The organism is Acidovorax sp. NCPPB 3576 (assembly GCF_028473605.1).
In the GTDB taxonomy this organism is placed as follows: Bacteria; Pseudomonadota; Gammaproteobacteria; order Burkholderiales; family Burkholderiaceae_C; genus Paracidovorax.
Genome location: NZ_CP097267.1, coordinates 1,189,592 through 1,245,988 on the forward strand (window position 1 = coordinate 1,189,592; position 56,397 = coordinate 1,245,988).

Consider the following 56,397-nt stretch of genomic DNA (forward strand, 5'->3'; position numbering starts at 1 on the left):
CAGGCCGGTGTGGTCCTGCACCTGCTGCGCCATGAGGGCCAGCGCCGGCGCCAGGCCCAGGTCGTCCAGCAGGGCGGGGCGCAGGCCGTGCGAGACGCGGCGGATCTCCAGCAGCGCATGGTTGAGCCGGTCCAGGCCCTGGTCCAGCACGTGGTGCGGCCCGGAGGCCGCGCGCGCGGCCCACTGCACCTGGGCGGTCTCGAGCAGGAACTTGGAGGACACCAGCACCTGCACCACGCCGTCGTGCAGTTCGCGCGCCACGCGCACGCGCTCTTCCTCCTGCGAGCGCACCACCCGCTGCGCGAGCCGGCGCAGCTTGGCGCTGGCCACGCGGTGGTCGCTGAGGTTCAGCGCCAGCCCGGCCAGCCCGATCAGCACGATGCACAGCGCCGCGATGCCGTAGATGCGCCGGCGCGTGCCGTCGATGTTCTCCTGCGCGCGCAGATCGATGCGGCGCAGCGTGTCGTGCACGTCGTCCAGGTACAGGCCCGTGCCGATCACCCATTCCCAGCCGGGCAGCGTCATCACGTAGGCGAGCTTGGGCACTGTCTGCTGAGAGGACGGCTTTTGCCACAGGTAGCGCACCAGCCCCCCGCCCTCGCGTGCCTTGGCAAGGATCAGGTTGGCCGGCGCCTCGCTCTGCGGATTGGACGGGTCGCACAGGTCCACGCCGGCCAGCCCCATCTGCTGGGCGTCCAGCAGCACGTTGCCCTGGCGGTCGTAGACGAAGAAGTACCCGTCCTTGCCGAACTGCATGCGCGAGAGCAGGGCCAGCGCCTGCTGCTGGCGCGCCGCCGGGTCCGCCACGTCGGCCGCGATGCGGGCCATGGCGCTCTGGGCCAGCTGCACGTAGTGGTGCAGCTCGGTTTCCTTGCTGTGCAGGTAGGCCGACTCGACCAGCTCCCGCTCCTGGTGCGCCAGTTTCAGGGTCTGGTGGCGCACGGTGACGGCCACGGAACCCAGCGCCACCAGGATGGGAATGGTCGATAGCAGCAAAAGCTTGAGCCGCAATTGCATGAAGGCTTTGTTGAAGAGGAAAGCGCTGACTATCTGCCGCCGACTGCCAATGTCAAGCGGGTTATTTCGAGGGATCATGGGATATTCCGGGAATCCGTGAAAATATGTAAAGACGGCCGATGCGATCGAATGGGGCAGAGAATCGCCAAAAGTCAAAATGCGACGGGGCGGCCTGGGGGTGGATTATGAGAAGGCGACTTCGATAATCACCCCTGTGGTGCCTGGGGCCGCCGCTGGTGGGGCGTTGGCACCGGCTTGGTGCGCACCTTGTGAGTGCTTGCTACCGCAGCATCTGCACCGCAGCAAGGCCTGTGCAGCAGAAGGCATGCCAGCCACGGGCGGGGCGGTGGTTTGCGTACTCCTGCGTAGGCCGGTCTGCGTACTACTGCGTAAGGGAAAAAGGTGCTTCGTTTTAGCGGGTTTCGCTGCCTAAAATTCTTTCGCGAATCAGGATTTCCAGGACAAAAGCAGGCGCGCCGAAAGATTATGGGAAATGCGGTCGCATGCAAGTGGATCGGGCATGCCGGTTTATCCGCGCATTGGCCGAATCATTTTCATCGTCATATTGAAAGTCGTTGCAAAGGACATTCCATGAATAATCGGATTCCCCGCCACCGCGTGGCCTGGACGGGCGCTGCCCTGGCGGCCTGCGCGCTGATGGCGGGCTGCGCCGCGCCGTCCAAGCGCGAGGTGCTGTCCACCACGCAGATCTATCCGGCCATCGGGCCGTATTCGCAAATGGTGGCCCACGGAAACACGCTGTATTTCTCGGGCGTCCTGCCCCTCAATGCGGCGGGCAATGCGGTCAATGGCACCACCATCGAGGAGCAGACCCGCGCCGTGCTCGATTTCATGGGCGCCAAGCTGCGCTCGCAGGGCCTGTCGTACGAGGACGTGCTCTCCACCACGGTCTACATGAAGGACCTGAACGAGTTCGCCGCCATGAACAAGGTGTACGGCGAGTACTTCCGCACCGCTGCGCCTGCCCGCGCCACGGTGGAGGTGGCGCGGCTGCCGCGCGACGTGAAGATCGAAATCTCGGCCATCGTCGGCCGCCGCTGAAGCGCTGTGGTCCTGCCTCCACGCCCCAAGGAGTTTTCCCATGAATGAAGAAGCCACTTCCCTGATGGCAGCGCCCGGCGCTGCCGCTCCCCTGGACCTGTCCGCCGTGTCGCGCTGGAGCGCCAAGCGCCGCGACTTTCTGCGCGTGCTCGGCTATGGCGCCGGCGCGGCGACGCTCGGGCCCCTGGTGGCCGCGTGCGGCAGCAGCGGCGCGCAGACCCAGGCCGAAGCCCTGCGCGAGCAGCTCATGCGCGACGAGGCGTTCTGGACGGGCGTGCAGGGCATGTTCGTGCTCAAGCCCGAGAAGACCTACATGAACATCGGCACCGGCGGCTCCATGCCCAAGCTGGTGCTGGAAACGTTCGATGCCGAGAACCGCAAGAAGGCGGCCGATTCCGGCAGCGGCTACGGCAACCTGCTGGACCTGCGCAAGCAGGTGGCCCCGGGCTTCGGCGTGGATGCGGACGAACTCGCGTTCTCGGCCAACACCTCCTCGGGCATGTGCCACGCCATCCTGGGGCTGGACTGGCAGCGCGGCGATGTGGTGGTCACCACCAACCACGAGCACGGCGGGGGCGACACGCCGCTCAAGATCGCCACCGACCGCTACGGCATCGAAGTCTCGCGCATCGCGCTGCCGGTGGGCAACAACCAGACGGCCGCCACCTACGTGAACCTGTTCGACCAGCGCATCCGCGCGCTCAAGGCCCAGGGCAAGCGCGTGCGCGCCATGATGTGGTCCTCGCCCACGTACAAGACCGGCACCATGCTGCCGATCGCCGAACTGATGGCGGTGGTGAAGGCGCACGAGCTCATCAGCATCGTGGACGGCGCCCACCTGCCGGGCATGATGGCCTACAACTATGCGGAGCTGGGCATGGACTTCATGTCCGGCGCGGGGCACAAGTGGCAGTGCGGCCCGGGCTCGACCGGCATCCTGGTGGTGCGCAACAAAATGCGCGCCTCCAACCCGATGCCGCTGCCAAGGTGGTTCCCGGTGCACACCAGTTCGTACGCCGCCAAGGACCGCACCACCAACGGCACCGAGACCTATGACATCGCCGCGACGATCACCAGCTGCGGCAGCCTGCACACGCCCATGTTCATGGCGCTGGCCCAGGCCTGCGCGCAGTGGGATGGCATCGGCCGCAAGAAGATCGAGACCTACGACCTCACGCTGTCGTCCTACCTCAAGGAAAAGATCGCCGAGCGCTGGGGCGTGGATTCGCTGTACTCGCCCAAGGACGATCCCAAGCTGCTTTCCGCGCTCACCTCGTTCAACCCGTTCCCGAACAAGGACGACGTGATGAACGCGCAGAAGTCCACGGCCTTCGTGGCACGCATGCTGAGCGAATACCCGCAGGGCTTCGTGATCCGCAATGCCGACTTCCCCGTCATCGGCGCGCCGGCCAACCACTACGGCGTGCGCATCTCCACCCACCTGTGGCACGACGCGCGCGACATTGATCTGCTGGTCGATGCCATGTGGGACCTGTCGCGCAAGATCTGATCCGGCAGCGCTGCCGCACCTGGAAAAAAAGCGCGGGAGTCGCCTCCCGCGCTTTTCCGTTTTGGGCGTTCTTGACGCCGGGCGGCGATCAGAAGCGGTGGCGGATGCCCACGCCGAAGCTGTTGCCCTTCGTCTGCGCCGTGATGCGGTCGTTCATGAGCATGGCGTACACGTCGGTGCGCTTGGACAGGAAGTGGTCGTAGCCCAGCGTGAAGGTCTTGCGGTCGATGTCGGTCTGCGTCATCTCGGTCTTGACCCACTCCACCAGCACCTTGCCGGCCGGGCCGACCGGCACCGAGGCGCCCAGCTGCACCGTCTTGGCCTTGTTGGTGGTGTTGTCGGCCTTGGCCTCGCCGTAGCTCACGAAGGGCTTGACCAGGCCGAAGTCGTAGGCGCCCAGCAGCATCCAGTCGGTCTTCTTCGTGCCCAGGTAGGCATTGGGAACGGCGGGGTTGCTGATCTGGTCGCGCTCGTAGAAGCCCGTCAGCGTCACGGGGCCGCCGAAGTAGAAGAAGTTGGCGCCGAAGTTCTTCTTGCCGTTGTCGCCCGGCTGCTCGCCGAACTGGTACTGGATGTTGGCGGTGAAGCCGCCGATCTTGGGCGTGCTATAGACGATCTGGTTGCTCCAGCCCGTGTCGGACGGCGTGGTCGCGCCCCAGCCGGTGCCATTGAACAGCGGCACGTTCATGTGCAGGATCAGCGGCGAGAAGGTGAACGAGTCGCCGAACGGGTTGCCCACCACCGAAGGCAGAAAGTTGGGCGCCATCCAGCGGCCCAGCATCACCGAGCCGAAGTCGCCCGACAGGCTGACGTTGGCATCGCGCGAGAAGAACGTGTCGTTGGCGAATCGGCCCTGAGAGCCGTTGTCCACCTTGATGAACGAGGTCAGCAGGAAGTTAGCCTTCAGCCCGCCGCCGAGGTCTTCCGTGCCCTTGAAGCCGAACCACGAGGTCGTGAGGCCGCCGCTGTCCACGACCGACTTGCGGCCTGCATCGCCCGCCATCTTGATGGACCCCGCGAACACGTCGGCCAGGCCCGTGAGCTGCACGGAGCTTTGGGCCTGCGCCCCGGCGGAACAAAGCAGCGCTGCACCCAGTGCGATCCAATTCTTTTTCATACGACTCCTGCGAAAGGGAAAAAAGGGAAAAGGGGGAAGGACGGTGCCGATGGCTCGGCGATGGACACGGTGTCTTCCGGGCCCCAGCGAAGGGCCGTGAAAGACGTGTCGATTTGCAAAAGATTCAAAGCAAGTACCGTGCCTTCCCCATGCCACGGGTGGGGGAATGCCAGGCAGGTCGGTAGGAAGGGGCTGCATGTGCCAGAGCGCACCGCATTTGACTTTGCTCAACACCGCGTGGCGGTGCTGCCTTCACAGTGCGTTCTTATGTTTCCCTCCCCTTCCATCCCCCCGCCAGCCAAGACCGAGGCTCCCGCCGGCGAGGTGCTGCGCGAGCGCCACCAGCGTCCGGCCAGCGTGCTGTACCTGGACAGCGGCCGGGTGCTGCTCGGGGTGCGCGAGGATGGGCAGCTTCGGCACCAGTTGGGTGCGGTGGAGGGGCCTTGCTGGCTCGATGCCGCACCGGCGCTGCTGGGCCAGGCGTGCATGGTGGACATGGTGGCGGACACGCGCGTACTGCTGCGCCGCATGCCGCTGGAGGCGTTCAAGACCGGCTTCGAGTCGCTGCCTTCGCCAGCCCGCGCGCTGGTGTACGACATGGCCCGCGGCTATTGCCAGCAGACCGAACTGGCCGTGAGCCGCCTGGCGCAGGACGCCGAGGCGCGCTGCGCCCAGTGGCTGCTGCGGCACGCCCAGCACGACGATGCGGGCACGCTGCGCGTGACGCTGCACCAGCGCAAGCGGCTCATCGCCGCGCAACTGGGCATCGCACCCGAAACGCTGTCGCGCGTGCTGCGGCACCTGCGCGATCATGGGCTCATTTCGGGCACGGGAAAAGTCCTCAACCTGCCACGGCCCAGCGCTTTGCAGGTGGTGGCCGGGGTCGGCTGAAGGCGGTCTGCCGGCCCTTCCCGCGGGCCTTGAGTGGGACGGGTGCAACAGGGGCCGAAGGGCTTTGCAGCCGCGTTGGCGGGCGCTGGCAGCGCCCCCGTCTCTGGCCATGGGCACTGCGCCGGGCGCTTGCGAAAGGGCTCAGGGTTTCCCCCGGACCGACCGAGGGTTCCACCCAACCCGCGCCCGCGGGGGGCTGCGTATATTCGTTCGCAACCCACTGCACATTCCGCCTGACAGCATGCCCCGCGCCTTCTGCCGCCCCTTTGCCAGAGGTGCTTCGTCCACGGAGCCCCGATGACGCCGCCATCGCACGAAGTGCTCGATGCCGAGCAGGACGCGGCCGGCGATGCCCCCGGTTGGCTGCTGCCCGGCCCGCTCGTGCGGCGGCTGATGCTGATCGCCGTGCTGGCGGTGGTGTTCGCCGGGGCGCTGGCCGCGTGGACCGTGTCGCGTGCGGCGGGCGAAGAGGCCATGCGCCGGCTCGTGGCCCAGCAGACCGACGAGGTCGAAGTGGTCGCGCGGCTGCTGGCCAGCAAGATCGAGCAGAGCCAGAAAGTGCTCAGCACCGTGGCCGAGGGCATTCAGCCGGTCATGCTCGACTCGCCTTCGTCCCTGGGCTGGCTGCTGCAGCAAGGCCTGCCGGCGGTGCGCTTCTTCGATGCCATGCAGGTCGTGCGGCAGGACGGCACCGTGGCCATCAACCTGCAATATGGCCGGCTGGACAGCGGCTCCAACCTCGACCCCGCCGAGCGCGACAGCCTGCGCCGCACCCTGCTGGAGGGCAAGCCGCTGGTGTCGGGCGTGATCGGCGGGCGGCCGAGCGAAGCCCGCGTGATGTTCACGCTGCCGCTGCACCGGGACGAGGGCACGGTGGTGGGCGCCGTCTCGGGCGTGCTGCGCCTGCAATCGCAGGGGCTGCTGCCGCCGTCGATGTCGCTGCCGGCGCGCAAGGATTCGCGGCTCATCGTCTTCACGCGCGACGGCACCATCCTGTCGCACCCCGATCCCGCACGCGTGATGGGCAGCGTGCGCGACGAGGCCGGGCTGTCGCAGGTGTTCGCGCGGTCCGGCGACAAGGAGCAGCCGGTGTTGGGGCGCGGCTTCACCGAACGGCTGCCGGGCCATGTGGTCAGCCTGGCCGGCATGCCCATGACCCAATGGACCGTGGCGCGCGTGAACGATGCGCAGGCGTTGCTCGCACCGCTGGAGGGCGCGCAGCGGCGTGCCGCCTGGATGGCCGCGGCCCTCATCGGCGCGGCCGCGCTGCTGGCCGTGGCGTGCATGGCCTGGCTGGCGCAGCCGCTGGCCCGGCTGTGCCACCGCGCCGACCGCATGGGCCTGCGTGCCCCTGGCGCCCATGAAGACATGCCCTGGCCGCGGGGCTCCGGCGAAGTGGACGGGCTGGCAGCGGCCTGCCGCGGCCTGCTGGACGAGCGTGCCAGCACGCAGGCGCAGGTGGGCGTGCTGCGCGGGCAGCTGCAGTCCATCCTGGACCATGCGCCCACCGGCATCATCATCACGCGCGGAGAAAATCTGCAGGTCGTGAGCCTGCAGGCCGGCCGCATGCTGGGCTACGAGCCCGCGCAACTTCAGGGCCGCCTGGCCCGCGTGCTCTATGTGAGCGATGGCGAGTACGAACACCTCAAGCGGCGCGTGCGGGCGGAGTTCTCGGCCCACGGCACCTTCGACGGCGACGTGTGCTTTCTGCGCCAGGACGGCAGCGCGGTGTGGGCCCGGGTGCTGGGCCGTTCGGTGCGCGGCGCCGCGGGCGGCGCGGGCACGGTGTGGATGCTGGAAGACCTGACCGCCGCGCGCGAGGCCCGCCGCCGCGAAAACTGGGCCGATGGCCTAGACGCCCTCACGCAGCTGGCCAACCGCGAGGCTTTCAATCAGCGCCTGCATGCGCTGCTGGCTGACCGCGCAGCCCGCCCCGACACGGTGCAGGCGCACCCGGGTGGGGAGGCGGGGGAGGGCGTGGTGCTGTTCCTCGACCTGGACCATTTCACCGTGGTCAACGCGATCGCCGGGCACGATGCGGGCGACGACGTGCTGCGCCACGTGGGCCGCCTCATCGAGACGCAGGTGCGATCGGTGGGCTGGGCTGCGCGGCTGGGGGGCGACGAGTTCGCCGTGGTGCTGCCCGGCTGCCCGCCGGGGCGCGGGCTGGCGATTGCCCAGCAGCTGTGCGCCGCGGTGCGGGCCTGGGAACCGTCTTACCAGGGGCGCAGCTACACGCTGGGCGTCAGCATCGGCCTCGTGCCGCTGGACAGCGGCGTGTACGACGTGAACGCCGTGCTCCACGCGGCCGACATGGCGTGCTACGAGGCCAAGCGCGCGGGCCGCGACCGGGTGGAGGTGCGTTCGGTGCGGCGGGGGCGGGCGCAGCGCGCGGCGTGAGGTTTGCCGATAATCCCGCCGTGCCCCGCCCCCATCGCCCATCGCCGTGGAACCTCCTTGCTTTCAGTGGCGGGCTGGCGCGTTGGCAAGCCCGCGTGCGCTGGGTCATGGCGTGGTTCGTTCTGTCGCTGGGCGTGGCGGTGGCCTCTCCCATCGTGCATTCTCCGGGGGGCGAGTGGGTCTGCTCCGGCGTCGGAACGATGACGGCCATGGTGCATGCCGACGACGGCGTGCAGCCCGCGGGCCTGGCGCACTGGGACTGCCCGCTGTGCATGCTGGCCGGGCCACCGGCGCAGCCGCCGGCGGTTGCCCTGCCGGCCGTGCTGCCGCTGTCGCGCGCGGTGCAGTCCATTGCGGCCGCGCGCATCGCTGCGGCCACTTCGGCGCCCCTTCCGGCGCGCGGGCCGCCGCGGCTCTCCTGAGATGGCCTTCGATTTCGCAGCGCGTGCGGCTTTACTGGGCAACGCGCCGCGATGTGTTCCGCACCGATCAGCGGCGTCCGATGGGGCGCCACAGAGAGCAGAGCCTTTCATGCATCCAAACATTGCGTTGCCCCTCGCGCTGGGCATGGCCCTTCCCTGGCTGGGCCTGAACGCCACCGCCCAAACCACCGCCCCGGCCGAAACCGCCGCCGACCGCAGCCCTTCGCTCCCGCCCGTGACCGTCATGGCGCCCGCCACTCCGGCGGCGCAGCGCAGTTCGGGCCTTGCCACCGGCACGGCCGGATCGGCGCTGGACACGCCGTTTTCCGTCACCACCGTGCCGGGCGAGCTGGTCCGCCAGCAGGGCGGCACCACCTTGCAGGACGCGCTGCGCAACGTGCCCGGCGCGCAGGCCGACTCGGGCTTCAACGGCTCGCACACGCAGTTCTTCATCCTGCGCGGCGCGGTGACCGACAGCGGCACCGGCTCCAACCGCGTGCTGCGCGACGGCGTGCGGCTCTCCAATTACCCCTACACCCCGGCATTCGTGGAAAGCGTGGACGTGCTGCGGGGCCCCGGCGCGGCCCTCGGCGTGCGCAGCGAACCGGGCGGCACCGTCAACCTCGTGACGCGCCAGCCGCAGTTGGCGAACTTCGGCAGCGCCTCGCTCGGCGCAGGCGCGCATGGCGCGCTGGAGGCTTCCGTGGATCTGAACCGCGTGCTGTCCGCCGAGAACGAACTGGCCGCCCGCGTGACGGCCACGCGGTCCCAGGCCAGCCAATGGCGGCACGTGGAGGACCGGCTCGACGGCATCAAGCTCGGGCTGGCCCAAAGCGATGGCAACCGCTACCACCTGCGCGCCAACGTGGAGGCCACCAACCAGACCTATCAGCCGGACTACGGACTTCCCGCCCTGGGCGGCCGGCCGGTCGCCGTGCCACGGGACCGGCAGCTCGGCGAGCCCTTCGGCGACTCGACCACCGACAACCGCATCTACGACCTGCACGGCGATGTCGCCCTGTCGGCCCACACGCGCTGGTCCGCCGACTTCACGCACCTGGAGGCGCATTCGACCTCGATCAAGAACCTGCTGAACGGCTCGCCGCTGGCGGGCCAGCCGGCCGGCACCTATGCCCGGGTCTCGGCCTGTGAGCCCGGCACGCAGCGCCGCATCGATTCGTTCTCGACCGCGCTGGCCAGCACGCAGGGCACCGGCGCGGTGACGCACCAGCTGTACTTCGGGGCCGACTATTACAAGGAGGTGCTGAACCAGCCCGCGCTGTCGGTGCCGGCCTCGACCAGCCCGGCCATCAACGTGTTCGATCCGGTGTATGGCCGGGTGACCGCGCCCCCGGCCGGGGCGGTGCTGGCGCAGAGCCTGACGACGCAGGATCTCGAATCCGTGTCGGCGTCCGCCCAGGACCAGATCGACTTCGGCGCGTGGTCGGTGGTGGCGGGCCTGCGCTTCACGCGCCAGCGCTTCCTGTACGGCACGGCCGGCGTGCTGCCCGTCGAGGAGTCGCGCTGGAACCCGAAGCTGGCGGTGCTGCGCCGGCTGTCGGAGACCGACACGGTGTATGCCAACGTGTCCACCGGCACCTCGCCCAACCAGGTGGCTTCGTCGTCGAACCAGTCCTTGCCCTCGCGCCGTTCGGCGCAGGTCGAAGCCGGCTGGAAGTCGCTGTGGCGCGGCGGCGCGGTGGTCAGCGACCTGGCGGTGTACCGCCTCGATCAGAAGAACATGATCGCGTCCGACCTGAGCACGCCGCTGAACAACTTCGACTTCACCACGGCCGGCAGCGCGCGGTCGCAGGGCATCGAGGCGTCGCTGTCCGGCCAGGTGACGGACCGGGTGACCGTGGCCGCCACCTATGCCTTCACCCATGCGAAGTACCTGCAGAACCCCGTGTACGGCGGCATGGCGGTGCCCAACGTGGCCCGGCATGCGGCCACGCTGTGGGCGCAGTACGCCTGGAACGCGCAGTGGAAGACCGGTGCGGGCCTGTACCTGCAAAGCCGGCGCTTCGCCGACGAGGCCAACACCACGGTGCTGCCCGGCTATGCGCGCTTCGACCTGAGCCAGACCTGGACGGCGAAGCTGGCCAACGGCCAGAGCGTCGAGGTCCAGGCGACGGTGCGCAACCTGTTCGACCAACACTACTTCGTGTCGAGCCACCTGCACGTGAGCCGATGGATCACGCCGGGGCAGGGGCGCAACGCGCTCGTCTCGGCCACCTACCGCTTCTGAGCGTTCGCCGCCCGGTCCATCCCGCCCAGCGCCCGCAGCACGTTCTCGGCCGTGGCGGGCGCGGTCAGCGTGACCGGCTGCCGGGCCGCTTCGGCCGGGCGCGCCGCGGCAATCGCGTTGCGCAGGGCCTCGTACACGCTGATGGCCAGCATGAACGGCGGCTCGCCCACGGCCTTGCTGCCGCCCACGTTGTCTTCACGGTTGGCCTCATGCCACAGCGCCACGGTGAAGCGCTCGGGGATGTCGCCCGTGGCCGGGATCTTGTAGGTGCTGGGGGCGTGGGTGGTGAGCCGGCCCTGGTCGTTCCACACCAGCTGCTCGGTCGTGAGCCAGCCCATGCCCTGCACGAAGCCGCCCTCGATCTGGCCGATGTCGATGGCCGGGTTGATGCTGCGGCCCACGTCGTGCAGGATGTCCACGGCCAGCACGCGGCTCTCGCCGGTGAGCGTGTCGATGGCCACCTCGGTGCAGGCCGCGCCGTAGGCGAAGTAGTAGAACGGCCGGCCGGTGAGGGTGGCCTTGTCGTAGTGGATCTTGGGCGTGCGGTAAAAACCGTCGCTCCACAGCTGGATGCGGTTGGCATATGCCTCCTTCACCACGTCGCCCCAGGCGCGCACCGAATGGGGCGTGATGACCTGCCCGCCGGCGAATTGCACCTCGCCGGCGCCGCAGTGGTCCAGGCCGCACACGAAGGCGGCGAGGTTGTCGCGCACGTGGCGCGCGGCGAACTGGGCAGCGCGGCCGTTCAGGTCGGTGCCGCTCGATGCGGCGGTGGCGCTGGCGTTGGGCACCTTGCTGGTGTCGCTGGCGGTCACCAGCACGCGCGCCAGCGGCACGCCCAGCTCGTCGGCCACGATCTGCGCCACCTTGGTGTGCAGGCCCTGGCCCATCTCGGTGCCGCCGTGGTTCACCTGCACGCTGCCGTCGGTGTACACGTGCACCAGCGCGCCGGCCTGGTTGAACAGCGTGGCGGTGAAGCTGATGCCGAACTTCACCGGCGTGATCGCCAGCCCGCGCTTGAGTACCGGGCTCGCAGCATTCCAGGCAAAAATGGCCTCTTGCCGGCGTTTATATTGGCTGGATTGCTCTAGTTTTGGTAGCAGATCGTGGAGGATGTTGTCCTCCACCGGCATCTGGTAGTGGGTGACGTTGCGGTCGGTGGTGCCGTAGAGGTTGCGCATGCGCACCGCGAGCGCATCGCACCCCAGGGCTCGCGCGATGTCGCCCAGGATGGCCTCGATGGCGATCACGCCCTGCGGCCCGCCGAAGCCGCGAAAGGCCGTGTGGCTCTGCGTGTTCGTCTTGCAGCGGTACGAGGCGATCTCGACGTTTTCCAGAAAGTACGCGTTGTCGCTGTGGAACACGGCGCGGTCGGCCACGGGGCCCGACAGGTCGGCCGAGAAGCCGCAGTTGGCTGCCATGCGCAGCCGCAGGCCCGCGATGCGGCCCGTGCCGTCGAAGCCCACGTCGTATTCGTAGGCGAACGGGTGGCGCTTGCCGGTGACCAGGAAGTCCTCGTCCCGGTCCAGCCGCAGCTTGACCGGGCGGCCGAACTTGTGGGCCGCCACCGCGGCCCACACGGCCAGGTGGCCGGCCTGGGTCTCCTTGCCGCCGAAGCCGCCGCCCAGGCGCCGGCATTCCACGCGCACCGCGTGGTTCTCCAGGCCCAGGGCGTGCGCCACCCAGTGCTGCACCTCGCCCGGGTGCTGGGTGCTGGAGTGGATCCACCACTGCCGCTGCTCCAGCGGCAGCGCATAGGCGATCTGGCCCTCCAGGTAGAAATGCTCCTGCCCGCCGACCTCGAAGCGGCCCTGCAGCCGGTGCGCCGCGCGGCCCAGGCCCGCGTCGGCGTCGCCACGGCGCACGAAGACGGGCGGCAGCACGTAGCTTTCGGCAGCCAGCGCCTCGTGCACGGTCAGCACCGCGGGCAGGGGGGTGATGTCCGGCACCACGGCGCGCGCGGCGCGGCGGGCCTGCATGACCGAGTCGGCCACCACCAGGCCGATCACCTGGCCCACGTGCTGCACGGTGTCGATGGCGAACACGGGCTCGTCGTGGGCGAAGGCGGCCAGCAGCTTGTCGCCTGGCACGTCGGCGCTCAGCACCACGCCGCGCACGCCCGGCAGCGCCAGCGCCGCGCGGGTGTCCACCCCGTTCAGCCGCCCATGCGCCACGGGCGAGAGGATGGGCGCGGCGTACAGCGTGCCCTTCACCTCGGGCAGGTCGTCGATGTAATGGGCGCTGCCGGCCACCTGGGCGCGCGCGCTCTCGTGGGGGTGCGAGCGGCCCATGGCGCGGGCCGGCGCGGGCGCGCCCTCGGGCGGGCGGGCCTGGGCCGTTTGCGGGCCGGCGGCACCGGCCGCGTTGGCGGCGACGGCCACCGGATCGTCTTCGGCGTCGCGGCTCAAAGGGGCGTCGTCGTGCGGGCTCATGCCAGGGCCTCCGGGCGCAGTTGCTCCAGCGAAACGGGAACGGGCAAAGGCGCGGCGTGCGGCCCCGGGTGCTCCAGCCAGAAGCGTTGCAGCAGCCCCGCGAGCACGGCGCGGCGGTATTCGCCGCTCGCCCGCATGTCGGTGATGGGCTGGAACTCGGCCTGCAACGCGGCCGCGGCGCGCTCCACCGTCTCCAGGGTCCAGGGCTGGCCGGCGAGTGCGGCTTCGGCCTGTCGTGCCCGCGCGGGCACAGCGGCGACCCCGCCCGCGCCGATGCGGGCGCGCCGCACCCGGCCGTCGGCGATGTCGAGGTTGAGCACCAGGCACACGGCGGAGATGTCGTCGTCGAAGCGCTTGGACACCTTGTAGGCCGCGAGCGATTCGCCCGGCGCGGGCAACGGCACCTCGATGCGCACGAGCAGCTCGTCCGGCGCCATCACGTTCTGGCGGTAGCCGGTGTACAGGTCTTCCAGCGCCAGCGTGCGTTCGCCGCGCAGGCTGGCCAGCACCACGCTGGCGCCCAGCGCGATCAGCAGGGGCATGGAGTCGCCGATCGGCGAGCCGTTGGCCACGTTGCCGCCCAGCGTGCCGGAGTTGCGCACGGGCAGCCCGGCGAAGCGCGCGGCGAAGCGGTGCAGCACGGGCCAGTGGGCCTGCAGCGCATCGAACGCGTCGGCCAGCGGCACGGCCGCGCCGATGGACAGCCGCCCGCCCTGCGTGCCGATGCGGCGCAGCTCCTGCGCCCGCGTGACGTCGAGCATCTGCGCGAACTGGCGGTGCTGCTTGGTGATCCACAGGCCCACGTCGGTGGCGCCGGCCACCACCTGGGCGGTGGGGTGCGCGGCGCGCGCGGCCAGCAACTCGGCCAGCGTGGCCGGGGCCAGGTACGCGTCGCCGGGCACGGGCGCCTGCCGGGCCAGCGATGCCAGCTGCGGCAACAGTTGCGTTTCGTCCACCTGCATGCGGGGCAGGGCGGCCATCCGCTCGGCCGCGTCCAGGATGGGGCGGTAGCCGGTGCAGCGGCACAGGTTGCCCGACAGGTCGTGCACGGCCTGCTCGCGCGTGACCGTGCGGCCCTGGCACACGTGGTTCTGGTACATGCCGAACAGGCCCATCACGAAGCCCGGCGTGCAGAAGCCGCACTGCGAGCCGTGGCACTGCACCATGGCTTCCTGGGCGGGGTGCAGGCCCGGCGCGCTGGAGGGGGCGCCGCTGGAGGACGGGGTGGCGGGCGGCGCGGGCTGGAGCAGCGGGTCCTGGTCCAGGTCTTCCACCGTCCACAGCGCCATGCCGTCGATGGAGTGGGCCAGGCGGATGCAGCTGTTCACGGCCCGGTAGCGCACGCGGCCGTCCACGGCCTCGCCCAGCACCACGGTGCAGGCGCCGCAGTCGCCCTCGCCGCAGCCTTCCTTGGTGCCGGTGTGGCCCAGGTCTTCGCGCAGCACCTCCAGCAGGGTGCGGTCGGGAGGAACATGGGCCAGCGTCACGGGCTGGCCCCGGCGGATGAATCGCAGCGGGCGGGAGGTGGTCATGCGTTGTGCGGTGCAGGGTTCGGTCGTTGGGGCCAGTGTGCGCGCCATGTCGGGACAGGGTAGGGCCCCGGGGGGTGGCGGCGCATATGGGCGAGCGTATAACGGCCATGCGCCGGGCGCCATGCCCGGAACACCGGCCGTTGCTTTGGCCCCGCTTGCTGCCTTCGGCTGGCACGGATGCTGCGTCCCTCGGCGGCGCCACGCCAAGGTGGCAGGCCGCAGACCCACAAGGACACCGGATGGACATCGATTTCTCGCAACTCGGCGCCTACGAGCGCTACAAGCTGATGGCCAGCCTGATCGTGCCGCGCCCGATCGCGCTCATCACCACCCTCGGGGAGGACGGCACGGTGAACGCCGCACCATTCAGCATGTTCAACATGCTGGGCGAGGACCCGCCGGTGCTGATGGTGAGCATCAACCGGCTGCAGGGCGGCCGCCTCAAGGACACGGCCGCCAACATCCTGCGCACGGGCGAATTCGTGGTGCACATCGCCGACGAGGCCATGGCCCAGCGCATGCATGCCTGCGGCGACGCGCTGCCGCCGCACGAGAGCGAGCTGGTGCATGCCGGCCTCACCCCGGTGCCGTCGCGCAGCGTGGCCCCGCCGCGCATCGCCGAGGCCCCCGTGGCGTTCGAATGCGTGCTGCACGAAACCATGGAAACGGCCAGCCGCTACGTCTTCATCGGCCGCGTGCAGTGGCTGGGCGCGCGCGAGGGCCTGGTGGACACCGAGCGCTGGCGCGTGCGGCTGCAGGACTACCACCCGGTAGGGCGGTTCGGCGCGAGCTTCTACGTGACGACCGGCGACCGTTTCTCGCTCGACCCGGCGCCGCAGCCGGGCGCCGCGCGTTCGACGGCCATCGACGAGATCTGACCCCCCGGGCCGCCGCGTTGGTACTTGCCTGGCTCGCGGTCGCGCGGCCCCGGCGCTACAGTGCGATGTCCCCTTGCCTTCTTCACTGCGCCCTCGCTCCGCCACCGGCAGGCCCGGCGTGCCATACGCGTTGGCGTATGGCTGGAATGCCCCCACCCTTATGAGAGACCAAGCCCTTTTCGACAAGATAGACCTCCATCTCATAAGGGTCTTGCACACCGTGTTGACTGAACGCAGCGTATCGCGGGCCGCCGTGCGGCTGGGCATGCACCAGCCGGCCGTGTCGGCGGCGCTGCGCCGCCTGCGCGATCTGGCGGGCGATCCGCTGCTGGTGCGCTCGGGCGCCGCCATGCTGCCCACCGATGCCGCGCTGCGCATGGTGGAGCCGGCGGGCGCCATCCTGCGGTCGGCCGAGGCGCTGTTCTCCGATGCGCGCGGGTTCGACGCGCGCACGGCCACCCGCACCTTCCGCATCGCCGCGAGCGACTACCTGGACCCGCTCTTCCTGCCGCGCCTGGTGGCCCGCCTCAAGGCCGAGGCGCCGCTGTGCCCGGTCGAGGTGCTGCCGCTGTCGGCCGACGCGCACTACCACGCGCACCTGGCGCAGGGCGAGGTGGACGTGGTCATCGGCAACTGGCCCCAGCCACCCGACGACCTGCACATGGGGCGGTTGTTCGGCGACGAGGTGGTCTGCCTCGTGAGCCCCTCGCACCCGGCGGTGCGCCGCGGCTGGGACACGGACGAGTGGCTGGCTGCCGAGCACATCGCTCCCACGCCCACGCACCCCGGCGCGCGCGGCGTGATCGACGCGCACCTCGACTCCCTGGGCCTGCAGCGCCGCATTACGGCGCGCTGCGCCCATTTCAGCCTGATCCCGGAGATGGTCGCCGCCAGCCTGCTGGTGCTCACCACGGGGCGGCAGTTCTGCGAGCGCTTCACCGACCGCCTGCCGCTCACCGTGCTGCCGTGCCCGGTGCCCTTCCCGCGCCTGATGTACTACCAGCTGTGGCATGCCCGCACTCACCATTCGGCCGCCGCCATGTGGCTGCGCGACAGCGTGCGCACCGTGGCGGCATCGCTACGAAAACCATAGCTGCCGACGCATGAAGGACGTGCGCAGCATTCCGGTTTCGTGCCCAACCCCGTTTGAAAATCAAGAGACAATCGCCCGCATGAATTCCTCCCACACCTCCCCCGCCGCCGCGGCGCCGGTGCCGCGCCTGCAGCTGGCGGGCATCACGAAGCGCTATCCGGCCGTGGTGGCCAACAGCGGCGTGTCTCTCACGGTGCAGCCCGGCGAGATCCACGCCGTGCTGGGCGAGAACGGCGCAGGCAAGTCCACGCTGATGAAGATCATCTACGGCGCGGTCAAGCCCGACGAGGGCAGCCTGCACTTCAACGGCCAGCCGGTGGCCGTGCGCAACCCGCAGGAGGCGAGGGCGCTGGGCATCGCCATGGTGTTCCAGCATTTCAGCCTGTTCGACACCCTCACCGTGGCCGAGAACGTGTGGCTGGGCCTGGACAAGCGGCTGCAACTGGCCGAGGTCACGCGCCGCATCTCCGCCACGGCGGCCGAGTACGGGCTGGACATCGACCCGCTGCGCCCCGTGCACACCCTGAGCGTGGGCGAGATGCAGCGTGTGGAGATCATCCGGGCGCTGCTCACCCAGCCACAGCTGCTGATCCTGGACGAGCCCACGTCGGTGCTCACGCCCCAGGCGGTCGAAAAGCTCTTCGTGGTGCTGCGCCAGCTCGCCAGCCAGGGCTGCAGCATCCTCTACATCAGCCACAAGCTGCACGAGATCCGCGCGCTGTGCACCGCCTGCACGGTGCTGCGCGGCGGCCAGGTGACGGGCGTGTGCAACCCGGCCGAAGAGTCGAACGCCTCGCTGTCGCGCCTGATGATCGGCGCCGAGCCGCCGGCGCTCACCCACCGCCCCGCGCACCTGGGCGAGACGGTGCTGCGCGTGCAGGGCCTGTCGCTGCCGCGCATGGACCCGTTCGGCGTCGATCTCATCGACCTCGGCTTCGAGGTGCGGGCGGGCGAGGTGCTCGGCATCGCCGGCGTCTCCGGCAACGGCCAGAAGGAATTGCTCTATGCCCTGTCGGGCGAGGACACGCGCGCCCAGCCCGCGATGGTGCAGGTGGCCGGCCAGGCGGCCGGGCGCATGAACCCGCGCCGCCGCCGCGCGCTGGGCCTGCATTTCGTGCCCGAGGAGCGGCTGGGCCGCGGGGCCGTGCCCACCATGGGCCTGGCGCACAACCTGCTGCTCACGCGCAGCAACTGCGTGGGGCCGGGCGGCTGGATCCGCACCGGCGCGCTGCAGGCGCATGCCCGCGCCATCATCGAGCGCTTCCACGTCAAGGCGGGCGGGCCCCATGCGGCCGCGAGGTCGCTGTCGGGCGGCAACCTGCAGAAGTTCATCGTGGGCCGCGAGATCGATGCCAATCCGCGCCTGCTCATCGTCTCGCAGCCGACCTGGGGCGTGGACGTGGGCGCGGCCGCGCAGATCCGCGGCGAAATCCTCGCCCTGCGCGATGCCGGCTGCGCCGTGCTGGTGCTCAGCGAGGAACTGGACGAGCTGTTCGAAATCTGCGACCGCCTGCACGTGGTGGCCAAGGGGCGCCTGTCGCCCTCGGTGCCGCGCGCCGAGGCCACGATGGAGCGCATCGGCGAATGGATGAGCGGGCTCTGGCATGCCGACGTGCAATCGCACCTGGCCCGTGCACCAGCGGAGGCGGCCCATGCTCAAGCTTGAAGCCCGTCCCCAGGCCTCGCGCTGGTGGACCTACGGCTCGCCGCTGCTGGCGCTGGCCGTCACGGTGCTGATCGGCCTGGCGCTGTTCGCCGCGCTGGGCAAGGACCCGGTGCGCGGGCTGCAGGTGTTCTTCTGGGAGCCCATCAAGAGCCAGTACGCCATCGGCGAGCTGATGGTCAAGGCCACGCCGCTGCTGCTGATCGCGCTGGGCCTGGCGGTGTGCTTTCGCTCCAACGTGTGGAACATCGGCGCCGAGGGGCAGTTCGTGATCGGCGCCGTGGCGGCCGGCGGCATCGCGTTGCTGGCCGACCAGACCACGGGCCCGTGGATCGTGCCCGCCATCCTGCTGGCCGGCGTGCTGGGCGGCATGGCCTGGGCCGGCATCACGGCGCTGCTGCGCGACCGCTTCAACGCCAACGAGATCCTCGTGAGCCTGATGCTGGTCTATGTGGCCACGCTGGTGCTGGGCTACCTGGTCTACGGGCCGTGGAAGGACCCCATGGGCTACAACTTTCCGCAGACCAAGACCTTCGAGCGCGTGACGCAGATCCCGCGGCTCATGCAGGGCTCGCGCGTGTCCATCGGGCTGCTGCTGGCGCTGGCGGGCGCCGCGGCGCTGTGGGTGTTCCTGTTCCGCACGCGGGCGGGCTTTGCGCAGCAGGTGGGCGGCCTGGCCCCGGCGGCCGCGCGCTATGCGGGCTTTTCGTCGCGGCGCGCGCTGTGGACGGCGCTGCTCATTTCGGGCGGCGCGGCGGGCCTGGCGGGCGCGCTGGAGGTGGCGGGGCCCATTGGCCAGCTCACGCCCTACGTGCCGGCGGGCTACGGCTTCGCGGCCATCATCGTGGCGTTCGTGGGGCGGCTGCACCCGGTGGGCATGGTGTTCTCGGCGGTGCTGATGAGCATGTTCTACATCGGCGGCGAGCTGGCGCAGTCGCGCCTGGGCCTGCCCAAGTCGCTCACGGGCGTGTTCCAGGGCCTGCTGCTGTTCACGCTGCTGGCGTGCGACACGCTCATCGCCTACCGCGTGCGGTGGGTCGGGTCCCAGGGGAGGGCCGCTTAAATGGAATCGTACGCACTGCTTCTAGGCGCCACCCTGAGCGCGGGCACCGTGCTGGCCATCGCCGCCCTGGGCCTGCTCATCAACGAGAAGGCCGGCATCGTCAACCTGGGGGCCGAGGGCATGATGCTCTGCGCGGCCATCGCGGGTTTCGCCACCGTGGTGCACACCGGCAACACCTGGCTGGGCTTCGCGGCCGGCATGGCGGCGGGGGCGTTCCTGGCGGCCATCTTCGGCGTGCTGGTGATCTGGCTCAACACCAACCAGTACGCCACGGGCCTGGCGCTGAGCCTGTTCGGGGTGGGCTTTTCCGCCTTCGCGGGCATCCGCTACGTGCAGGCCAAGCTGCCGGAACTGCCCAAGTACGCCGTGCCCGGGCTGGGCGACCTGCCCATCGTCGGGCCCGCGCTGTTCCGCCAGCACCCCATCGTGTACCTCACCATGGCGCTGGTGGCGGGGCTGGTGTGGTTCCTGTACCGCTCGCGCGCCGGCCTGGTGCTGCGCTCGGTGGGCGAGTCGCCCGAGTCGGCCCATGCGCTGGGCTACCCGGTGCGGCGCATCCGCCTGGCGGCCGTGGTGGCCGGGGGCGCGCTGTGCGGGCTGTCGGGCGCCTACATCTCCACGGTCTATACGCCGCTGTGGGTGGAGGGCATGGTGGCCGGCCGCGGCTGGATCGCGCTGGCGCTCACCACCTTCGCCACCTGGCGGCCGGCACGGGTGTTGCTTGGTGCCTACCTGTTCGGCGGCGTGACCATGCTGCAGTTCCACCTGCAGGCCACGGGCGTGCAGGTGGCCAGCCAGCTGCTGAGCATGCTGCCCTACGTGGCCACCATCGTGGTGCTGGCGCTGATCTCCCGCAACCCGGCCTGGATCCGCGTGAACATGCCGGCCTCGCTCGGCAAGCCGTTCCATCCCGGGTCGTGACATCCTCCGGTTGCCGCACGGCGCCCCCGATCCTTTATTTTTCGTTGCCTCTCCCCTCACTTTTTTCCTCGAAGGAACCGACATGACCGATCTGCACAAACGCTCGCTGCTCCAGGTGGCCGCGCTTTCCGCGTTGGCCGCCGCCGCCCTGGCCGGCTGCGGCAAGAAGGACGAGCCCGCGCCAGCGCCGGCCGCCGCCCCGGCGCCCGCCGCGTCCGCACCTGCCGCGAAGGCCGAGCCTTTGAAGATCGCGTTCGCCTACGTGGGCCCGGTGGGCGACGGCGGCTGGTCCTTCGCGCACGACAACGGCCGCAAGGCGATCGAGAAGGAGTTCGGCGACAAGGTGCAGACCAGCTTCGTGGAAAGCGTGCCCGAGTCGGCCGATGCCGAGCGCGTGCTGCGCGACATGGCCTCGCAGGGCAACAAGCTGATCTTCGGCACCACGTTCGGCTACATGGAGTCGATCCAGAAGATCGCCCCCGACTTCAAGGACGTGAAGTTTGAGCACGCCACCGGCTACAAGACGGCCGAGAACGTGCGCACCTACGACAGCCGCACCTACGAGGGCGCCTACATGGCCGGCGTGATCGCCGGCGCCATGACCCAGACCAACACGCTGGGCGTCGTGGGCTCGGTGCCGATCCCCGAGGTGATCCGCAACATCAACAGCTTCACGCTGGGCGCGCAGTCGGTCAACCCCAAGATCAAGACCAAGGTGGTGTGGGTGAACGAATGGTTCAGCCCGCCGAAGGAAACCGAGGCCGCCACGTCGCTCATCAACGGCGGCGCCGACGTGCTGTTCCAGAACACCGACTCGCCCGCCGTGCTCAAGACCGCGCAGGAAAAGGGCAAGCGCGCCTTCGGCTGGGATTCCGACATGACCGCCTACGGTCCCAAGGCCCACCTGGCCTCGGCCGTGATCAACTGGGGCCCGTACTACATCAAGGCCACCAAGGATGCGCTGGGCGGCACCTGGACGACCGGCCAGAGCTGGTGGGGCGTGAAGGAAGGCGCGATCGATCTCGTCTCCATCGCCGAGGACGTGCCTGCCGACACCAAGGCCAAGGTCGAGCAGGTGAAGGCTGGCCTCAAGGACGGCAGCTTCTCGATCTGGAAGGGCCCGATCGCCGACAACACCGGCAAGGAAGTGCTCGCCAAAGACGCGGTGGCCGACGACAAGTTTCTGGGCGGCGTGAACTTCTACGTGAAGGGCGTCGAAGGCACGGTTCCCGGCGGCGACAAGAAGTAAATCGACGGGTGCCGGCGCAGCGCGCGGCAAGCGCGGGCCGGCACCGGGTTGCACAGTGGCGGCGGCAAGGCATCATCGGGCTACCGCCGCCGCCGTGAAGAGCGCGGCATCAACGTTTGGAGTCCGCCGATGTTCAAGGTCCCCCCCATTCCCGCCCAGCGCCTGCCCGCGCTGCTGCGCAGCATGCCCAAGGCCGAGCTGCACATCCACATCGAAGGCTCGCTCGAACCCGAGCTGATCTTCGCCCTGGCGCAGCGCAACGGCGTGGCGCTCCCGTACGCGAGCGTGCAGGCCCTGCGCGATGCCTACGCGTTCACCGACCTGCAGAGCTTTCTCGACATCTATTACGCCGGCGCCAGCGTGCTGCTGCACGAGCAGGACTTCTACGACATGGCCTGGGCCTACCTGCAGCGCGCCGCGGCCGACAACGTGGTGCATGCCGAAATCTTCTTCGATCCGCAGACGCACACGGCGCGCGGCGTGCCGATGGAGACCGTGATCCACGGTCTGCACCGGGCCTGCACCGATGCGCGCCAGGCGCTGGGCATTTCGTCCGCTCTCATCCTGTGCTTCCTGCGCCACCTGAGCGAGGAAGACGCCCTGGCCACGCTGGAGGCGGCGCTGCCGCTGCGCGCGCATTTCATCGGCGTGGGGCTGGACAGCAGCGAAGTCGGGCACCCGCCGGAGAAGTTCGCGCGCGTGTTCGCGCGCTGCGCCGAACTGGGCTTGCGGCGCGTGGCGCATGCGGGCGAGGAGGGGCCGCCGGCCTATATCTGGAGCGCGCTCGACGTGCTGAAGGCCGAGCGCATCGACCACGGCGTGCAGGCCGTGCACGACCCGGCGCTGATGCAGCGGCTGGCGCAGGAGCGCATCGCGCTCACGGTGTGCCCGCTGTCCAACCAGAAGCTGTGCGTCTTTCCCGACCTGGCCGACCACAACCTGCGCCAGTTGCTGGATGCAGGGCTGGCGGCCACGGTGAACTCGGACGACCCGGCGTACTTCGGCGGCTATATCAACGACAACTTCACGCAGCTGTTCGCGGCCGATCCGCAGCTCACGGCGCGCCACGCCTACCAGCTGGCCTTCAACAGTTTCGAGGCGAGCTTCGTGCCCGAGGCCGACAAGCACGACTGGGAACATCGCCTGAAGGTGTGCTTTCAGCAAAGCGTCGAGCAGGACTACTGACGCCCCTTTCGCCGACAGGGGATGCGTACAGCACTGTACGCACTGCGCTTATCCTTGGGCCCGTTCGCCGCATCCAAAAGGCGGCTCATCCCAAGGAGACGAGGCCATGAGAGAGAGATTTTGGCGCGGCAGCCTGCCGCTTTCCGTGCTGGCGCTGTCGGCGCTGGCTGCCTGCGGGGGGGGCGGAGGCGAGGGCGGCGACAACGGCCGCTACAGCGCGGAGATCCGGCGCACGGCCATGGGCGTGCCGCACATCAAGGCGTCCAGCTGGGGCAATGCGGGCTTCGGATACGGCTATGCGCAGGCGCAGGACAACCTGTGCACCATGGCCGATTCGTTCGTGACCTACCGGGGCGAGCGCTCGCGCTACTTCGGGGGCGACGCGCTGCTGGTGTACGAAAGCACCATCGACCGTCCGCGCAATCTCGACTCCGATTTCTTCCACCGCCACGTGATCTCCAGCGACGTGGTGGACGCCATGGTGGCGGCCCAGCCCGACAACCTGCGCAAGATGGTGGCCGGCTTTGCCGCCGGCTACAACCGCTACCTGCGCGAGGCCCAGTCCGGCGGCACCGCCCATGCGGCCTGCCGCACGGCGGCGTGGGTGCAGCCGGTCACCGCGCGGGACATCTGGCGGCGGATGGTTGCGGCCAACCTCGCCGGGGGCTACAGCAACTTCGTCGCGCCGCTGGCGAATGCCACGCTGCCCAGTGCAGCCGCCAGCGCGACGGCCGGGACCACCACGCCCGCATCGCCATCCCAGAAGGTGGCGCAACTCGATCCCGCACGCACGCAGCCGCCCCGGCTGCAGGTGGGCGGCACCGCGGGCATCGGCAGCAACATGTACGGCTTCGGCACGGCCGCCACCGGCGAGTCGAGCGGCCTGCTCTTCGGCAACCCGCACTGGTACTGGAAGGGACCAGACCGGTTCTATCAGGCCCACCTGACCATTCCCGGCGAGCTGAACGTGAGCGGCGCGTCGTTCCTGGGCGTGCCGGTGGTGCTGATCGGCTTCAACGACAACGTGGCCTGGAGCCACACCGTCTCCACCGCGCGGCGTTTCGGCGTCTTCCAGCTGCAACTGGCCGATGGCGACCGCACGACCTACGTGCGCGATGGCAAGGCGGTGAAGATGGCGGCCACCCCCATCACCGTGCAGGTGCGTGGCGCCTCCGGCGCGCTCACCGATGTCACGCGCACCCTCTACAAGACCGAGTACGGGCCCGTGGTAAACCTGGGCGGCCTCAACCCGGCGCTGGGATGGAGCCAGACCACGGCGTTCGCCATGCGCGACGTCAACGGCGAGAACTTCCGCACCTTCCGCAACTGGATGCGCTGGAACCAGGCGGCCTCGCTGGACGAGTTCATCGCCATCCAGAAGCAGGAGTCGGCCATTCCCTGGGTCAACACCGTGGCCGTGGGGCGCGGCAACCCGCGCGCCTGGTATGCCGACATCGGCGCCGTGCCCAACGTGTCGCCCGAGCAGGTGGCCACCTGCACCACGGGCTTCGGCAAGGCGATGGCGGCGGCCCTGCCCAACGTGCCGTTCTTCGACGGCTCGCGCAGCGCCTGCGACTGGCAGACCGACAGCGACTCGGCGCAAAAGGGCACCGTGGGCGCCTCGCGCATGCCCAGCCTGCTGCGCGACGACTACGTGGGCAACATGAACGACAGCTACTGGCTGGCCAACGCCAAGGCGCCGCTCACGGGCTTTCCCGCGATCTTCGGCCCCGCCGGAACGCAGGCGCAGAGCCTGCGCACGCGCATGGGCCACACCATGGCGCTGGAGCGCCTGGCCGGCACCGACGCCTATGCCGGCCAGCAGGCCACCAGCGCCGTCGTGCGGCAGATGGTGCTAGACAGCCGGGTGTTCAGCGCCGAGCGCTTCAAGGAGCAGGCCCTGTCCCTGGTCTGCGTGTCGCCCCAGATCACGGTCGCGGCCGAGGGCCGGACGGTGGATGTGGCGGCCGCCTGCGCCGCGCTGCGCGCCTGGAACAACACCGGCAACGCCACGGCGCGGGGCTCCCACGTGTGGGACGAGTTCTGGAACCGCGTGAAAGTGCCGGCCGCGCAGCTCTATGCCGTGCCGTTCAGCGCCGCCGACCCGCTGAACACGCCGCGCGAGCTGCGCGCCAGCGCTGCCGATGCGCTGCGGCAGGCCTTCGGCGCCGCCGTGCTGAGCGTGCAGCGCAGCGGCTTCGCGCTGGATGCGCCGCGCGGCGACGTGCTGTTCGCCACGCGCGGCGGCAGCAAGATCGCGCTGTACGGCGGCTGCGGCGATCCCGGCTACTTCACCATCAACTGCTCGGAAAACCCGATCGAGCAGGGCGGCTACAGCATGGACGGGCAGCCGCACGGCAACAGCTACATGCAGGTGGTGGGTTTTCCGGCCGGTGGGGTGGAGGCGCACACGTTCCTCACCTACTCGCTGTCGGACGACCCGGCCTCCAGCCGCAACGGCGACTACACCCGGGCCTACGGGGCCAGGCAATGGCTGCGCCTGCCGTTCTCGGAGTCCGAGATCACGTCGAGCGCGGGCTACAGCACCGTCACCGTGAGGGAATGATCGACCGCGCGCCCCAGGGTTGGCGGACCCCGGTGGCGCGCCCCGGTCGATTGGCGCAAAATGGGGCGGCAGCGCTTGATCAGCCTGCCCCTTAAGCTATCAATATGGAAGCATCCTGCCGTGTCCAGTCCTCGCATTCCCCTGCTCGTTCTCAACCACCTGTCCCCGCAGAGCCAGGCCCAGATCGCGGCCCTCTACGACCTGCACTACGCCCCCACGGCGGCGGACCGCACCGCGGCCATCGTCACCCAGGGCGGGCGCTTCCGGGCGGTGCTCACCATCGGCTCGCAGGGCTTGAGCGCCCAGGAGATCGAGGCCATGCCGGCGCTGGAGCTCATCTGCGTGCTGGGCGCCGGCTATGAGAACGTGGACCTGGCCGCGGCCCGCGCGCGCGGCATCGTGGTGGCCTCGGGCGCCGGAACCAACGACGACTGCGTGGCCGACCATGCCTTCGGCCTGCTGATCGGCGCGGTGCGCGGCCTGCGCCCGCTGGACCGCCTGTGCCGCGAAGGCGTTTGGCGCGACGCCATCGGCCTGCCGCCCAACGTGTCGGGCAAGCGCCTGGGCATCTTCGGCCTGGGCACCATCGGCCAGAAGATCGCGCGCCGTGCCTCGGGCTTCGACATGGCCGTGGGTTACCACAACCGCAAGCCGCGCGAAGGCGTGGCCTACGAGTATTTCGGCAGCCTGCTGGAGCTGGCCCAATGGTGCGATGTGCTGGTGTGCGCCACGCCCGGCGGCGCGGCCACGCGCCATGCCGTCAATGCCGAGGTGCTGCAGGCGCTGGGCCCGCTGGGCTACCTAGTGAACATCGCCCGGGGCAGCGTGGTGGACACCGAGGCGCTGGCCTCGGCCCTGCGCGTGGGCGGCATCGCCGGCGCGGGGCTCGACGTGTACGAAAGCGAACCGCACCCGCCCGAGGCGCTGATCGGCCTCGACAACGTGCTGCTCACGCCGCACGTCGCAGGCTGGTCGCCCGAGGCCGTGCAGGCCAGCGTAAACCAGTTCCTGGCCAACGCCGCAGGGCACTTCGCGGGCACCGGGGTCGTGGCGCCGGTGTGAGCCGCGCGGCCGGCCCTTCGGGGCAAGCCACCGCCTCGTTTCAAAGGTTGGTGCGCAGCTTCCAGATCTCGGGGAACAGCACCACATCCAGCATCTTGCGCAGGTAGCTCACGCCGCCCGTGCCGCCCGTGCCGCGCTTGAAGCCGATCACGCGCTCCACCGTGGTCACGTGGCGAAAGCGCCAGAGCCGGAACGCGTCTTCCAGGTCGGTCAGTTCTTCGCCCAGTTGGTACAGGTCCCAATGCTGCCGCGGGTCGCGGTACACCACCAGCCAGGCCTGCTCTACGGCATCGCTTTCCTCATAGGGCTGGGTCCAGTCGCGGGCCGTGTGGCTGTCCGGCACCGGAATGCCGCGGCGCGCCAGCAGGCGCAGGGCCTCGTCGTAGAGCGAGGGCGCCTCGTAGGCGGCCTGCACCTGGGCCAGCAGGTCGGCGCGGTGCTCGTGCGGGCGGAGCATGGCGCGGTTCTTGTTGCCCAGCGCGAATTCGATGCTGCGGTACTGGTAGCTCTGGAATCCGCTGGAGCTGCCCAGGTAGGGCCGCATGGCGCTGTACTCGGGCGGCGTCATGGTGGCCAGCACGTCCCAAGCGTGCACCAGCTGCTCCATGATCTTGGAGACGCGCGCCAGCATCTTGAAGGCCGGCTGCAGATCGTCCTTGGCCACCAGCGCGATGGCCGCCCGCAGCTCGTGCAGCATGAGCTTCATCCACAGTTCGCTGGTCTGGTGCTGCACGATGAACAGCATCTCGTCGTGCGCCGGCGAGCGGGGGTTCTGCGCGGTGAGGATGGCATCGAGCGACAGGTAGTCGCCATAGCTCATGCTCTGGCTGAAGTCGAGCTGGGCGCGCTCTTCATGCACGATGGATTCGGGCTTGCCAGCGGGCGCGTCGCTGCCTGCGGGCGCGGGGGATTGGGAATGGGGGCACATGGTTCAGGTCACCGCGTTGATCTGGTTGAACTCGGCGCGCTGCCACTCGGCGCTGTCGAGCACTTGGCGAAGATGCTCGACGGCATTCCACACGTCTTCGAAACCGATGTACAGCGGCGTGAAGCCGAAGCGCAGGATGTCCTTGTGCGGCCCCTGGCCGCCGTCGCCCTTGCGGAAGTCGCCGATCACGCCGCGCGCGATGAGCGCCTGCACGATCGCGTAGGCTCCGCTGCCCTGGCCATGCAGGCCCTGGCCTTCGTCCCGCGTGAGGCACACCTGCGAGCCGCGCCGGGCATGCTCGCGCGGGGTCGCCAGGCCCAGGCCGTGGCCGCCGCAGCGCGCTTGCACCAGTTCGATGAACAGGTCCGTGAGCGCCAGCGATTTGGCGCGCAGCGCGGCCATGCCGCCCAGCGGCTGGGCCGCGTCGAACACGTCCAGGCCGCATTGCAGGGCCGACAGGCTGATGATGGGCTGCGTGCCGCACAGGTAGCGCGTGATGCCGGGCGCGGGCTGGTAGCCGGGCGTGAACTGGAACGGCGCCGCATGGCCCCACCAGCCGGACAGCGGCTGCCAGAAGCGGTCGGCATGGCGCGGGTGCACCCACACGAAGGCCGGGGCGCCCGGGCCGCCGTTCAGGTACTTGTAGCCGCAGCCGATGGAAAAGTCGGCATCGGCGCCCTGCAGATCGACCGGCACCGCGCCGGCGCTGTGCGCCAGGTCCCACACCGTGAGGATGCCGGCCGCATGCGCCGCCGCCGTGAGGGCCGCCATGTCGTGCATGGCGCCGGTGCGGTAGTTCACATGGGTGAGCATAAGCACCGCCACGTCGCCGGTGAGCGAGGCGGCGATCTCCTCGGGCTCCACCAGCACCAGGTCCAGGCCGCGCTCCTTGCACAGCCCCTCGGCGATGTAGAGGTCGGTGGGGAAGTTGCTGCGCTCGCTCACCACGCGCCGGCGGGCCGGGCTCTCTTCACGGGCGATGTTGAGTGCCGCGCTCAGCACCTTGTAGAGGTTGATGGACGTGCTGTCGGTGCACACCACCTCGCCGGCACCGGCGCCGATGAACGGCGCGAGCTGGTTGCCCAGGCGCTGGGGCAGGTCGAACCAGCTGGCCGTGTTCCAGGAGCGGATCAGGTCCGTGCCCCACTCGCGTGTCACCACGTCGGCCACACGGGCCGCCGTGGCCTTGGGTAGCACACCGAGCGAATTGCCGTCCAGATAGATGACGCCCGGGGGCAGGTCGAAGTGCGCGCGCAGCGGGGCCAAGGGGTCCTGCGCATCGAGGGCGCGGCAGTCTTGCAAGGTCGTCATGGAAGGCTCAGGTTAATCAAAAATGATAGCAATCAGGACAATGAAATCAACGGCATGGGCGCAATATGGCCCTGACCGGCGATGCGTCGGCCGTGGTCAGCTTCAAGGGCAGGGCGATGAGTTCGTAGTCGCCTTCGGGCACCTCGTCGAGCACCAGGTTCTCCAGCACCCGCAGGCCGCGGCGGCGGATCGCCTGGTGGCTGTCCAGCGTCTTGCTGTCGGCCGGGTCGATGCTGGCGGTGTCGATGCCCACCAGCACCACGCCCAGATCCGCCAGCCGCTCGATGGTGCCGGGCGCGTAGGCGGCCAGGGCCCCGTCCCAGCGATCGACCGGCATGCGCTGGTAGGTGCGCACCAGCACGCGCGGCGGCAGGTCCTGCACGGCGTGGGCCAGGTGCGCCCATTCGATCAGCGGCCCCGCGCCGATGGCATGGATCACGCGACAGGGGCCGATGAACGCGTCCAGCGGCACCTCGCCGATGGAGGCGCCGTCCGGGTCGTAGTGCAGCGGGGCATCGGCATGCGAGCCGACATGGGGCGACAGCGTGATGGCGCTCACGTTCACCGGGCAGCCGGGCCCGATGGTGGCGCACCACTGCTGCGTGTAGGCTGTGTCGCCGGGGAAGACCGGCGTGGCGGCATGCACCGGCGCCGAAATGTCCCACAGCCGGGGGGAATTCGTGTTCATGGCGCGCATGCTATGCGCATCGGGGGTGTTTTCCCAAGGGGTTATCCTTCACATTGGTAAAAATTGAATAATCCATTCTTTTAAATCCGAAAACAGACCAAATCATGCAGGCCGCCTCCCTCGATCGCACCGACAAGCAATTGCTCGAAGCCCTGCAGGGCAATGCCCGGCTCACCTCGGGCGAGCTGGCGCAGATGGCGCACCTGTCCCAGTCGCCGTGCTGGCGCCGCGTGAAGCGGCTGGAGGACGATGGCGTCATCAGCGGCTACCACGCGGGCCTCAACCGGCGCGCGCTGGGGTTCGGGGTGATGGCGTTCGTGATGGTGGGCATCGACCACCAGACCGAGATCTCGTCCCAGGCCTTCGAAGAGGCGGTGTGCGCGATCCCCGAGGTGGTCATGTTCCACGGCATCTCCGGCCCGGAGGACTTCATGCTCGTCGTGGTCGCGAAGGACCTGGACGCCTATTCCGAGCTGCTGCAGCGCCGCCTGCACCGCCTGCCGGGCGTGCGGCACATGCACTCGTATTTTTCGCTGCAGGAGTTCAAGGGCCAGGTCGGCGGCCTGCCCGTGCCGGCGTAGCGACGCCGGCCTGCACCGCGGCCTGTGCGATCCATCCCCAATCAATAGATCGCGCTGTCCGGCAGCGCCGCCAGCCCGTGGCGCTGGCGTGCCCGGCGGCAGGCGTCGCTACCCGCCTCGAACTCGCGGCAGGGCGAGGGCCGCCATTCGTAGATGCCGCAGGCCGCCCGCACGCCGACGGTGCCGGTGAGGGCGGCGCAGCGCGGCGACGCGTGGTCGGTGCCACGCATGCGGCGCAACTGGTCGGTCACTTCCACCACCAGGCCCTGCGGCACGCTGCCGCCCGTCTCCTGCGATTCATGCACCGAGAAATCGACACGGAAACTCGCGCAGCACGCGCCGCAGCTCAGGCAGGGATGGGTCATGGCAGGCGGTGCATGTCGGAACAAAACCGGCATTGTGCGGGCGGGAGCGCACGGGCTGGCCCTGCAGCGCATCGCATCCGGGGCGGATGCGCCTCAAGCCGGGCGGGAGGATGCGGCCTAAAATGAGAACTAAACTCATTCATAACAATCCGATGAAGATGACTGAAGAATCTTCGGGCCCTGCGCTGGCCCCAGGCACTGCCTTGCCCGCCGCCACGGGCCTGGACCGCCTTCCGCGGCAGGTGCACGCCCATGTGACGGCGCTGCAGCCGGCCCGCAACGAACAGGAGCGCGCGGTGATCCAGCGCCTCATGGAAATCGGCTTCCTGCCCGGCGAACCCGTTCGTGTGGTGGCCAGCGGCTTCCCCGGCGGCGATCCCCTGGCCGTGCGCGTGGGCCAAGCCACCTTCGCACTGCGCCGCCATGAGGCCGCGCTGGTGCATGTGCAGGCCGGAGCGCCCGCATGAGCGGCGCCGCCACGTCGCCCCTGCGCATCGCGCTGCTGGGCAATCCCAACTGCGGCAAGACCGCGCTGTTCAACCTGCTCACGGGCGCCCGCCAGAAAGTGGCCAACTACGCTGGCGTGACCGTCGAGCGCAAGGAAGGCCTGCTGCACACCGCCAGCGGCCGCCGCGTGCGCGTGCTGGACCTGCCCGGCGCCTACAGCCTGAACGCCCACAGCGCCGACGAAGCCGTCACGCGCGACATCGTCACGGGTGAGCGGCCCGGCGAGGCCGTGCCCGACCTGCTGGTCTGCGTGACCGATGCCACCCACCTGCGCCTGAACCTTCGGCTGGTGCTGGAGGCGCGTGCGCTGGGGCTGCCCATGGTGCTGGTGCTCAACATGAGCGACATGGCCGCACGCCAGCGCATCGAGATCGACCGCGAAGCCCTCTCGCGCGAACTCGGCATGCCGGTGCTGTCCACCGTGGGCGTGCGCAGCGACGGCGCGCAGGAACTGCTGCAGTGGCTCGACACCCAGGCGCCGCAGGCACTGGCGGGTACGGCGTCCGTGCACCGGGCCACGGGTGTGGACCTGCGCGCCCAGGTGCTGCAGCTGCACCAGGAGGTGCGCCGCATCATGGCCGCCGCCGTGCGCGAGCCCGCAGTCAGCCTGCGCAACGACGACCGCATCGATGCCGTGGTGCTCCACCCGGTGTGGGGCATGCTGCTGCTGGCCGTCACGCTGTTCCTCATGTTCCAGGCGGTGTTCAGCTGGGCCGCGATGCCCATGGATGCCATCAAGGCCGGCGTGGACGGGCTGTCGGCCTGGATCAACGCGCACATGGCCGATGGCGTGCTGCGCAGCCTGCTCACCGACGGCATCCTGGCGGGCACCGGCGGTGTGCTGGTGTTCCTGCCGCAGATCCTGATCCTGTTCTTCTTCATCCTGGCGCTGGAAGACTCCGGCTACCTGCCACGCGCCGCCTTCCTGCTCGACCGCGTCATGGGCACGGTGGGGCTGTCGGGGCGGTCGTTCATTCCGCTGCTGTCGAGCTTTGCCTGCGCCGTGCCGGGCGTGATGGCCACGCGCTCGATCACGCACTGGCGCGACCGGCTCGTCACGATCATGATCGCGCCCCTCATGACCTGCTCCGCGCGCCTGCCGGTGTATGCCCTGCTCATCGGCGCGTTCATCCCCGAGCAGACCGTGGGCGGCGTGTTCAACCTGCAGGGCCTGGTGCTGTTCGCCCTGTACGTGGGCGGCATCGTGAGCGCCATGGCCGTGGCGGCCGTCGCCCGCCTCGCGCGCCGGGGCGCCGGCCACGCGCCGCTGCTGATGGAGCTGCCCGCCTACCGCTGGCCCAGCGTGCGCAGCCTGGCGCAGGGCCTGTACGAGCGCGCGCTGATCTTCATCCGCCGCGTGGGCGGCATCATCCTGGCCGTCACCATCCTGCTGTGGTTCCTCTCCACCTATCCCGCGCCGCCCGAGGGTGCCACGGGCGCGGCCATCCAGTACAGCTTCGCCGGCCGCATCGGCAGCGTGCTGGAAGTGCTCGTGGCGCCGATCGGCTTCAACTGGCAGATCGCCATCGCCCTCGTGCCCGGCATGGCCGCGCGCGAAGTGGCGGTGGGGGCCCTGGGCACCGTGTATGCCCTCTCGGCCACTGGCGAGGAAGTGGCCACCCAGCTCGGTCCGCTGATCGCCCAGAGCTGGTCGCTGGCCACGGCGCTGTCGCTGCTGGCGTGGTTCGTGTTCGCGCCGCAATGCATCTCGACCATCGCCGCGGTGCGGCGCGAGACCAACAGCTGGCGCTATCCGCTGCTGATGACCGGCTACCTGTTCGCGCTGGCCTATGGCGCCAGCTTCATCACGTATCGCCTGGCCCTTGCGCTGGGAGGAGGCTGAGCCATGGCCCAGGAAATCATCGTCGGCGTGATCGTCGCCCTCGCCGCGGCCTACATGGTGTGGAAGTGGATGCCCGCCCGCTGGCGCACCCGCCTGGACCGCGTGCATCCGGCACTGGCGCAGTCGACCAGTTGCGGAGGCTGCAGCAGCTGCGATTCGGGCGGCTGCGGAACGGGCGGCGGTGCGGTGGGGCAGGAGCAGGTCGTGCAGATGCCGGGCCGCCGTTCTTCAGTGCCGAAGTAGGGCCGGCATCGGCGGAACGTCCCCATGTTTCATGGCTGGCGCAGAGGGTTTTCCGGCTCCTTTCCCATCAGCGCCTTGTCGCGTCGGCAGGTCTCCAGGGGCAACGCACGCCACGAGGCGATTCGGGTCACTTCCTGCGTATCGGCGCGCGTGCTGCTTTCGAGGCAGGCGCAGCCGTATCCCGCGCTGCCCGCTCCGGTCACCACCCACCGGCTTTTGGGAAACACGGGCCAGTCGCCTTCGGCTTGGTGGCCGCCCTGCATTCCCACCGTCCATTCCCCCGCTTTGTCCATGAGCGTTGCATTTCCGGGCGTCGGTTGATCGAACCAGCCGCAGCGGGTGGTCGTGGCCTGCGGCGCTGCTGTTGCAACGTTGTAGGCAATCGCCAATGCAGACATCGAAATGAAGGCTGCGATTTTTGCGCGATGCAAGCGTTTCGGCACGCAAATGGTCATGGCGTGATGGTGAAGGCAGCCCCGGTCCGATGCGCTTTTCCGGCAAGCCATTCGAAGAAATGCTTTGGTACGTTCGATCCAGACCGGCTCAGGGCCTGACCGGCTTGCGGGCATCGAATGGAAAGCTGCTTTCCAGGATGTCGGTGCAGGCTTCGCACCGCATAAAGTAGGTCGTTCCCCGGGCCGTGATCGCGCCCCACCCTGTCCAGTTGTCGATGGAGACTTTGGCGGTTCGGCCATCCTGGAATGTCACCCTGGCCTGTGCGTTGCAATCGCCGGTCTGCAGTTCCTGGCTGTATTGATACTCGCTGCGGAACTGGGCATTCTCCAAAAAGAAGCGCACCCTTTTCTCGTCGATCGCCAGGGGCCCGCAGTCGGCCTCCGCGCCGAAACCCTTGGCAGTGCGGTCCTGCACCACGACTGACTTGATCGGGCCGAGGCGGTATTTCCTGGGCTGGAGCGTCTTGTCGAAATCGCTCGTGGGGGAGGCGAACGAAGCGATGCCTGCGCCGGCAAAAAGACCCGCAACCAAGAGGTGCTTGATGATCATTGCCATGTTGCCGTGGCAGCTTCCGTCGCATTTTTCCGGCTCACCGCAGGATGACGATGCACCTCGGCTTTCGAGATGTTCAGTGTTTCGGAAAGCGCATCGATCAGGTATTGAAGGGCGACCTGCTGGTGGTTGGTCAGCGCCTCATAAACCGCGTTGTTTCCCAAAAACGCGCGCTGTTGCTCTGTGCTCAATCCTGCAGGCATTTTGATTCCGGGCGGCAGTGAAGCCATGCCAACAATTTCAATACCGATGCTGTCTGCGTTAGACGGATAGCGTCCTGGAACCACTTTGGTCATTTCCGCTTTGTGCATCGTGGTCGGACTGGCTTTTTTGTATTGGACGATCTCGGCAGGGCTGCATCGGAGTTCGGCCAAGCAACGCGCTTTCAGCGGACCCACGTGGTTTGTTCGACGAAAAATCGAGGCCGTCTGATAAATGGATCCTTCTTTGCCTATTAAAAAGTGCGCACCGTTTGCGTTGGCGCTTCGATAACTATTGAACGTCGAGTTCTCTGTCGGGGATCCTGTTTGATGGACGATGATTCCAGAGACCTTGTCCATTTCTGATCGTTCGATCGATGAGAACCTGCGTGCCTTGATTTTCGAGTTTCCGCTGACCATCCCTTGAGCATCGATATTGAGCATTTTTTCCTCCTGGCGGAATGGTAGTGGTGCTGCAAGGACTTCAGCCTGATTTGCCACGCCAGATTTGGACTCAATGTGTAAGCGTAAGCAAATGGGCTCGCACTGCACGAATCATTCGCCGAGCATCACCCCCGCCCCAGCGCCGCAACGGCCTGCTGGAGATTGCCACGTGCCTGCTTTTCGCGTTGCGCCCTGAACCAGGGGGTCGCGTAGACGTGTGGCCGATCCATGAACGACCGCAGCACCGCGGTGCGCCCCGCCACGTAGCGTGGCCAGCGCACGAAACGGTATTCGCGCCGCACGTTGCGCTCGAAGTCGCCGTACACCTCGGGCGGGGCGCCCAGCACGGCGAGATCAATGTCCACCACCCAGCACGCGTCGCCCTCCAGTGGCGCATCGGGGGTGTGGCGCGTGTCCATGATGTGGCGCTCCACCGTCTGCACCAGGCCCTCGGGCAGGCGCTGGGCCAGCAGGAAGCGCCGCGCCCATTGCGCGCTGCGTTCTTCGTTGTGCCCGCTCCAGGGCCAGTAGATCGCGTCGTGGAACCACAGGGCCAGTTCGACCTCATGCGGATGCTGCAGCGCCGTCGGCTGGGCGGCCTGCACGGCCTCCAGGTGCAGGAGGCAGGCGTGCAGGTGGCGGGTGTCGTGGTAGGCGCGGGGCCAGCGGCTCCAGTGGCGCAGCAGGCGCCGGCCCTCGGAGGTCCATACGGGGCCGGCACGCTCCAGCGCGGCGCCCAGCGCCTCCCAGCGTGGCAGCAGTTCGCCGTGGCCGGGCTTCATGCGAGGGGCGGCGGCGGTCAGGTGGTGATGCGGCCGAGCAGCAGGTATTCCATCAGCGCTTTTTGCGCATGCATGCGGTTTTCGGCCTCGTCCCACACCACGGACTGCGGGCCGTCGATGACGTCGGCCTCGACTTCCTCGCCGCGGTGGGCGGGCAGGCAGTGCATGAACAGGGCGTCCGGCTTGGCCGCCGCCATCATTTCGGCATCGACGCACCAGTCGGCAAAGGCCTTCTTGCGCTCTTCGTTCTCGGCCTCGTAGCCCATGCTGGTCCACACGTCGGTGGTCACCAGGTCGGCGCCGGCGCAGGCTTCCAGCGGGTTGCTATAAAACTTATAGCTATCTGCCCTAGAACCATTTGCGCCGAGGGCCAATTTCTCATTGATCTCGTAGCCGCGCGGCGTGCTCACGTGGACGGTGAAGCCCAGCAGTTCGGCCGCCTGCAGCCAGGTATTGGCCATGTTGTTGCCATCGCCCACCCAGGCCACGGTCTTGCCCCGGATGGTGCCGCGGTGCTCGATGTACGTGAAGATGTCGGCGAGGATCTGGCAGGGGTGGAACTCGTTCGTCAGCCCGTTGATGACCGGCACGCGGGAGTGCGCGGCGAAGGCCTCGATCTTGGTCTGCTCGTAGGTGCGGATCATCACCAGGTCCACCATGCGGCTGATGACCTTCGCGCTGTCCTCGATGGGCTCGGCGCGGCCCAGCTGGCTGTCGCCGGTGGTCAGGTGCACCACGCTGCCGCCCAGCTGGTACATGCCGGCTTCGAAGCTTACGCGGGTGCGCGTGCTGGCCTTCTCGAAGATCATGGCCAGCGTGCGGTCGGTCAGCGGATGGTGCTTCTCGTAGCTCTTGAACTTGCCCTTGATGACGGCCGCGCGGCTGAACAGGTAGGCGTACTCGTCGGCGGTGAGATCGTTGAATTGCAGGTAATGCTTCATAACGGAACGTTCATTCGGCGAGCAGCGCCTTGACCAGGGGAACCAGCAGGGCCACGATTTCGTCGGCCTCGGCCTGGGTGAGGATGAGCGACGGCACCATGCGGATCACGGTGTCGGCCGTCACGGACAGCAGCAGGCCGGCTTCCATCGCGCGGCCCATGAGCGCGCCGCAGGGCTTGGTCAGTTCCACGCCGATCATCAGGCCCTGGCCGCGGATTTCCTTCACGCCGGGCAGGCCGCCCAGCTCGCGCTCCAGCGCGGCCTTCAGGTGCGCGCCCACGACGGCGGCGTTCTGCAGCAGGCCGTCCTCTTCCATGATGCGGATGGTCTCCACCCCGGCGCGCATGGCCAGCGGGTTGCCGCCGAAGGTGGTGCCGTGGTTACCGGGCGCGAAGATGTTCGCGGCCTTGGGGCCGGCGACCACCGCACCGATCGGCACGCCCGAGCCCAGGCCCTTGGCCAGGGGCATCACGTCCGGCACGATGCCGGCCCACTGGTGCGCGAACCACTTGCCGGTGCGGCCCATGCCGCACTGCACTTCGTCGATCATCATCAGCCAGTCGCGCTCGTCGCACAGTTGGCGCAGCTGCTGCAGGTAGTCGATGCGCATGGGGTTCACGCCACCTTCGCCCTGGATGGTCTCGAAGAACACGGCCACCACGTTGGGGTTGCCTTCGGTGGCTTGCCGGATGGCGTCGATGTCGTTCATCGGCACGCGGATGAAGCCTTCCACCAGCGGGCCGAACCCGGCCTGCACCTTGGGGTTGCCGGTGGCCGACAGCGTGGCGATCGAGCGGCCGTGGAAGGCTTTTTCATAGACCACGACCACGGGTTGGTCGATGCCCTTGTCGTGGCCGAACTTGCGGGCCAGCTTCAGCGCGGCTTCGTTGGCTTCGAGGCCCGAGTTGCAAAAGAACACGTTGGTCATGCCCGAGCGCTCGACCAGCTGGGCGGCCAGCTGCTCCTGCAATGGCACGTGGTAGTAGTTGGAGCTGTGGATCAGCTTGGCGATCTGCTCCTGCAGCGCGGGCACCAGCTTGGGATGGTTGTGGCCCAGCGTGTTGACCGCGATGCCGCCGAGCGCATCGAGGTACTGCTTGCCGTCCACGTCCCACACGCGCACGCCCTGGCCACGTTCCAGCGCGATCGGCAGGCGGCCGTAGGTGTTCATCACGTGGGGCGAGGCGGCCGGGGCGGAAGCGGTCATGCGGGAATCTCCAGAGAAAAAGGGCAATGCGGAAGGGGCCTGAGCCGGCTCGTGGCCGGCAAAACGAAGCACGATTCTAGGGGCAGGGCTTTGCATGGCTGTTGACGATTGCGCATTACAGCCATGCGCCGCCCAGCGCCGAGCCAGGGGTCTTTGGGTGGGTTAGCTCTTATATAAGAGTTAGAATGCCGGCCTGTGGCGCGCCATGCGGCGATCCTGCGGCGACTCCCCCCCAACGACCCCCGATCCTGATGGTTTCCCCCACCTCCAAAGAAGTTTTCATCCAGGGCATCACCCTCGACGGAAAAACCTTTCGCCCCAGCGACTGGGCGGAGCGCCTGGCGGGGGTGATGAGCCAGTTCCGCCCCGGTGGCGCCCGCCCCGGCAGCCACCTGAGCTATTCGCCCTGGTGCGTGCCCACCACGCTCAATGGAATCAAGTGCGTGATCGTGCACCGTGACCTGCAGGGCCACGAACCCATGGCCTGGGATTTCGTCATGAACTTCGCGCGCGACAACCAGTTGCAGGTGGCCGAGGCCTGCCTGCTGCCCGACGAAGGGGCTGGCGCAGCCAAGAAGGTCTGACCCCAGGCCGGCTGACGCGGCGCCCGGCGCGAGACGCTGGGCCGTGGAAGACGAAAAGCAGGCTCCTTCAGGAGCCTTTTCTTTTTCTCTCTCCCATGCTGCTCCCTTCAGTGGGGAGAGCGTCGGCACCCCCCCCCTTCTCTCAAGCGAGCATAAAAAAACCCCGCACTGCAGGGCCACAGTGGCGGGGCTGGCACGGCCGAAGCCTTACGGGCCTGGGAGGCTGCAAGCGTCAGAGCGCCTGCATTTCCTTGTTCGTCTTCGGGCCTGCGGCTTCCGGCGCCTTGGGCTGTGCAGGCGCTGCGCCGGCCGGATTGGCCGCCGCTTTGCCCAGGTCGGCCGGCACGTCCAGGTAGGGCAGGTGCAGGGCGGTGCTGGTCATGCGGCGGATCTCGTTGGTGAAGGCCGGGTCTTCATTGAGCTTGCGGCCGTAGGAGGGAATGATCTCCTTCAGGCGCGCCTTCCAGCCGGTGTCCGTCATCTGCTGGGGAAAGGCCTTGGCCATCAGGTTCAGCATGATGTGCGGGGCGGTGGAGGCACCGGGCGATGCGCCCATCAGCGCGGCGATGGTGCCGTCCTTGTCGGACACGATCTCGGTGCCGAACTGCAGCACCGCGCCTTCCTTGGGGTCGCGCTTGATCACCTGAACGCGCTGGCCCGCGGTGATGAGCTTCCAGTCTTCGCGCTTGGCGTTGGGGAAGTAATCCTGCAGCGCTCGCTGGCGGTCGTCATCGGTCAGCTCGGCCTGCTGCAGCAGGTACTTGACCAGGTCCAGGTTGTGGATGCCCACGCGCAGCATGCCCACCAGGTTGTCGTGGGTGACGGAAGAGAACAGGTCGAACCAGGAGCCCTGCTTGAGGAACTTGCTGGTAGCCAGCGCGAACGGTCCGAACAGCACGACGGGCTGGCCGTCCATGTTGCGGGCGTCGAGGTGGGGCACCGACATCGGGGGCGAGCCCGTGGCGGCCTTGCCGTAGGCCTTCACCGTGTGGCGGGCGGTCAGGGCGGGGTTCTCGATGGACAGGAACTGCCCGCCGACTGGAAAGCCCGCATAGTCCTTCGATTCGGGAATGCCCGAGGCCTGCAGCAGTTGCAGCGCGGCGCCGCCGGCCCCGACGAAGACGAACTTGGCCTTGACGGTCCGCTCCTTGCCGCCGTCGCCCAGGTGGGCCACGGTCACGTTCCAGGTCTTGTCGTCGTTCTGGCGCAGCGCGCGCACTTCGTTTTGCAGGTGCAGCTGGAAGTTGGGGCTCTTGCGCAGGCCCTGGACCAGCTGGCTGGTCACGGCGCCGTAGTTGACGTCGGTGCCCAGGGGCATGAAGGTGGCGGCCACCTTCTGCTTGGGGTCGCGCCCCTCGATCATCAGGGGCGCCCACTTCTGGATCTGCGCCTGGTCTTCCGAGTACTCCATGCCGTAGAACAGGGGGTTCTTGATCAGGGCCTCGCGGCGCTTGCGCAGGTATTCGATGTTCTCGTCACCCCAGACGAAGCTCATGTGCGGCGTCGGGTTCACGAAGGTTTCGGGCGACTGCATGTTGCCGCGGCCGATCTGGTGCGCCCAGAACTGGCGCGACACCTCGAATTGTTCGGCGATGCCGACGGCGCGCTTGGTTTCGATCGTGCCATCGGGCAGCTCGGGGGTGTAGTTCAGTTCCGCAAAGCCCGAGTGGCCCGTGCCCGCGTTGTTCCAGCCGTTGGAGCTTTCCAGGGCCACGCCGTCCAGTCGCTCGAACACCTCGATCTTCCAGTCCGGCTGCAGCTCTTGCAGGTAGGTGGCGAGCGTGGCGCTCATCACGCCCGCGCCCACCATCACGACGTCGACGGGCTGGTCGTTCTCGGCAGGAGGAACGGAGCGGGGAAAGAGCGGCCAGTACAGGAACAGCACGGCCGCAAGGATCAGCACCACAACGGCGCCGAACAACGCTTTGATCGACTTTTTCATAGATTTGGTTGGTTTGATTGCAATTGAAAAAGCCTGCGCGCAATCGGCAGGCTTTCACGCGTATCAAAAATTGACGCTCCCTGACATCGGGAATTGTCCCATCAGGTAAAGACCCTGACAAAAATCAAAGTTTCACGAATTCGGCTGGAAAAAAGTGGACTGACAGGCCGCAAACCCGCATGGATACTGGGCTGGCCGTGTTTCGGGCACAAAAAAACCGCCCGAAGGCGGTTCTTTCGTTTTGCTGACAGCGCACCCGTCACAAACGGCGGACGGCGGGGCCGTCCGGGCTGTTTGCCTGAAAGGTCAGGCGGCCAGGGCCAGGGTTTTCACCTTGGCGGACAGGCGGCTCTTGTCGCGAGCGGCCTTGTTCTTGTGGAAGATGCCCTTGTCGGCGATGGTGTCGACGACGGCTTGCATCTTCGCAAACAGTTCGGTGGCCTTGGTCTTGTCGCCGGCCAAAACAGCCTTCTCGACATTCTTGACCGCGGTACGGTACTTGGAGCGCAGCGAGGTGTTCGCGGCGTTCAGTTTGACGTCCTGGCGGACGCGCTTGCGGCCGGAGGCGAGACGGGGGTTCTTTTTCTTGGGCTTGGCAGATGCCATGATGTATTCCTTAGGTGTCTGAGGATGATGTCAGCAAAGCCCGCGATTATAGCCCAGTGCCTTGGCTGGGCTGCCGGGTGGTTGCCAGGTCGTCGTTTAGCGGTGCAGAGCCGCGGCGGGTGCAGCAAGGCCGGCCCAGGCATTCCACGGACCGGAGCCGGGCAGGGCTCAGCGCATACACTCGCGGCCGTGTCCCTGTTCAAAGCTGCCTCCACCGTCTCCCTGCTGACCCTGGCCTCCCGCGTGACGGGCCTGGTGCGCGATCTGCTGATGGCCTCGCTGTTCGGGGCCAACGCGCTGACCGACGCCTTCAACGTCGCTTTCCGCATTCCCAACCTGTTTCGCCGGCTGTTCGCCGAAGGGGCTTTCAGCCAGGCCTTCGTGCCTGTGCTCGCGGCGCACAAGGCACAGCATGGCGACGATGCCACGCGCCGGCTCATCGCCAGCGTGGCGACGGTGCTGTTCTGGGTGCTGCTGCTGACCTGCGTGCTGGGCGTGCTGGGGGCGCCGCTGCTGGTGTGGCTGCTCGCCAGCGGCCTGCGCCAGAGCGCCGGCGGGTTCGACGCCGCCGTGGTCATGACGCGGTGGATGTTCCCCTACATCGGCTTCATGTCGCTGGTGGCCCTCTCGGCTGGCGTGCTCAACACCTGGAAGCGCTTCGCCGTGCCGGCGGCCACGCCGGTGCTGCTCAACGTCTGCATGATCGCCGCTGCCTGGCTCGGCGCGCCGCAGCTGGCCGCGCGCGGCATCGAGCCCATCTATGCCATGGCCGGCGGCGTGATGCTGGGCGGCATCACGCAACTGGCGGTGCAGTTGCCCGCGCTGTTCCGGCTGGGCCTGCTGCCCCGCATCGGTCTCACGCCCGGGGCTGTGCGCCAGGCATGGAGCGATCCTGGCGTGCGCCGCATCCTCACCTTGATGGGCCCGGCCCTGCTGGGTGTGGGCGTGGCGCAGATCTCGCTCATGATCAACACGCAGATCGCCTCGTACTTGGCGCCGGGCAGTGTCACCTGGCTGTTCTATGCCGACCGGCTCATGGAGTTCCCCACCTCGCTGCTGGGCGTGGCGCTGGGCGTGGTGCTGACCCCGCAACTGGCGGCCGCCAAGGCGGCCGGCGATGCCGCCCGCTACTCGTCCATGCTCGACTGGGGGCTGCGCATCGTCGTGGTGCTGTCCGTGCCGTGCGCGGTGGGCCTGCTCACTTTTGCCGAACCCCTGGTGGCCACGCTGTTCCACCATGGCGCGCTGCAGGACAGCGATGTCGGCCAGATCGCGCTGGCGCTTGCCGGGTATGGGGCAGGGCTTTTGGGCTTGGTGGCGATCAAGGTGCTGGCCCCCGGCTACTACGCCAGCCAGGACATCCGCACGCCGGTGCGCATCGCCATCGTGGTGCTGGTGGTCACGCAGCTCCTGAACGCCGCGCTGGTGCCGCTGATCGACCACGCCGGCCTCGCGCTCTCCATTGGTCTGGGGGCGCTGATCAATGCGCTGTGGCTGCTCATCGGCCTGCTGCGCCGCGGCACCTACCAGCCCCAGCCCGGATGGGCCCGGCTGGGGCTGCAGGTGGTGGCCGCCAGCGCCTTGCTCGCGGTGCTGCTGATGTGGGGCGCGCGCCATTTCGACTGGCTGGCCCTGCGGGCGCACGAGGGGCAGCGCGCTGGCCTACTGGCCCTGCTGATGGGCGGGGCGGCGCTGCTGTATTTCGGGGCGCTCTGGGCGGCGGGCCTCAAGCTGCGCGAACTGTTGCGCCGCTGACCGCCTTCGCGCCGGGTTTTCTCTCTTCGGAACCCCGCTTGACGCGGCCCGGAACGCCCCTTACAACCCTCCAATGGCCCTGAGCTATTCCCTTCCCACTCCGCTGGAGTACTTCGCCACGCTGGTGCGCAGCGACGACCAGTTTCCCCTGCTGGAGGCGGCGGCCTCCATCGCGCAGGACGAGTACCCCGAGCTGGACGTGCAGCAGTTGCTCGGCGACGTGGATCAACTGCTCGCCCGGCTGCGCCGGCGGTTACCCGCCGATGCGTCGTCGCTGCAGCGCCTGCGCTCGCTCAACCAGTTCTTCTTCGGCGACCTGGGCTTCGCGGGCAACGTCAACGACTACTACGACCCCGAGAACAGCTACCTCAATGCCGTGCTGCGCACGCGGCGGGGCATTCCGATTTCGCTGGCGCTGGTGTGGATGGAACTGGCCCAGGGGCTGGACTTGCACGCGCGCGGTGTTTCGTTTCCGGGGCACTTCATGATCAAGGTGCTGCTGCCCAAGGGGCAGGTGGTGATGGACCCGACCACGGGCCAGTCGCTGTCGCGAGAGGAACTGTCCGAGCGGCTCGAACCCTACCGGCACCGCAGCAGCGGCTTGATGGACGACTACGACATTCCGCTGGGCCTGTACCTGCAGACGGCGCCGCCGCGCGACGTGATCGCGCGCATGCTGCGCAACCTCAAGGAAATCCACCGCTCGCAAAAGGATTGGGCGCGGCTGGTGGCCGTGCAGGACCGGCTCATCGTGCTGCTGCCCGATGCCTGGGGCGAGTGGCGGGACCGGGGCCTGGCCCATGCGGAGCGGGGCGACACGGCATTGGCCGTGGCCGATCTGGAGACGTACCTGGCGCGCGTGGAAGACGGGCTCGACATCGACGCCATCGCCGAGCGCGTGAGCCTGCTGCGCCGCGCCAGCAACTGAGGCGCAGCGCGGCAACGACGCTGGAAGGGCTCTGCGGGCCGCTCTTACTGGCGCGCCGTGCGCACGTTGGGCGGCAGGGCCTGCGGGTGGCTGGTGCGCAGCGGGTTGATGTCCAGTCCGCCGCGGCGCGTGTAGCGCGCATACACCGACAGCTTGATCGGCTTGCAGCGCGTCCACACGTCCATGAAGATGCGCTCCACGCATTGCTCATGGAATTCGTTGTGGTTGCGAAAGCTCACCAGGTATTGCAGCAGCCCGGCCTGATCGATCTGCGGGCCGCTGTAGTGGATGCGCACGCTGCCCCAGTCCGGCTGGCCAGTCACCAGGCAGTTGCTTTTGAGCAGGTGGCTCGTGAGCGCCTCGGTCACCGGCGTCTCGGCATGGTTGGCCGACAGCAGTTCGGGGGCCGGCGTGTACTGCGTGCATTCCACGTCCAGGCGGTCGAGCAGCAGGCCGTCCAGTTCATGCACGGGCTCGCGGTCGAACAACTCGGGCTGCAGCAGCTTCACGCCCACCGTGCCTGCGTGGGGCGCCCCGCGCCAGACGGCTTCGCTCACGTCGGCGCGGATGCGCGCCTGCACTTCGGCGGCGTCCGCGAAGCGCGTGTTGTTGAAGCTGTTCAGGTAGAGCTTGAACGACTTGCTCTCGACGATGTTCGGCGTCTCGCACGGCACCGTCACGTGGGCGATCGCCACCTGCGGCTTGCCGCGCGGGTTGAGCCAGGACAGCTCGAACGCCGTCCACAGGTCGGCGCCGAAGAAGGGCGGCGTGTCGCCGATGCCGATCTCCGCCCGCTTGCCGGCCCGGGGGATCGGAAAGAGCAGGGAGGCGTCGTACTGGTCCGCATAGGCGGATGCGCGGCCCAGCTGCGATTGTTCGGGGGTGTTCATGGAACTCCGTGTTTCTGTTTGCTATTGATTTAATAGCTATGGAGGCAATGAGAACTAGGGCGTCAAGCCGATTTCATTCGAACTTGCGTTCGCGCAGCCATTTGGTGGCGATCCACTTCTCGCCGGCGATCACCGGCGCGCCGCCGTGCAGCGTGCGGGTGGACGGGTGGGGGCGTTCGTAGCTGAAGAACACCGCGTTGCCCTGGCGCGGCGCGATCTCCAGGTGCACGTCGGGGAAGGTGGTGCCGCCGCCCTTGTCCGGGTTGTTCAGGTAGATCACCAGCGTGGCCACCCGCTGCCCGCCACGGCGCAGGATGGTCGGCGTGCCGGGCTCGGCGGGGTCGAAGTAGTCGTAGTGGGGCTTGTATTCCGCGCCCGGGCGGTAGTGCAGCACCTGCAGGCCTTCGCCGTTTTCCAGCGGCCAGTTCACCAGCTTGGCGATGCGCTCTTCCAGGAGGCGAACCACCGCGTTCTCGCCGATCTGGAAGAACATGCCGTCGCTCGTGCGGTCGTCGTTCACCTCTTCGCCACCCGTGCGCGTGGCCACGGTGAGCGAGCGCGCCATGCGCGGCTCGGCTTCGGCCACCAGCGCTTCGCACTCCTCGGGCGAGAGCAGGTTGCCGAACAGCACCACGCGCGGCTGGGCCATGGACATCAGCACCTCGACCCGGCGGTCGCCCGCGTCGATGAAGAGCGGCGACTCGCCCACGGCCGGCTCGGGCACGCGGGAGGCGGGCGGCTGCCCCTGCTGCACGGCCAGTGTTTCCAAATGGTCGCGCAGCACATGCTCCATGGCGTGCGTGGCCACGTCCTCCTGCCAGCCCGCGTCGAGCATGGACTGGAGCACCACGGGCGCCTGAAAGCCGGCCTGGGCCTGCGCGATGATCCATTCGCGCAGCTCTGGCGTCACGGATTGGGACGGTGCGTCGGCCGGTGCGGCAGAGGTGGTCTGGCGGGAGCGTGCGGGCATGGCGTGGTAGGCGTCAGTGGCGTTGGCGTGCCGGAGGTGGATCAATCGGTTCGGCTGGGATGCGTTGGGCAAACAATCGTCAGGCCGCCTTGCGGCGAAACACCAGCCGCTCCGGCGTAGAAGCCGCAGCGGCGAAAGCATAGCCTTCCCGGTCAAAACCCTCGAGCTGGCGCGGTGTGGCCACTTGCTGCTGGATGGCATAGCGCGCCATGAGCCCCCGGGCCCGCTTGGCGTGGAAGCTGATGATCTTGTAGATCCCGCCTTTCCAGTCCTCGAACACGCATTCGATGACGCGCGCCTTCAGCACCTTGCGGTCCACCGACTTGAAATATTCCTGCGACGCCAGATTGACGACCACCGGCGTGGCATCGGCCGCCAATTGGCGGTTCAGGTGCTTGGCAATCGACTCGCCCCAGAACTGGTACAGATTGGCCCCCCCATCGGTGGCCAGCCGCGTGCCCATTTCCAGCCGGTAGGGCTGCATGCGGTCCAGCGGGCGCAGCACGCCGTACAGGCCGCTCAGGATGGCGACGTGGCTCTGGGCCCAGTCCAGTTCGGCCAGCGTGAGCGAGCGGGCCTCAAGGCCCTCGTACACATCGCCGTTGAAAGCCAGAACGGCCTGGCGCGCATTGGCCGCGGTGAACTTTGGCCGCCACGTGGCGTACCGCGCCACGTTCAGCGCTGCCAGCGGATCGCTGATGCCCATCAGCGCGGCAATGTCCTGCGGAGACTTCTGCCGCAGCACTTCGATGAGCCGGGTGGACTGGGGGATGAACTGCGGCAGCGTGTGCCCGACGCCATCGGGCAGCGGTGTGTCGTAGTCCAGGGATTTGGCGGGAGACAGCAGGAACAGCATGGGTGTCGCGATGGTCCGGTGACCTCGGAGAGAGAAGCGGAAAGCCCGGCAACGCGCTTTCCGGCAAAGACGACAACCGGCCCGGGCATTGCACCGCGGGCCGGCGGGGCCGCATCAGGCGGCGGGCGGCTGCTCGAACGGCAGCGTCAGGTCGCGCAGGTCGCGGCGCGTTTCCACCAGCACCAGCGGGCCTTCCTCGATCGCCACCACCGGGGGGCGTTCGCGCGGCACGTGGACCGGACGCGGCTCGGCCGCGATGGCGGCCTGCGCGGCTGCGATCTTTTCTGCATCGGAGTTGACCCATTGCAGGCCCGAGGTCTGAGCGACCTGGTTCAGCTGGTCCACCGGCAGCGTGAATGCCTGCACCCGTGGCATGGCGCCATTGGCTTGGGCAGGGGCTGCGGCCGGGGCGGCTGCGGCGGGCTGGACTGCGGGTGCAGGCACTGGAGAAGGCGCCATCGGTGCCACAGCGGAGGCCACTGGCGCGACCGGGGCTGCTGCTGCTGCCGGCACGGCAACGGCGGGTGCGGCCACGGGGCGCTGAGCGACCGGCGCAGGTGCAGCCGGCTCTACGGCGGGCGTGTAAGGCACCGTCGGTTCCACTGGCACATCGACTGCGGTCACCGGCTCGTGCGCCTGGGGCGCAGCGGCAGCGGACGCATTGAAGTAGCTGCGGCGCGCGGGTTCCTGCGTGGCTTCGGCGGGCAAGCTGTCGGCCGGTGCCGTTGCGCTGGCATCGAAGTCCATCAGGTTGCCTGCGGGCTGCTCCTGCTCTGCGCCGTTCTCACGCGGACCACGTTCACCACGCTCGCGGCGGTCGCGGCCGTAGCGGTCACGCGTGCGGCGTTCACGGCGCTCTTCGCCTGCTGGCGTCGCGGGTGCCGCGTCGTTGCCGGTCAGGTCCAGGTCGGGCAGGGAAGCCATGGGGGAGGTATCCACGAAGTCCGCCACGGGGCCCTGGCCAGCGCCGGCGGCCTCGTCCATGCGCGGACCGCGCTCACGCCCACCACGCTCGCCGCGGCCACCACGTTCGCCCCGCTCGCGGCGGGGGCCGCGTTCGCTGCGTGCGGCTTCCACGGGTTCGGGGGCGCCATCCAGCGTGACCGAAGCGGTCGAGGGCAGCGCTGCGCCTTGTTCGGCGCTCAAAGGCGCTTGGCGGGGTTCTCCGTCACGGCCACGACCACGGCCTTCACGTGGCTCGCGGGGTTCGCGGCCTTCACGGGGTTCTCGCCCGCCATTGCGGGGTTGTTCGCCTTCCGGACGGCCCTCACGTCCACCGCGCGCTTCTGCATCACGCGGTCCCCGGCCATTGCCGTTGCCGTTGCCGTTGCGCGGGGCTTCGCCATCCGGGCGCTCCGCACGGCCGTCACGGCGGCCACGGCCTTCGCCATTGCCTTCGCGTTGGCCGTCCCGTGGGCCATTGCGGTCACTGCCGTTGCGCTCGCCACGGCGGCCTCGCTCGCCACCACCACGGCCTTCACGCCGGCCGTCCCGCGATGGCTCGGCCACCGGGGCCGGTGCGGGCGTGGCCACAGGGGCGGGTGCGCGTGGGGGCTCGCCAAAACCGAACAGGCTCTTGAGCCAGGCGAAGAACCCTTGCTCTTGCGGCGCAGGGGCCACGGCCGGCGCGGGCGCTGGTGCAGGGGTCGCTGCCGCAGCGGCTGCAGCGGCCGCCGCTGCGGGCCGGCTGTGCGATGCGCCGCGTGCCGCGCCTTCCGGGCGGGGTTCGGCAATCGGGGCCGGCGCGTCGGGCAGCACGCCCTTGATCACCGGGGTCTGCTTATTGGTGGGCTCTTGCGAGCGGCGCGTGACGGCGGTGGGGTCTTCCACTTCTTCCACGAGCTTGTAGCTGGCGTCGATGTGGTCCAGGCGCGGATCGTCGTGCTTGAGGCGCTCGAGCTTGTAGTTCGGCGTCTCCAGGGTCTTGTTGGGCACCATCAGCACGGTCACGCGCTGCTTGAGTTCGATCTTGGCGATCTCGGGGCGCTTCTCGTTGAGCAGGAACGAAGCCACATCCACCGGCACCTGGCAGTGCACAGCGGCCGTGTTGTCCTTCATGGACTCTTCCTGAATGATGCGCAGGATCTGCAGCGCCGAGCTTTCCGTGTCACGGATGTGGCCCGACCCGCCGCAGCGGGGGCAGGGGATCGAGGAGCCTTCGCTCAGTGCGGGCTTCAGGCGCTGGCGGCTCATTTCCATGAGGCCGAACTTGCTGATCGTGCCGAACTGCACGCGGGCGCGGTCCTGGCGCAGTGCGTCGCGCAGGCGGTTTTCCACTTCGCGGCGGTTCTTCGACTCTTCCATGTCGATGAAGTCGATCACGATGAGGCCGCCCAGGTCGCGCAGGCGCATCTGGCGGGCCACTTCATCGGCGGCTTCCAGGTTGGTGCGGGTGGCTGTTTCCTCGATGTCGCCGCCCTTGATGGCGCGTGCCGAGTTGACGTCCACGCTCACCAGCGCTTCGGTGTGGTCGATCACGATGGCGCCGCCGGAGGGCAGGGTCACGGTGCGGGCATAGGCCGACTCGATCTGGTGCTCGATCTGGAAGCGGCTGAACAGGGCAGCGTCGTCGCGGTAGCGCTTGACCTTGCCAGCGTGCTCCGGCATCACGTGCGCCATGAACTGGTGCGCCTGCTCGTAGATGTCGTCCGTGTCGATGAGGATGTCGCCGATATCGCCGTTGAAATAATCACGGATCGCGCGGATCACCAGGCTCGACTCCTGGTAGATCAAAAAGGCGCCCTTGCCACCCTTGGCCGCGCCGTCGATGGCGGTCCAGAGCTTGAGCAGGTAGTTCAAGTCCCATTGCAGCTCGGGCGCGGTGCGGCCGATGCCAGCGGTGCGCGCGATGATGCTCATGCCCTTGGGGTAGTCGAGCTGGTCCATCGCCTCCTTGAGCTCGGCCCGGTCCTCGCCTTCGATGCGGCGCGATACGCCGCCGCCGCGCGGGTTGTTGGGCATCAGCACCACATAGCGGCCGGCCAGCGATACGAAGGTGGTCAGGGCTGCGCCCTTGTTGCCGCGCTCTTCCTTTTCGACCTGCACCAGCAATTCCTGGCCTTCGCGGATCACGTCGTTGATACGCGCCTGGTTGACCGAAACGCCTTCAGCAAAATACTGGCGGGAGATTTCCTTGAAGGGCAGGAAACCGTGGCGGTCTTCGCCGTAGTCCACGAAGCAGGCTTCCAGCGAGGGCTCGACGCGCGTGACTACGGCCTTGTAGATGTTGCCCTTGCGCTGTTCGCGCCCTTCGATCTCGATTTCGTAGTCCAGCAGCTTCTGGCCGTCGACGATGGCCAGACGGCGCTCTTCGGGCTGCGTGGCGTTGATAAGCATCCGCTTCATGATGGGATTCCTTTTCGTTGTCGGGCGGCGGCGCGCAGCGCAAAAACTGCAGCGGCGCGCGTCCTGCCCATTCAAACCAATGACACAGGCTCTTCAGGAGCCATGGATGCCAAGGCCGACGCATTGAAACGAAGGGAATTGCCGCAATGCCACGCGGCTGTGAAGCACTAGCTTCGCAGTCGTGGCGGGGGCGCGTGGATGGGGGCGAGGGGAAACGTGTGCAGCGTTGCCAAGAAAGACGTGGCTGATGGCGCGGGCTGCACGGGCGATGCCGGCGATCGGGGAGCCCATGCCGAAGGCAGGCGCCTTCGCCACAGGGTCACAATCCATGCCAACAATGCCCACATGTTTTCGCTTTGATCCGCCCGCAGAACCTGCCTGTTGGGCGGCCTGCGGACTGGGGATTCCGGTTTCGGTGTTTCAATTTGTCAGCCGGCCGCGCGGCGTGGGAGCCACCACAGGCATCTGGCCTGCAATCTGCGCACACGACACCCGTTGGCATCGACCTGCCTGCGCGGCTTGAAAGGTTGCGTGGACTAAACTCCAGACAAATCAACCACTTACAGAACATCGCGCAGGTGAAACACATTATAGGGGGCAAACCGGCGACGGACCGAGCCCCAAACCCCGCCCCCGCTGCGGCCCGCATCGTCGAAGTCGATGAGGACTCGGCCGGCCAGAGGCTCGATAACTTTCTGATACGCCATTTGAAGGGCGTGCCGAAAACGCACGTCTATCGCATCATCCGAAGCGGTGAAGTGCGCATCAACAAAGGCCGGGCCAGTGCAGACACCCGGATTGCCGCGGGCGATCAAGTGCGCTTGCCACCTGTGCGCATTTCAGACAAGGTGGCCGAGAAGGCCGAACGCCCTGCGCCGGCCCGCGAGTTCCCCATCCTGCTGGAGGACGAGCATTTGATTGCCATCGACAAGCCTGCAGGCGTGGCCGTGCATGGCGGCAGCGGTGTGAGCTTTGGCGTCATCGAGCAACTGCGGCAGGCCCGGCCCCAGGCGAAGTTCCTGGAACTCGTGCATCGGCTGGACCGCGAGACCTCGGGCATCCTGCTCGTGGCCAAGAAGCGCTCAGCGCTCACGCACCTGCAAGACCAATTCCGGGAGCGCGAAACCGGCAAGACCTATCTGGCCCTGGTCCCTGGCACCTGGGCCGCCAACAAGAAGGTGATCGACACCCCTTTGCACAAGTATCTGCAGGCCGATGGCGAACGGCGGGTGCGGGTGACCACGCCGGAAGACCCCGACGGCATGCGCTCCATCACTCTCGTGAAAGTGCGTGACCAACTGCCGGCGCGAGCGGTCGAGGGGCTGCCGGCCATGAGCCTGCTGGAGGTCACCATTAAGACCGGACGCACCCATCAGATTCGCGTGCACTTGGCCAGCCAGGGCCATGCCATTGCGGGTGACGACAAGTACGGCGACTTCGAACTCAACAAGCGGCTGCATAAGCATGGCCTCAGGCGCATGTTCCTTCATGCGTGGCGGTTACAGTTCGCGCATCCCTCCAACGGCGAGCGCATCGAACTGCGCGCAGAGTTGCCGCCTGATCTGGCGCAATTCACCGCCGCCACCGCCTGAAAACCATGCCCACGACCCCACGCCGCCGCTTCGACCTCATTGCTTTCGACTGGGACGGCACCCTCTACGACTCCACCGCCATCATCGTGCGCTGCATTCAGGACTCCGTGCGCGACGTCGGCGGGACGGTGCCGACCGACCAGGCTGCGGCCTGGGTGATCGGCATGGGGCTTATGCAGGCACTCACTCACGCGGCACCCGACGTGCCTCCGGAGAAGCACGCCGAACTGGGCAACCGCTACCGCTACCACTACCTCAAGCACCAGGACGACTTGAGCCTGTTTGCCGGCGTGATGCCCATGCTGGAAGACTTGCGCGCCCGCGGGCACCTGTTGGCCGTGGCGACCGGCAAAAGCCGGCGCGGCCTGGACGAGGTGCTGCACACGGTGGCGTTGCGGGGCATGTTCGATGGCTCTCGCACCGCCGATGAAACCGCTGGCAAGCCGCATCCGCTCATGCTGCAGGAACTGATGGCCGAGTTCGATGTGGCGCCGGAACGCCTTTTGATGATCGGCGACACCACCCACGACCTGCAGATGGCCCTGTCGGCCGGATGCTCCAGCTTGGGCGTTAGCTACGGAGCGCACGAACCTGGCGAATTCGACAGCCTGAAACCCCTCGGCGTGATGCATTCCGTGCCAGAACTGCACAACTGGCTTTTGCAGCACGCCTGACGCTGCGCTGCCAGCCAATCCCAATCGTGTGCATTCGCCATGGCCTCTTCCATGCAATCCATCGACCTTTGCCCCAGCACCGACTTGGTGGACGGAGGGCGGGCCGTTGCCTTTGACGTCACGTATGCGGGCCAAGTCTGCCGCGCCTTTGCCGTGCGCTTCGAGGGCAGCCCCCACGCTTACTTGAATCGCTGTACGCATGTGCCGATGGAAATGGACTACCAAGCGGACCGATTCTTCGACGACACGGGGCAGTGGCTGCTCTGCGCCACACATGGCGCGGCCTATCGGCCCGACACGGGTGCTTGCTCCGGTGGCCCGTGCCGTGGAGGGCTGGTGAAGATCAAACTCTCCGAGGGCCAGGGCGTAGTGCGCTGGCATACTGACTCCCACTTGCAACCTGTCGAATTCTGACAAATGACCGAACCGACCCGGCCCGAACCTTCTGGTTCTGGGCAAAATCCCCCGCCAGCGCCCGACCTTTGGGCGCAGACTGCTACTGAAAAAGAAGCAAGAGACCCTGCGAAAGTGCCTGGATGGGAGCGGGACGTGCTGGAAAAGCTGGTGTTCGCGACCCTGTCCGAGCAACGCTCCGCGCGACGCTGGCGCATCTTTACCCGGTTGGCTTGGCTGATCTTCCTGATTGCGGTGGCCTGGGTGTTGCTGGCGCGCGACGCCACCAGCACGAGCAAAAGCACGCCTCACACTGCGGTGGTCGATATCAAGGGCGAAATCGCGGCGGGAGCCGAGGCCAGCGCCGAATTCGTGGTGGCTGCGATGCGCAGTGCTTTCGAGGATTCCGGATCGCAGGCCGTGGTGCTGCTCATCAACTCGCCGGGCGGCAGTCCGGTGCAGGCCGGAATCATCAACGATGAAATCATTCGCCTGAAGGCCAAGTACAACAAGCCGGTCTATGCCGTGGTGGAGGAAACCTGCGCGTCGGCTGCCTATTACATCGCTGCTGCAGCGGACGAAATCTATGTGGACAAGGCGAGCATCGTGGGCAGCATCGGCGTGCTGATGGATGGCTTTGGCTTTACCGGCACCATGGAAAAGTTGGGTGTGGAGCGCCGCTTGTTGACCGCGGGCGAAAACAAGGGGTTCCTTGATCCCTTCAGCCCTCAGACCGAAAAGCAGCGCGCCTATGCGCAAGCCATGCTGGACCAGATCCACCAGCAGTTCATCCATGTGGTCAAGGAAGGGCGGGGCGATCGGCTCAAGCCCACTGCGGACACTTTCAGCGGCCTGTTCTGGACCGGCCAGCAAGCCGTGGAGATGGGGCTGGCCGACCACCTGGGCAACCTCGACTACGTGGCACGCGAGGTCGTCAAGGCCGAAGACATCATCGACTACACCCGCCGTGACAACGTTGCGGAGCGGCTTGTCAAGAAGTTCGGTGCGGCCATGGGGCAGACCGCGGTACAGGCCATCAAGGGCGCGCCTGCAATCCGCTGAGGGCTCATGTCGCCGGGAGCACTTGGCTTCGCTTGGATTGATAAGCAGCGCTTGGCGCAGTAGTTCAGATAAGCGCTGCCATCCTCGGCGTATGAGTGAAGGCCTCCTGGTCAAGGAGTTTCGTGGCTCTGTGGATGCCTAACGCCCGATTGCAAATACGGCGGGTATGCGGTTGTCTGGCAATTCCGGCTGCTGCCGCCATTGGCGCACCAGTCGGCTCGCCGTGCGGGCCTGCGGTAGCGTAAGTCCGCTTGCGAGCGCCAGCCGTGTATTCGGTTGCAAAGTCTGCACCAGGGCCTGCCACAGTGCGGCGTTGCGATAGGGGGTTTCGATGAACAGCTGGGTTTGTCCCTGCTTGAGGGCCAGCGCTTCCAGTTCGCGGATGCGCTGTGCGCGATGGGCTGGGTCCTGCGGCAGGTAGCCTGCAAAAGCAAAGCCCTGTCCGTTGAGGCCGCTCGAAGCCAGCGCCAGCAGGAGCGATACCGGTCCCACCAGCGGCACGACTCTCAGTCCGCAGTCATGCGCCGCGCGCACGACCGAACTGCCGGGGTCTGCCACTGCTGGCATTCCTGCCTCGCTCACCAAACCCATGTCGTTGCCCGCCAAGGCGGGTGTGAGCAACGTACGGGCGTCGAAGGTCACATGTCCGTCAGCACCGTGATCGCCTTTCTTGTGTACTTCGCGTGGCAGCTCGTCAATCTGCATCGACTGCAATGGCAGTTTCAGAGGGAAAAGCGCGTCGACGCGCTTGAGATATGCACGGGTGCTTTTGGCGTTCTCGCAGATCCAATGGGTGATTTGCGAAGCCGTCTGCAATGTGGCGGTGGGAAGAGATTGGTCCAGCGGGGCTTGGGTATCGCACCCAAAGTCGAGTGGCGCGGGGACAAGGTAGAGCGTGCCCGTCGATGCTGCTGCAGTCATGGCAACTCCAGGCCCGCCGCGCGCAGCATGCGGCAGGTTCGGATCAACGGCAGGCCGATCAGCGCTGTCGGATCATCGCTGTGAATGCTGTCGAGAAGGCTGATGCCCAACCCTTCGCTCTTGGCGCTACCGGCGCAGTCATAAGGTTGCTCGGCGCGCAGGTAGCGCTCGATCTCTGCATCGGACAGGTCACGAAAGCGGACTTCTACCGGAGCCAGTTCCATCTCTTCAAATCCGGTGGCTGCGCAGACCACGGCGATGGCAGTCTGGAACACGACACTGTGTCCGCGCATCTGGCGCAATTGCTCGACCGCTTTCTCGTGCGTACCGGGTTTGCCCAGAGGTTGTCCGAGAAGATCCGCTACTTGATCGGAGCCGATCACCACCGCATCAGGGCAGGAGGTGGATACGGCGCGCGCCTTGGCCATCGCCAATCGCAGGGCGAGGGCGCGGGGCGCCTCGCCGGGGTGAGGGGTTTCGTCTACATCGGGTGCCGCGACATCGAAAGGCAGACGAAGGCGGGAAAGGAGTTCGGCGCGGTAGCGGGAGGTCGAGCCCAGCACCAAGCGGCGGGGCAAGGAAGAGGATGGAGGCATGCGCCGATTCTCTTACACTGCCGCCATGACCAAGGAATTCTCCCCTCAGCGCCTCGATGTCAAAGCCTTCGCGCAGGCGGGCGGTCACCTGTCCGGCCATGACTCTCTGCTGAAATATGAACGCCTGGCCCAGGAGGCTAAAGGCCTGCACCCCGATCTCATGGTGGATTGGGAGGCCGATGGCGAATTGCGTAGCACGCACGGTATCGGCGGGCAGATCTGGTTGCGGCTCACGGTGCACGCGGCGCTTCCCATGACATGCCAGCGCTGTCTTGGATCGGTGGACGTGCCACTTCAGGTACAGCGTGAATTTCGTTTTGTGGCCGATGAAGCCACAGCGGAAGCCTTGGACGACGAAAGTGATGAAGACCTTTTGGCATTGAGCCGCGAATTCAATCTACGCGAGTTGATCGAAGACGAGTTGCTCATGGGGTTGCCACTGGTGCCAAGGCACGACGAGTGCCCGGCACCTGTGCCGATGGAATCCACCGATGACGATTTCGAAGAGGCCAGCGCGCAAAAGCCCAACCCTTTTGCGGCGCTCGCTGCTCTGCGAAAAGACACGCCGGAAGACTGAAAACCATTTGGGCTATAATCGAGGGCTTCACGCGAATCCCCTCGTGTCTTTATGGGCTGATCGCGTTTTTTACCAACCCTTCAAGACTCAGGAGCCACCATGGCTGTTCAGCAAAACAAAAAATCTCCTTCCAAGCGCGGCATGCACCGCTCGCACAATGCTCTCAACGTGCCAGGCACGGCTGTCGAGCCCACCACAGGTGAAGCCCATCTGCGCCACCACATCAGCCCCAACGGTTTCTACCGTGGCCGCCAAGTGCTGAAGAACAAGTCTGAAGCCTGATTTAAATCACGCGCCTAGGCCCGCTGCTACAAAATTGGTAGCGCGGGCCTTTGTTTTGTTCGCTGTATTTTCATTTCCGGTCGTTTTCTGCGGCCGGACAAGTCGCCCATGATCACACTGGCTGTTGACTGCATGGGGGGCGATCACGGCCCCCGCGTCACGCTAGCGGCGTGCCGCCAGTTTCTTGAAAACCATCCCGAAGCCCGTTTGCTTCTTGTAGGCCAGCCCGAGAGCCTCAAAGACTTCAAGCATGACCGGGCCGCTGTCACGCCTGCCAGCGAAGTTGTCACCATGGATGATCCGGTGGAAATTGCACTGCGCCGCAAAAAGGATTCGTCCATGCGCGTTGCCATCCAGCAGGTCAAAGACGGGGCCGCGCAGGCGGTCGTGTCGGCGGGCAATACGGGTGCCTTGATGGCCATTGCACGCTACCTCCTTAAAACTCTGGATGGTATCGATCGCCCCGCGATCGCCACCCAGATACCCAATGCAAAAGGCGGCGCAACGACGGTGCTGGATTTGGGTGCCAACGTGGACTGCAGTGCCGAGCATTTGCTCCAGTTCGCCGTGATGGGGTCGGCCTTGGTTTCCGCGCTTCAAGAAGGCTCGGAGCCGGTCGTTGGCTTACTGAACATTGGAGAAGAGGCCATCAAAGGCAGCGAAGTCATCAAAAAAGCAGGCGAACTGCTTCGTACAGCTGGCAATTCCGGTGATTTGCGGTTTTATGGCAATGTCGAGGGCAACGACATTTTCAAGGGCACTGTCGATATCGTCGTTTGTGACGGTTTTGTGGGAAATGTTGCGCTCAAGGCCAGCGAAGGCGTGGCGTCCATGATCGTCGGTGGACTCAAGCAAGAATTCAAACGCAATATCTTTACTAAATTGGCGGCAGTTGTTGCTTATCCAGTCCTATCTGCACTAATGAAGAGGATGGATCATCGCCGTTACAACGGCGCTGCCTTGTTGGGGTTGCGTGGATTGGTGTTCAAAAGTCATGGTTCGGCGGACGCCATGGCGTTCGAGCAGGCTTTGAACCGGGCGTATGATGCAGCCCGCAACAACCTG

Annotated in this window: 51 protein-coding genes (2 of these 51 only partly in view); 29 read left to right on the top strand and 22 right to left on the bottom strand. The window is 67.7% G+C overall.

Going from position 1 to position 56,397, the window contains the following annotated elements; translation table 11 throughout:
* On the bottom strand, positions 1-1,017 hold the 5' portion of the coding sequence (locus tag M5C98_RS05535; RefSeq protein WP_272551477.1) for a cache domain-containing protein. Its footprint begins 384 nt before the window's first position; the window shows 1,017 of its 1,401 coding nt (coding positions 1-1,017); it begins with the start codon at positions 1,015-1,017; its stop codon lies off the left edge, out of view.
* Between the two features lie 591 nt (positions 1,018-1,608).
* On the opposite strand from M5C98_RS05535, the gene M5C98_RS05540 reads away from it, so the two are divergent.
* Together M5C98_RS05540 and M5C98_RS05545 are read left to right on the top strand one after the other, a co-directional pair.
* A complete protein-coding gene (locus tag M5C98_RS05540; protein ID WP_272551479.1) occupies positions 1,609-2,079 on the top strand; it encodes a Rid family detoxifying hydrolase in 471 nt (156 codons plus the stop codon).
* 40 nt (positions 2,080-2,119) lie between these two features.
* A complete protein-coding gene (locus M5C98_RS05545; RefSeq protein WP_442867235.1) occupies positions 2,120-3,589 on the top strand; it encodes an aminotransferase class V-fold PLP-dependent enzyme in 1,470 nt (489 codons plus the stop codon).
* Between the two features lie 88 nt (positions 3,590-3,677).
* Here M5C98_RS05545 and M5C98_RS05550 read toward each other — a convergent pair whose 3' ends face one another.
* Positions 3,678-4,706 carry a porin gene (locus M5C98_RS05550; RefSeq protein WP_272551481.1) on the bottom strand — a complete coding sequence of 343 codons (1,029 nt, stop codon included), beginning with the start codon at positions 4,704-4,706 and terminating at the stop codon, positions 3,678-3,680.
* A gap of 267 nt (positions 4,707-4,973) precedes the next feature.
* Between M5C98_RS05550 and M5C98_RS05555 the strand changes: the two genes are divergently transcribed.
* From M5C98_RS05555 to M5C98_RS05570, 4 genes are all read left to right on the top strand, one after another.
* On the top strand, positions 4,974-5,597 hold the full coding sequence (locus M5C98_RS05555) for a Crp/Fnr family transcriptional regulator (protein ID WP_272551482.1): 624 nt from the start codon (positions 4,974-4,976) through the stop codon (positions 5,595-5,597).
* A 297-nt stretch (positions 5,598-5,894) separates the two neighbouring features.
* Positions 5,895-7,997, top strand: coding sequence for a sensor domain-containing diguanylate cyclase (locus M5C98_RS05560; RefSeq protein WP_272551484.1), 2,103 nt, complete (start codon positions 5,895-5,897; stop codon positions 7,995-7,997).
* A gap of 20 nt (positions 7,998-8,017) precedes the next feature.
* Positions 8,018-8,419: a hypothetical protein gene (locus tag M5C98_RS05565; RefSeq protein WP_442867236.1), complete on the top strand. Its 402-nt coding sequence runs from the start codon at positions 8,018-8,020 to the stop codon at positions 8,417-8,419.
* Between the two features lie 109 nt (positions 8,420-8,528).
* Positions 8,529-10,667 (top strand): TonB-dependent receptor, encoded by a 2,139-nt coding sequence (locus M5C98_RS05570; RefSeq protein WP_272551485.1) that lies wholly within the window; start codon positions 8,529-8,531, stop codon positions 10,665-10,667.
* On the opposite strand, the gene xdhB is transcribed toward M5C98_RS05570, so the two are convergent.
* Positions 10,655-13,099: a xanthine dehydrogenase molybdopterin binding subunit gene (gene xdhB / locus M5C98_RS05575; RefSeq protein ID WP_272551486.1), complete on the bottom strand. Its 2,445-nt coding sequence runs from the start codon at positions 13,097-13,099 to the stop codon at positions 10,655-10,657. The genes M5C98_RS05570 and xdhB overlap by 13 nt on opposite strands.
* Positions 13,096-14,631 (bottom strand): xanthine dehydrogenase small subunit, encoded by a 1,536-nt coding sequence (gene xdhA / locus M5C98_RS05580; protein ID WP_272551488.1) that lies wholly within the window; start codon positions 14,629-14,631, stop codon positions 13,096-13,098. The genes xdhB and xdhA overlap by 4 nt, the downstream gene beginning before the upstream one ends.
* A gap of 239 nt (positions 14,632-14,870) precedes the next feature.
* On the opposite strand from xdhA, the gene M5C98_RS05585 reads away from it, so the two are divergent.
* From M5C98_RS05585 to M5C98_RS05625, 9 genes are all read left to right on the top strand, one after another.
* Positions 14,871-15,509, top strand: coding sequence for a flavin reductase family protein (locus M5C98_RS05585; RefSeq protein WP_272551489.1), 639 nt, complete (start codon positions 14,871-14,873; stop codon positions 15,507-15,509).
* 160 nt (positions 15,510-15,669) lie between these two features.
* Positions 15,670-16,602: a LysR family transcriptional regulator gene (locus M5C98_RS05590; RefSeq protein WP_272551490.1), complete on the top strand. Its 933-nt coding sequence runs from the start codon at positions 15,670-15,672 to the stop codon at positions 16,600-16,602.
* 79 nt (positions 16,603-16,681) lie between these two features.
* Positions 16,682-18,268: an ABC transporter ATP-binding protein gene (locus tag M5C98_RS05595; protein ID WP_272551491.1), complete on the top strand. Its 1,587-nt coding sequence runs from the start codon at positions 16,682-16,684 to the stop codon at positions 18,266-18,268.
* On the top strand, positions 18,255-19,328 hold the full coding sequence (locus M5C98_RS05600; RefSeq protein ID WP_272551492.1) for an ABC transporter permease: 1,074 nt from the start codon (positions 18,255-18,257) through the stop codon (positions 19,326-19,328). The genes M5C98_RS05595 and M5C98_RS05600 overlap by 14 nt, the downstream gene beginning before the upstream one ends.
* Positions 19,329-20,249 (top strand): ABC transporter permease, encoded by a 921-nt coding sequence (locus tag M5C98_RS05605; RefSeq protein WP_272551493.1) that lies wholly within the window; start codon positions 19,329-19,331, stop codon positions 20,247-20,249.
* An 82-nt stretch (positions 20,250-20,331) separates the two neighbouring features.
* Positions 20,332-21,498 carry a BMP family ABC transporter substrate-binding protein gene (locus M5C98_RS05610; RefSeq protein WP_272551494.1) on the top strand — a complete coding sequence of 389 codons (1,167 nt, stop codon included), beginning with the start codon at positions 20,332-20,334 and terminating at the stop codon, positions 21,496-21,498.
* A 129-nt stretch (positions 21,499-21,627) separates the two neighbouring features.
* Entirely contained in the window at positions 21,628-22,683 is a 1,056-nt protein-coding gene (locus tag M5C98_RS05615) for an adenosine deaminase (protein WP_272551495.1), read from the top strand.
* Between the two features lie 106 nt (positions 22,684-22,789).
* On the top strand, positions 22,790-25,249 hold the full coding sequence (locus tag M5C98_RS05620; protein ID WP_272551497.1) for a penicillin acylase family protein: 2,460 nt from the start codon (positions 22,790-22,792) through the stop codon (positions 25,247-25,249).
* 120 nt (positions 25,250-25,369) lie between these two features.
* A complete protein-coding gene (locus tag M5C98_RS05625) occupies positions 25,370-26,311 on the top strand; it encodes a 2-hydroxyacid dehydrogenase (RefSeq protein WP_442867237.1) in 942 nt (313 codons plus the stop codon).
* A gap of 40 nt (positions 26,312-26,351) precedes the next feature.
* On the opposite strand, the gene kynA is transcribed toward M5C98_RS05625, so the two are convergent.
* The 3 genes from kynA to kynB are packed head-to-tail and all read right to left on the bottom strand — an operon-like array spanning position 26,352 to position 29,238.
* Complete coding sequence (kynA, locus tag M5C98_RS05630; protein ID WP_272551500.1) at positions 26,352-27,239, bottom strand: tryptophan 2,3-dioxygenase; 888 nt, start codon at positions 27,237-27,239, stop codon at positions 26,352-26,354.
* A 3-nt stretch (positions 27,240-27,242) separates the two neighbouring features.
* Positions 27,243-28,550: a kynureninase gene (gene kynU, locus M5C98_RS05635; protein WP_272551501.1), complete on the bottom strand. Its 1,308-nt coding sequence runs from the start codon at positions 28,548-28,550 to the stop codon at positions 27,243-27,245.
* 46 nt (positions 28,551-28,596) lie between these two features.
* A complete protein-coding gene (gene kynB, locus M5C98_RS05640) occupies positions 28,597-29,238 on the bottom strand; it encodes an arylformamidase (protein WP_272551502.1) in 642 nt (213 codons plus the stop codon).
* Positions 29,239-29,342: 104 nt separating this feature from the next.
* On the opposite strand from kynB, the gene M5C98_RS05645 reads away from it, so the two are divergent.
* Entirely contained in the window at positions 29,343-29,819 is a 477-nt protein-coding gene (locus M5C98_RS05645; RefSeq protein WP_272551503.1) for an Lrp/AsnC family transcriptional regulator, read from the top strand.
* A gap of 41 nt (positions 29,820-29,860) precedes the next feature.
* Here M5C98_RS05645 and M5C98_RS05650 read toward each other — a convergent pair whose 3' ends face one another.
* Positions 29,861-30,184 (bottom strand): YkgJ family cysteine cluster protein, encoded by a 324-nt coding sequence (locus M5C98_RS05650; protein ID WP_272551504.1) that lies wholly within the window; start codon positions 30,182-30,184, stop codon positions 29,861-29,863.
* A 152-nt stretch (positions 30,185-30,336) separates the two neighbouring features.
* Between M5C98_RS05650 and M5C98_RS05655 the strand changes: the two genes are divergently transcribed.
* From M5C98_RS05655 to M5C98_RS05665, 3 genes are read left to right on the top strand one after another with little or no spacing between them, the layout of a single operon-like run.
* Positions 30,337-30,651: a FeoA family protein gene (locus M5C98_RS05655; RefSeq protein WP_272551506.1), complete on the top strand. Its 315-nt coding sequence runs from the start codon at positions 30,337-30,339 to the stop codon at positions 30,649-30,651.
* Entirely contained in the window at positions 30,648-32,534 is a 1,887-nt protein-coding gene (gene feoB, locus M5C98_RS05660; protein ID WP_272551508.1) for a ferrous iron transporter B, read from the top strand. The genes M5C98_RS05655 and feoB overlap by 4 nt, the downstream gene beginning before the upstream one ends.
* A 3-nt stretch (positions 32,535-32,537) precedes the next feature.
* Positions 32,538-32,777: a hypothetical protein gene (locus M5C98_RS05665; RefSeq protein WP_272551509.1), complete on the top strand. Its 240-nt coding sequence runs from the start codon at positions 32,538-32,540 to the stop codon at positions 32,775-32,777.
* 29 nt (positions 32,778-32,806) lie between these two features.
* Here M5C98_RS05665 and M5C98_RS05670 read toward each other — a convergent pair whose 3' ends face one another.
* The 6 genes from M5C98_RS05670 to M5C98_RS05695 form a co-directional block, all read right to left on the bottom strand.
* Positions 32,807-33,232 carry a DUF4087 domain-containing protein gene (locus tag M5C98_RS05670; protein ID WP_272551511.1) on the bottom strand — a complete coding sequence of 142 codons (426 nt, stop codon included), beginning with the start codon at positions 33,230-33,232 and terminating at the stop codon, positions 32,807-32,809.
* Positions 33,233-33,320: 88 nt separating this feature from the next.
* A complete protein-coding gene (locus M5C98_RS05675) occupies positions 33,321-33,782 on the bottom strand; it encodes a hypothetical protein (RefSeq protein ID WP_272551512.1) in 462 nt (153 codons plus the stop codon).
* Complete coding sequence (locus tag M5C98_RS05680) at positions 33,779-34,429, bottom strand: peptidoglycan recognition protein family protein (protein WP_272551513.1); 651 nt, start codon at positions 34,427-34,429, stop codon at positions 33,779-33,781. The genes M5C98_RS05675 and M5C98_RS05680 overlap by 4 nt, the downstream gene beginning before the upstream one ends.
* Positions 34,430-34,554: 125 nt before the next feature.
* Positions 34,555-35,211 carry an HD domain-containing protein gene (locus M5C98_RS05685; RefSeq protein ID WP_272551514.1) on the bottom strand — a complete coding sequence of 219 codons (657 nt, stop codon included), beginning with the start codon at positions 35,209-35,211 and terminating at the stop codon, positions 34,555-34,557.
* A gap of 17 nt (positions 35,212-35,228) precedes the next feature.
* On the bottom strand, positions 35,229-36,152 hold the full coding sequence (argF, locus tag M5C98_RS05690) for an ornithine carbamoyltransferase (RefSeq protein ID WP_272551515.1): 924 nt from the start codon (positions 36,150-36,152) through the stop codon (positions 35,229-35,231).
* Between the two features lie 10 nt (positions 36,153-36,162).
* A complete protein-coding gene (locus M5C98_RS05695) occupies positions 36,163-37,359 on the bottom strand; it encodes an aspartate aminotransferase family protein (RefSeq protein WP_272551517.1) in 1,197 nt (398 codons plus the stop codon).
* Between the two features lie 251 nt (positions 37,360-37,610).
* Between M5C98_RS05695 and M5C98_RS05700 the strand changes: the two genes are divergently transcribed.
* On the top strand, positions 37,611-37,943 hold the full coding sequence (locus M5C98_RS05700; protein WP_272551518.1) for a DUF3579 domain-containing protein: 333 nt from the start codon (positions 37,611-37,613) through the stop codon (positions 37,941-37,943).
* A 232-nt stretch (positions 37,944-38,175) separates the two neighbouring features.
* Here M5C98_RS05700 and mqo read toward each other — a convergent pair whose 3' ends face one another.
* Both mqo and rpsT read right to left on the bottom strand, forming a co-directional pair.
* Positions 38,176-39,885 (bottom strand): malate dehydrogenase (quinone), encoded by a 1,710-nt coding sequence (gene mqo, locus M5C98_RS05705; RefSeq protein WP_272551519.1) that lies wholly within the window; start codon positions 39,883-39,885, stop codon positions 38,176-38,178.
* 306 nt (positions 39,886-40,191) lie between these two features.
* A complete protein-coding gene (rpsT, locus tag M5C98_RS05710) occupies positions 40,192-40,491 on the bottom strand; it encodes a 30S ribosomal protein S20 (protein ID WP_272551520.1) in 300 nt (99 codons plus the stop codon).
* A gap of 189 nt (positions 40,492-40,680) precedes the next feature.
* Between rpsT and murJ the strand changes: the two genes are divergently transcribed.
* Together murJ and M5C98_RS05720 are read left to right on the top strand one after the other, a co-directional pair.
* Entirely contained in the window at positions 40,681-42,246 is a 1,566-nt protein-coding gene (gene murJ, locus M5C98_RS05715; RefSeq protein ID WP_272551521.1) for a murein biosynthesis integral membrane protein MurJ, read from the top strand.
* 73 nt (positions 42,247-42,319) lie between these two features.
* Positions 42,320-43,174 (top strand): SirB1 family protein, encoded by an 855-nt coding sequence (locus tag M5C98_RS05720; protein WP_272551523.1) that lies wholly within the window; start codon positions 42,320-42,322, stop codon positions 43,172-43,174.
* 44 nt (positions 43,175-43,218) lie between these two features.
* Here the strand turns inward: M5C98_RS05720 and queF are convergent, their stop codons facing one another.
* From queF to M5C98_RS05740, 4 genes are all read right to left on the bottom strand, one after another.
* Complete coding sequence (gene queF, locus M5C98_RS05725) at positions 43,219-44,064, bottom strand: NADPH-dependent 7-cyano-7-deazaguanine reductase QueF (protein WP_272551524.1); 846 nt, start codon at positions 44,062-44,064, stop codon at positions 43,219-43,221.
* A gap of 73 nt (positions 44,065-44,137) precedes the next feature.
* Complete coding sequence (locus M5C98_RS05730; protein WP_272551525.1) at positions 44,138-45,034, bottom strand: 2OG-Fe(II) oxygenase; 897 nt, start codon at positions 45,032-45,034, stop codon at positions 44,138-44,140.
* 79 nt (positions 45,035-45,113) lie between these two features.
* Positions 45,114-45,890, bottom strand: a complete 777-nt coding sequence (gene yaaA, locus M5C98_RS05735) for a peroxide stress protein YaaA (RefSeq protein WP_272551527.1) — start codon at positions 45,888-45,890, stop codon at positions 45,114-45,116.
* A gap of 114 nt (positions 45,891-46,004) precedes the next feature.
* On the bottom strand, positions 46,005-49,235 hold the full coding sequence (locus M5C98_RS05740; RefSeq protein WP_272551528.1) for an Rne/Rng family ribonuclease: 3,231 nt from the start codon (positions 49,233-49,235) through the stop codon (positions 46,005-46,007).
* A gap of 578 nt (positions 49,236-49,813) precedes the next feature.
* Between M5C98_RS05740 and M5C98_RS05745 the strand changes: the two genes are divergently transcribed.
* Genes M5C98_RS05745 through M5C98_RS05760 form a run of 4 tightly spaced genes read left to right on the top strand, consistent with a single transcriptional unit; the run spans position 49,814 to position 52,956 of the window.
* A complete protein-coding gene (locus tag M5C98_RS05745; RefSeq protein WP_272553170.1) occupies positions 49,814-50,827 on the top strand; it encodes an RluA family pseudouridine synthase in 1,014 nt (337 codons plus the stop codon).
* 5 nt (positions 50,828-50,832) lie between these two features.
* Complete coding sequence (locus M5C98_RS05750; RefSeq protein ID WP_272551529.1) at positions 50,833-51,501, top strand: HAD-IA family hydrolase; 669 nt, start codon at positions 50,833-50,835, stop codon at positions 51,499-51,501.
* A gap of 51 nt (positions 51,502-51,552) precedes the next feature.
* The gene (locus M5C98_RS05755; protein WP_272551530.1) at positions 51,553-51,915 is read left to right on the top strand and encodes a Rieske (2Fe-2S) protein; all 363 of its coding nucleotides are present in this window, start codon (positions 51,553-51,555) and stop codon (positions 51,913-51,915) included.
* A gap of 3 nt (positions 51,916-51,918) precedes the next feature.
* Positions 51,919-52,956 (top strand): S49 family peptidase, encoded by a 1,038-nt coding sequence (locus M5C98_RS05760; protein WP_272551532.1) that lies wholly within the window; start codon positions 51,919-51,921, stop codon positions 52,954-52,956.
* 138 nt (positions 52,957-53,094) lie between these two features.
* Here the strand turns inward: M5C98_RS05760 and M5C98_RS05765 are convergent, their stop codons facing one another.
* Entirely contained in the window at positions 53,095-53,877 is a 783-nt protein-coding gene (locus tag M5C98_RS05765) for an SAM-dependent methyltransferase (protein WP_272551533.1), read from the bottom strand.
* Positions 53,874-54,473 (bottom strand): Maf family nucleotide pyrophosphatase, encoded by a 600-nt coding sequence (locus M5C98_RS05770; protein WP_272551535.1) that lies wholly within the window; start codon positions 54,471-54,473, stop codon positions 53,874-53,876. The genes M5C98_RS05765 and M5C98_RS05770 overlap by 4 nt, the downstream gene beginning before the upstream one ends.
* Before the next feature lie 25 nt (positions 54,474-54,498).
* On the opposite strand from M5C98_RS05770, the gene M5C98_RS05775 reads away from it, so the two are divergent.
* The 3 genes from M5C98_RS05775 to plsX all read left to right on the top strand — a co-directional run.
* The gene (locus M5C98_RS05775) at positions 54,499-55,050 is read left to right on the top strand and encodes a YceD family protein (RefSeq protein ID WP_272551536.1); all 552 of its coding nucleotides are present in this window, start codon (positions 54,499-54,501) and stop codon (positions 55,048-55,050) included.
* A gap of 99 nt (positions 55,051-55,149) precedes the next feature.
* A complete protein-coding gene (gene rpmF, locus M5C98_RS05780) occupies positions 55,150-55,332 on the top strand; it encodes a 50S ribosomal protein L32 (protein ID WP_092744121.1) in 183 nt (60 codons plus the stop codon).
* A 108-nt stretch (positions 55,333-55,440) separates the two neighbouring features.
* Positions 55,441-56,397, top strand: partial view of a phosphate acyltransferase PlsX gene (gene plsX / locus M5C98_RS05785; protein WP_272551538.1) — the 5' portion only. It continues 96 nt past the right edge of the window; the window shows 957 of its 1,053 coding nt (coding positions 1-957); the start codon lies at positions 55,441-55,443; the stop codon falls past the right edge of the window.

Coding starts and splice junctions, on each gene's coding strand:
- M5C98_RS05540 (WP_272551479.1), top strand. CDS start 1,609: ATGAATAATCGGATTCCCCGCCACCGCGTGGCCTGGACGGGCGCTGCC.
- M5C98_RS05545 (WP_442867235.1), top strand. CDS start 2,120: ATGAATGAAGAAGCCACTTCCCTGATGGCAGCGCCCGGCGCTGCCGCT.
- M5C98_RS05550 (WP_272551481.1), bottom strand. CDS start 4,706: ATGAAAAAGAATTGGATCGCACTGGGTGCAGCGCTGCTTTGTTCCGCC.
- M5C98_RS05555 (WP_272551482.1), top strand. CDS start 4,974: ATGTTTCCCTCCCCTTCCATCCCCCCGCCAGCCAAGACCGAGGCTCCC.
- M5C98_RS05560 (WP_272551484.1), top strand. CDS start 5,895: ATGACGCCGCCATCGCACGAAGTGCTCGATGCCGAGCAGGACGCGGCC.
- M5C98_RS05570 (WP_272551485.1), top strand. CDS start 8,529: ATGCATCCAAACATTGCGTTGCCCCTCGCGCTGGGCATGGCCCTTCCC.
- xdhB (WP_272551486.1), bottom strand. CDS start 13,099: ATGAGCCCGCACGACGACGCCCCTTTGAGCCGCGACGCCGAAGACGAT.
- xdhA (WP_272551488.1), bottom strand. CDS start 14,631: ATGACCACCTCCCGCCCGCTGCGATTCATCCGCCGGGGCCAGCCCGTG.
- M5C98_RS05585 (WP_272551489.1), top strand. CDS start 14,871: ATGGACATCGATTTCTCGCAACTCGGCGCCTACGAGCGCTACAAGCTG.
- M5C98_RS05590 (WP_272551490.1), top strand. CDS start 15,670: ATGAGAGACCAAGCCCTTTTCGACAAGATAGACCTCCATCTCATAAGG.
- M5C98_RS05595 (WP_272551491.1), top strand. CDS start 16,682: ATGAATTCCTCCCACACCTCCCCCGCCGCCGCGGCGCCGGTGCCGCGC.
- M5C98_RS05600 (WP_272551492.1), top strand. CDS start 18,255: ATGCTCAAGCTTGAAGCCCGTCCCCAGGCCTCGCGCTGGTGGACCTAC.
- M5C98_RS05605 (WP_272551493.1), top strand. CDS start 19,329: ATGGAATCGTACGCACTGCTTCTAGGCGCCACCCTGAGCGCGGGCACC.
- M5C98_RS05610 (WP_272551494.1), top strand. CDS start 20,332: ATGACCGATCTGCACAAACGCTCGCTGCTCCAGGTGGCCGCGCTTTCC.
- M5C98_RS05615 (WP_272551495.1), top strand. CDS start 21,628: ATGTTCAAGGTCCCCCCCATTCCCGCCCAGCGCCTGCCCGCGCTGCTG.
- M5C98_RS05620 (WP_272551497.1), top strand. CDS start 22,790: ATGAGAGAGAGATTTTGGCGCGGCAGCCTGCCGCTTTCCGTGCTGGCG.
- kynA (WP_272551500.1), bottom strand. CDS start 27,239: ATGTGCCCCCATTCCCAATCCCCCGCGCCCGCAGGCAGCGACGCGCCC.
- kynU (WP_272551501.1), bottom strand. CDS start 28,550: ATGACGACCTTGCAAGACTGCCGCGCCCTCGATGCGCAGGACCCCTTG.
- kynB (WP_272551502.1), bottom strand. CDS start 29,238: ATGAACACGAATTCCCCCCGGCTGTGGGACATTTCGGCGCCGGTGCAT.
- M5C98_RS05645 (WP_272551503.1), top strand. CDS start 29,343: ATGCAGGCCGCCTCCCTCGATCGCACCGACAAGCAATTGCTCGAAGCC.
- M5C98_RS05650 (WP_272551504.1), bottom strand. CDS start 30,184: ATGACCCATCCCTGCCTGAGCTGCGGCGCGTGCTGCGCGAGTTTCCGT.
- M5C98_RS05655 (WP_272551506.1), top strand. CDS start 30,337: ATGAAGATGACTGAAGAATCTTCGGGCCCTGCGCTGGCCCCAGGCACT.
- feoB (WP_272551508.1), top strand. CDS start 30,648: ATGAGCGGCGCCGCCACGTCGCCCCTGCGCATCGCGCTGCTGGGCAAT.
- M5C98_RS05665 (WP_272551509.1), top strand. CDS start 32,538: ATGGCCCAGGAAATCATCGTCGGCGTGATCGTCGCCCTCGCCGCGGCC.
- M5C98_RS05670 (WP_272551511.1), bottom strand. CDS start 33,232: ATGACCATTTGCGTGCCGAAACGCTTGCATCGCGCAAAAATCGCAGCC.
- M5C98_RS05675 (WP_272551512.1), bottom strand. CDS start 33,782: ATGATCATCAAGCACCTCTTGGTTGCGGGTCTTTTTGCCGGCGCAGGC.
- M5C98_RS05680 (WP_272551513.1), bottom strand. CDS start 34,429: ATGCTCAATATCGATGCTCAAGGGATGGTCAGCGGAAACTCGAAAATC.
- M5C98_RS05685 (WP_272551514.1), bottom strand. CDS start 35,211: ATGAAGCCCGGCCACGGCGAACTGCTGCCACGCTGGGAGGCGCTGGGC.
- argF (WP_272551515.1), bottom strand. CDS start 36,152: ATGAAGCATTACCTGCAATTCAACGATCTCACCGCCGACGAGTACGCC.
- M5C98_RS05695 (WP_272551517.1), bottom strand. CDS start 37,359: ATGACCGCTTCCGCCCCGGCCGCCTCGCCCCACGTGATGAACACCTAC.
- M5C98_RS05700 (WP_272551518.1), top strand. CDS start 37,611: ATGGTTTCCCCCACCTCCAAAGAAGTTTTCATCCAGGGCATCACCCTC.
- mqo (WP_272551519.1), bottom strand. CDS start 39,885: ATGAAAAAGTCGATCAAAGCGTTGTTCGGCGCCGTTGTGGTGCTGATC.
- rpsT (WP_272551520.1), bottom strand. CDS start 40,491: ATGGCATCTGCCAAGCCCAAGAAAAAGAACCCCCGTCTCGCCTCCGGC.
- M5C98_RS05720 (WP_272551523.1), top strand. CDS start 42,320: ATGGCCCTGAGCTATTCCCTTCCCACTCCGCTGGAGTACTTCGCCACG.
- queF (WP_272551524.1), bottom strand. CDS start 44,064: ATGAACACCCCCGAACAATCGCAGCTGGGCCGCGCATCCGCCTATGCG.
- M5C98_RS05730 (WP_272551525.1), bottom strand. CDS start 45,034: ATGCCCGCACGCTCCCGCCAGACCACCTCTGCCGCACCGGCCGACGCA.
- yaaA (WP_272551527.1), bottom strand. CDS start 45,890: ATGCTGTTCCTGCTGTCTCCCGCCAAATCCCTGGACTACGACACACCG.
- M5C98_RS05740 (WP_272551528.1), bottom strand. CDS start 49,235: ATGAAGCGGATGCTTATCAACGCCACGCAGCCCGAAGAGCGCCGTCTG.
- M5C98_RS05750 (WP_272551529.1), top strand. CDS start 50,833: ATGCCCACGACCCCACGCCGCCGCTTCGACCTCATTGCTTTCGACTGG.
- M5C98_RS05755 (WP_272551530.1), top strand. CDS start 51,553: ATGCAATCCATCGACCTTTGCCCCAGCACCGACTTGGTGGACGGAGGG.
- M5C98_RS05760 (WP_272551532.1), top strand. CDS start 51,919: ATGACCGAACCGACCCGGCCCGAACCTTCTGGTTCTGGGCAAAATCCC.
- M5C98_RS05765 (WP_272551533.1), bottom strand. CDS start 53,877: ATGACTGCAGCAGCATCGACGGGCACGCTCTACCTTGTCCCCGCGCCA.
- M5C98_RS05770 (WP_272551535.1), bottom strand. CDS start 54,473: ATGCCTCCATCCTCTTCCTTGCCCCGCCGCTTGGTGCTGGGCTCGACC.
- M5C98_RS05775 (WP_272551536.1), top strand. CDS start 54,499: ATGACCAAGGAATTCTCCCCTCAGCGCCTCGATGTCAAAGCCTTCGCG.
- rpmF (WP_092744121.1), top strand. CDS start 55,150: ATGGCTGTTCAGCAAAACAAAAAATCTCCTTCCAAGCGCGGCATGCAC.